Annotated in this window: 47 protein-coding genes and 1 tRNA gene (2 of these 48 cut by a window edge); 23 read left to right on the forward strand and 25 right to left on the reverse strand. The window is 71.8% G+C overall.

The features are described from left to right. Positions 1-157, reverse strand: the 5' portion of a protein-coding gene (locus tag AC3EQ1_RS09710; RefSeq protein ID WP_432093898.1) for a glycoside hydrolase domain-containing protein. It extends 1175 nt beyond the left edge of the window; the window shows 157 of its 1332 coding nt (coding positions 1-157); the start codon lies at positions 155-157; its stop codon lies beyond the left edge, outside the window. Positions 158-410: 253 nt separating this feature from the next. On the opposite strand from AC3EQ1_RS09710, the gene AC3EQ1_RS09715 reads away from it, so the two are divergent. From AC3EQ1_RS09715 to AC3EQ1_RS09740, 6 genes are all read left to right on the forward strand, one after another. Next, positions 411-1334: a pseudouridine-5'-phosphate glycosidase gene (locus AC3EQ1_RS09715; RefSeq protein ID WP_432093899.1), complete on the forward strand. Its 924-nt coding sequence runs from the start codon at positions 411-413 to the stop codon at positions 1332-1334. 50 nt (positions 1335-1384) lie between these two features. After that, positions 1385-2362 carry a carbohydrate kinase family protein gene (locus tag AC3EQ1_RS09720; RefSeq protein WP_432093900.1) on the forward strand — a complete coding sequence of 326 codons (978 nt, stop codon included), beginning with the start codon at positions 1385-1387 and terminating at the stop codon, positions 2360-2362. Between the two features lie 226 nt (positions 2363-2588). Further along, the gene (locus AC3EQ1_RS09725; protein ID WP_432093901.1) at positions 2589-3122 is read left to right on the forward strand and encodes an HAD domain-containing protein; all 534 of its coding nucleotides are present in this window, start codon (positions 2589-2591) and stop codon (positions 3120-3122) included. 33 nt (positions 3123-3155) lie between these two features. Beyond that, on the forward strand, positions 3156-3533 hold the full coding sequence (locus AC3EQ1_RS09730) for a DUF5753 domain-containing protein (RefSeq protein ID WP_432093902.1): 378 nt from the start codon (positions 3156-3158) through the stop codon (positions 3531-3533). Continuing rightward, entirely contained in the window at positions 3530-3739 is a 210-nt protein-coding gene (locus AC3EQ1_RS09735; RefSeq protein ID WP_432093903.1) for a DUF397 domain-containing protein, read from the forward strand. The genes AC3EQ1_RS09730 and AC3EQ1_RS09735 overlap by 4 nt, the downstream gene beginning before the upstream one ends. 33 nt (positions 3740-3772) lie before the next feature. After that, positions 3773-3982 carry a DUF397 domain-containing protein gene (locus AC3EQ1_RS09740; protein ID WP_432093904.1) on the forward strand — a complete coding sequence of 70 codons (210 nt, stop codon included), beginning with the start codon at positions 3773-3775 and terminating at the stop codon, positions 3980-3982. A 192-nt stretch (positions 3983-4174) separates the two neighbouring features. Here AC3EQ1_RS09740 and AC3EQ1_RS09745 read toward each other — a convergent pair whose 3' ends face one another. Further along, a complete protein-coding gene (locus tag AC3EQ1_RS09745) occupies positions 4175-5122 on the reverse strand; it encodes a LysR family transcriptional regulator (RefSeq protein ID WP_432093905.1) in 948 nt (315 codons plus the stop codon). A 70-nt stretch (positions 5123-5192) separates the two neighbouring features. Between AC3EQ1_RS09745 and AC3EQ1_RS09750 the strand changes: the two genes are divergently transcribed. Continuing rightward, the gene (locus AC3EQ1_RS09750; RefSeq protein ID WP_432093906.1) at positions 5193-6605 is read left to right on the forward strand and encodes an FAD-binding oxidoreductase; all 1413 of its coding nucleotides are present in this window, start codon (positions 5193-5195) and stop codon (positions 6603-6605) included. A gap of 195 nt (positions 6606-6800) precedes the next feature. After that, positions 6801-6992: a DUF4236 domain-containing protein gene (locus AC3EQ1_RS09755; RefSeq protein ID WP_432093907.1), complete on the forward strand. Its 192-nt coding sequence runs from the start codon at positions 6801-6803 to the stop codon at positions 6990-6992. A gap of 105 nt (positions 6993-7097) precedes the next feature. On the opposite strand, the gene AC3EQ1_RS09760 is transcribed toward AC3EQ1_RS09755, so the two are convergent. Both AC3EQ1_RS09760 and AC3EQ1_RS09765 read right to left on the reverse strand, forming a co-directional pair. Then, positions 7098-8336, reverse strand: coding sequence for an SWIM zinc finger family protein (locus AC3EQ1_RS09760; RefSeq protein ID WP_432093908.1), 1239 nt, complete (start codon positions 8334-8336; stop codon positions 7098-7100). Then, a complete protein-coding gene (locus AC3EQ1_RS09765; RefSeq protein ID WP_432093909.1) occupies positions 8333-11170 on the reverse strand; it encodes a DEAD/DEAH box helicase in 2838 nt (945 codons plus the stop codon). The genes AC3EQ1_RS09760 and AC3EQ1_RS09765 overlap by 4 nt, the downstream gene beginning before the upstream one ends. 860 nt (positions 11171-12030) lie before the next feature. On the opposite strand from AC3EQ1_RS09765, the gene AC3EQ1_RS09770 reads away from it, so the two are divergent. Next, on the forward strand, positions 12031-12291 hold the full coding sequence (locus AC3EQ1_RS09770) for a DUF6343 family protein (RefSeq protein WP_351507188.1): 261 nt from the start codon (positions 12031-12033) through the stop codon (positions 12289-12291). A 597-nt stretch (positions 12292-12888) separates the two neighbouring features. Here the strand turns inward: AC3EQ1_RS09770 and AC3EQ1_RS09775 are convergent. From AC3EQ1_RS09775 to rpsA, 6 genes are all read right to left on the reverse strand, one after another. After that, entirely contained in the window at positions 12889-13620 is a 732-nt protein-coding gene (locus AC3EQ1_RS09775; RefSeq protein WP_432093910.1) for a DUF7873 family protein, read from the reverse strand. Between the two features lie 138 nt (positions 13621-13758). After that, positions 13759-14142: a tetratricopeptide repeat protein gene (locus AC3EQ1_RS09780; protein WP_432093911.1), complete on the reverse strand. Its 384-nt coding sequence runs from the start codon at positions 14140-14142 to the stop codon at positions 13759-13761. 260 nt (positions 14143-14402) lie between these two features. Further along, on the reverse strand, positions 14403-15011 hold the full coding sequence (gene coaE / locus AC3EQ1_RS09785) for a dephospho-CoA kinase (protein ID WP_432093912.1): 609 nt from the start codon (positions 15009-15011) through the stop codon (positions 14403-14405). A gap of 33 nt (positions 15012-15044) precedes the next feature. Continuing rightward, positions 15045-15986: a PAC2 family protein gene (locus AC3EQ1_RS09790; RefSeq protein WP_351507180.1), complete on the reverse strand. Its 942-nt coding sequence runs from the start codon at positions 15984-15986 to the stop codon at positions 15045-15047. Positions 15987-16147: 161 nt separating this feature from the next. Beyond that, a complete protein-coding gene (locus tag AC3EQ1_RS09795) occupies positions 16148-17386 on the reverse strand; it encodes a PP2C family protein-serine/threonine phosphatase (RefSeq protein WP_432093956.1) in 1239 nt (412 codons plus the stop codon). Between the two features lie 245 nt (positions 17387-17631). Continuing rightward, positions 17632-19140 (reverse strand): 30S ribosomal protein S1, encoded by a 1509-nt coding sequence (gene rpsA, locus AC3EQ1_RS09800; protein ID WP_388855924.1) that lies wholly within the window; start codon positions 19138-19140, stop codon positions 17632-17634. Between the two features lie 373 nt (positions 19141-19513). Here rpsA and AC3EQ1_RS09805 point away from each other — a divergent pair, with 373 nt between their 5' ends. Together AC3EQ1_RS09805 and hrpB are read left to right on the forward strand one after the other, a co-directional pair. Beyond that, positions 19514-20317, forward strand: a complete 804-nt coding sequence (locus tag AC3EQ1_RS09805; RefSeq protein ID WP_432093913.1) for a class I SAM-dependent methyltransferase — start codon at positions 19514-19516, stop codon at positions 20315-20317. A 186-nt stretch (positions 20318-20503) separates the two neighbouring features. Further along, positions 20504-23182, forward strand: a complete 2679-nt coding sequence (gene hrpB / locus AC3EQ1_RS09810) for an ATP-dependent helicase HrpB (protein WP_432093914.1) — start codon at positions 20504-20506, stop codon at positions 23180-23182. Positions 23183-23315: 133 nt separating this feature from the next. On the opposite strand, the gene pgfA is transcribed toward hrpB, so the two are convergent. The 3 genes from pgfA to AC3EQ1_RS09825 form a co-directional block, all read right to left on the reverse strand. Then, positions 23316-24314, reverse strand: coding sequence for a cell envelope lipid trafficking protein PgfA (pgfA, locus tag AC3EQ1_RS09815; RefSeq protein WP_432093915.1), 999 nt, complete (start codon positions 24312-24314; stop codon positions 23316-23318). Positions 24315-24406: 92 nt separating this feature from the next. Beyond that, positions 24407-24559 (reverse strand): SPW_0924 family protein, encoded by a 153-nt coding sequence (locus tag AC3EQ1_RS09820; RefSeq protein WP_432093916.1) that lies wholly within the window; start codon positions 24557-24559, stop codon positions 24407-24409. A gap of 196 nt (positions 24560-24755) precedes the next feature. Next, the gene (locus AC3EQ1_RS09825; RefSeq protein ID WP_432093917.1) at positions 24756-26591 is read right to left on the reverse strand and encodes a lytic transglycosylase domain-containing protein; all 1836 of its coding nucleotides are present in this window, start codon (positions 26589-26591) and stop codon (positions 24756-24758) included. Between the two features lie 259 nt (positions 26592-26850). Here AC3EQ1_RS09825 and AC3EQ1_RS09830 point away from each other — a divergent pair, with 259 nt between their 5' ends. Then, a complete protein-coding gene (locus AC3EQ1_RS09830; RefSeq protein ID WP_432093918.1) occupies positions 26851-27714 on the forward strand; it encodes a DUF4184 family protein in 864 nt (287 codons plus the stop codon). A gap of 293 nt (positions 27715-28007) precedes the next feature. On the opposite strand, the gene polA is transcribed toward AC3EQ1_RS09830, so the two are convergent. Further along, entirely contained in the window at positions 28008-30764 is a 2757-nt protein-coding gene (gene polA / locus AC3EQ1_RS09835) for a DNA polymerase I (protein ID WP_432093919.1), read from the reverse strand. Positions 30765-31030: 266 nt separating this feature from the next. Between polA and AC3EQ1_RS09840 the strand changes: the two genes are divergently transcribed. The 8 genes from AC3EQ1_RS09840 (at position 31031) to AC3EQ1_RS09875 (ending at position 40930) form a co-directional block, all read left to right on the forward strand. Continuing rightward, positions 31031-33346, forward strand: a complete 2316-nt coding sequence (locus tag AC3EQ1_RS09840) for an FdhF/YdeP family oxidoreductase (protein WP_432093920.1) — start codon at positions 31031-31033, stop codon at positions 33344-33346. A gap of 63 nt (positions 33347-33409) precedes the next feature. Further along, complete coding sequence (locus AC3EQ1_RS09845; protein ID WP_432093957.1) at positions 33410-33883, forward strand: PaaI family thioesterase; 474 nt, start codon at positions 33410-33412, stop codon at positions 33881-33883. Positions 33884-34238: 355 nt separating this feature from the next. Then, positions 34239-34715 carry a hypothetical protein gene (locus AC3EQ1_RS09850; RefSeq protein WP_432093921.1) on the forward strand — a complete coding sequence of 159 codons (477 nt, stop codon included), beginning with the start codon at positions 34239-34241 and terminating at the stop codon, positions 34713-34715. A 408-nt stretch (positions 34716-35123) separates the two neighbouring features. Then, positions 35124-36356 (forward strand): branched-chain amino acid ABC transporter substrate-binding protein, encoded by a 1233-nt coding sequence (locus tag AC3EQ1_RS09855; RefSeq protein WP_432093922.1) that lies wholly within the window; start codon positions 35124-35126, stop codon positions 36354-36356. Between the two features lie 95 nt (positions 36357-36451). Continuing rightward, positions 36452-37384: a branched-chain amino acid ABC transporter permease gene (locus AC3EQ1_RS09860; protein ID WP_432093923.1), complete on the forward strand. Its 933-nt coding sequence runs from the start codon at positions 36452-36454 to the stop codon at positions 37382-37384. A gap of 5 nt (positions 37385-37389) precedes the next feature. Further along, on the forward strand, positions 37390-39126 hold the full coding sequence (locus tag AC3EQ1_RS09865) for a branched-chain amino acid ABC transporter permease (protein ID WP_432093924.1): 1737 nt from the start codon (positions 37390-37392) through the stop codon (positions 39124-39126). Between the two features lie 5 nt (positions 39127-39131). Next, entirely contained in the window at positions 39132-40217 is a 1086-nt protein-coding gene (locus tag AC3EQ1_RS09870) for an ABC transporter ATP-binding protein (RefSeq protein ID WP_432093958.1), read from the forward strand. Then, positions 40214-40930 carry an ABC transporter ATP-binding protein gene (locus AC3EQ1_RS09875; protein ID WP_432093925.1) on the forward strand — a complete coding sequence of 239 codons (717 nt, stop codon included), beginning with the start codon at positions 40214-40216 and terminating at the stop codon, positions 40928-40930. The genes AC3EQ1_RS09870 and AC3EQ1_RS09875 overlap by 4 nt, the downstream gene beginning before the upstream one ends. A gap of 295 nt (positions 40931-41225) precedes the next feature. On the opposite strand, the gene AC3EQ1_RS09880 is transcribed toward AC3EQ1_RS09875, so the two are convergent. From AC3EQ1_RS09880 to AC3EQ1_RS09895, 4 genes are all read right to left on the reverse strand, one after another. Next, positions 41226-43496 carry an ABC transporter permease gene (locus AC3EQ1_RS09880; RefSeq protein WP_432093926.1) on the reverse strand — a complete coding sequence of 757 codons (2271 nt, stop codon included), beginning with the start codon at positions 43494-43496 and terminating at the stop codon, positions 41226-41228. Further along, complete coding sequence (locus tag AC3EQ1_RS09885; protein WP_432093927.1) at positions 43493-44176, reverse strand: ABC transporter ATP-binding protein; 684 nt, start codon at positions 44174-44176, stop codon at positions 43493-43495. Before AC3EQ1_RS09885 ends, AC3EQ1_RS09880 begins: the two co-directional genes overlap by 4 nt. Before the next feature lie 65 nt (positions 44177-44241). Beyond that, entirely contained in the window at positions 44242-44682 is a 441-nt protein-coding gene (locus AC3EQ1_RS09890; protein ID WP_432093928.1) for a hypothetical protein, read from the reverse strand. 695 nt (positions 44683-45377) lie between these two features. Continuing rightward, positions 45378-46022, reverse strand: a complete 645-nt coding sequence (locus tag AC3EQ1_RS09895; RefSeq protein WP_351507151.1) for an ANTAR domain-containing response regulator — start codon at positions 46020-46022, stop codon at positions 45378-45380. An 88-nt stretch (positions 46023-46110) separates the two neighbouring features. Here AC3EQ1_RS09895 and AC3EQ1_RS09900 point away from each other — a divergent pair. Together AC3EQ1_RS09900 and AC3EQ1_RS09905 are read left to right on the forward strand one after the other, a co-directional pair. Then, positions 46111-46193: transfer RNA gene (locus AC3EQ1_RS09900), tRNA-Leu, on the forward strand. 87 nt (positions 46194-46280) lie between these two features. After that, positions 46281-47069, forward strand: coding sequence for a helix-turn-helix domain-containing protein (locus AC3EQ1_RS09905; protein ID WP_432093929.1), 789 nt, complete (start codon positions 46281-46283; stop codon positions 47067-47069). Positions 47070-47103: 34 nt separating this feature from the next. Here the strand turns inward: AC3EQ1_RS09905 and pyk are convergent, their stop codons facing one another. From pyk to AC3EQ1_RS09930, 5 genes are all read right to left on the reverse strand, one after another. Then, positions 47104-48537: a pyruvate kinase gene (gene pyk, locus AC3EQ1_RS09910; protein ID WP_432093930.1), complete on the reverse strand. Its 1434-nt coding sequence runs from the start codon at positions 48535-48537 to the stop codon at positions 47104-47106. 151 nt (positions 48538-48688) lie between these two features. After that, the gene (locus AC3EQ1_RS09915) at positions 48689-49240 is read right to left on the reverse strand and encodes a GNAT family N-acetyltransferase (protein ID WP_432093931.1); all 552 of its coding nucleotides are present in this window, start codon (positions 49238-49240) and stop codon (positions 48689-48691) included. Next, positions 49237-50991: an IucA/IucC family protein gene (locus AC3EQ1_RS09920; RefSeq protein WP_432093932.1), complete on the reverse strand. Its 1755-nt coding sequence runs from the start codon at positions 50989-50991 to the stop codon at positions 49237-49239. The genes AC3EQ1_RS09915 and AC3EQ1_RS09920 overlap by 4 nt, the downstream gene beginning before the upstream one ends. Beyond that, on the reverse strand, positions 50988-52388 hold the full coding sequence (locus AC3EQ1_RS09925; RefSeq protein WP_432093933.1) for a lysine N(6)-hydroxylase/L-ornithine N(5)-oxygenase family protein: 1401 nt from the start codon (positions 52386-52388) through the stop codon (positions 50988-50990). The genes AC3EQ1_RS09920 and AC3EQ1_RS09925 overlap by 4 nt, the downstream gene beginning before the upstream one ends. 258 nt (positions 52389-52646) lie before the next feature. Beyond that, positions 52647-53345 (reverse strand): SIMPL domain-containing protein, encoded by a 699-nt coding sequence (locus AC3EQ1_RS09930; RefSeq protein WP_432093934.1) that lies wholly within the window; start codon positions 53343-53345, stop codon positions 52647-52649. Between the two features lie 210 nt (positions 53346-53555). On the opposite strand from AC3EQ1_RS09930, the gene AC3EQ1_RS09935 reads away from it, so the two are divergent. Beyond that, on the forward strand, positions 53556-55346 hold the full coding sequence (locus tag AC3EQ1_RS09935) for a bifunctional metallophosphatase/5'-nucleotidase (protein WP_432093935.1): 1791 nt from the start codon (positions 53556-53558) through the stop codon (positions 55344-55346). 93 nt (positions 55347-55439) lie between these two features. Here AC3EQ1_RS09935 and AC3EQ1_RS09940 read toward each other — a convergent pair whose 3' ends face one another. Together AC3EQ1_RS09940 and AC3EQ1_RS09945 are read right to left on the reverse strand one after the other, a co-directional pair. After that, a complete protein-coding gene (locus AC3EQ1_RS09940) occupies positions 55440-56834 on the reverse strand; it encodes a lysine N(6)-hydroxylase/L-ornithine N(5)-oxygenase family protein (RefSeq protein WP_432093936.1) in 1395 nt (464 codons plus the stop codon). After that, a protein-coding gene (locus tag AC3EQ1_RS09945) for a pyridoxal phosphate-dependent decarboxylase family protein (protein ID WP_432093937.1) crosses the window boundary here: on the reverse strand, positions 56831-57671 show its 3' portion. Its footprint extends 581 nt past the window's final position; only the last 841 of its 1422 coding nucleotides appear in the window; its start codon lies beyond the right edge, outside the window — the gene reads right to left on this strand; the stop codon is at positions 56831-56833. Before AC3EQ1_RS09945 ends, AC3EQ1_RS09940 begins: the two co-directional genes overlap by 4 nt.

The raw sequence follows: 57671 nt of genomic DNA on the forward strand, positions 1-57671 counted from the left end.
TGTAGCGGGTGGAGGCCGCGCCCGACGGATAGGTGATCGAGGTGGCGGGCTCCGCGGCGGCGGGCGGGGCGAGCACGAGTGTCATCGCGCCGCCCACGGCCGCGGCCAGGCCCATGACGCCGAGCCGCTGTCTGATACGGAACGGGAAACGGGACATGTCGACCCCCGGGCGCAGTCGGACCGAGTCCGGCTGCACGACCGTCAGGGAGGCGCCGCGGGCGGCGTCCTGACGGTACGACGGACTCTATGGATATCTGAGGTTCTGTCTGTTCTGTCATAGTTTTGCCACTCTTGTGCAGTGCTGGTCAAGCACCGGGGCGCGAGGTTTGACGGTGTGACCGGAACGCCAGGGATGGGAGGAGAAGAAGCGTTCCTTCGAGCACGGCCCACGAGACGGGAGACGCGCAGCGATGCCCACACCCCCGATGAACGTGTCCGAGGAGGTCCGGGAAGCGCTCGCCCGCAGACACCCGGTGGTGGCCCTGGAATCGACGATCATCGCGCACGGTCTGCCCCGTCCCCGCAATCTGCAGGTGGCAAAGGAGCTGGAGGCCGAGGTCCGCGAGGGCGGCGCCGTCCCGGCGACCATCGCGGTGCTGGACGGCCGTGCGCAGATCGGCCTCACCCCGTCCCAGCTGGAACGCATCGCTGATGATCCGTCACTGCGCAAGCTGGGTCACCGCGATCTGGCCCCCGCGGTGGCGGCGGGCGCCGACGGCGCGACGACCGTCTCGGGGACGGCCTTCCTCGCCGCCCGCGCGGGAATCAGGGTCTTCGCTACGGGCGGGCTGGGCGGTGTGCACCGGGAGTGGACCGCGACGCAGGACGAATCCGCGGACCTGTCGCTGCTGGCCCGCACCCGGATCACGGTCGTGTGCGCGGGCGTGAAGTCCATCCTCGACGTGCCCGCAACGCTCCAGCGCCTGGAGACGCTGGGGGTGGGGGTGCTGGGCTACCGCACCGACCGCTTTCCCGGCTTCTATCTCAGCAGTTCGGGCGAGCCGGTCGACTGGACGGTGCACGAGCCCGAGGAGGTCGCCGCCGCCATGGCCGCCCAGGACGCGCTGGGCGGCCCGGAGTCGGCCCTCGTCGTCGGCAATCCCGTTCCCGAACGGGAGCAGCTGGATCCGGAACTCCACGACCGGGTGCTGGCCGAGGCGCTGGCCGCCTGCGCGCGCGAGGGCATCACCGGACAGGCGGTGACACCGTTCCTGCTGGGCCATCTGGTGCACCACACCGACGGCGCCTCGCTGAAGGCCAACCTCGCGGCGGTACGTGGCAATGTGCGCTTGGCCGCACGGATCGCCACGGCCTGGTCCCGGACCCCGGCATGACGGGGCCCGGTATGACGGGGCCCGGTATGACGGGGCCCGGGGAGGCCGCAATGACGGGGCCCGGGGACGCCGGTGGGTCGCCGGGCCCGGTCCGCGGCGGACTGCTGGTGATCGGCGATGTGATCACGGATGTCGTCGCCCGACACGCCACTCCCCTCGCTCCGGCGACCGACACCACGGCCCGGGTGAGCACGCTGCCGGGCGGTGCCGGGGCCAACGCGGCCTGCTGGGCGGCCCGGAGCGGAGCACCGGACGTCCGGCTCATGGGGTGCGTGGGGGCGGACTCCGCCGCGTGGCACGAGGACGCGCTGCTGCGCTGCGGGGTCCGCCCCGCCCTCCGCGTCGATCCGGACGCGGCCACGGGCACCGTCATCTGCCTGGTCGACGCCACGGCGGAACGCACCCTGGTCACCGACAGCGGCGCCGCGCTCCGGCTATCCCCCGCGGACTGGCGGGACAGCCTGCTCGACGGCGTGGCCCGCCTCCACCTGTCGGGCTACCTCTTCTTCGCGGCGGGCAGCAGGGCGCTGGCCCGGGCGGCGATGGCGGCGGCCCGGGAGCGGTCGGTACCGGTCAGTGTCGATCCGGCGTCGGCCGGCTTCATCGAACGGCACGGCCCCGCCACCTTCCTGACATCGGTTGCCACCACGGACCTCCTCCTCCCGAACAGCGACGAGGCCACGCTGCTCACCGGCCTCGCGGACCCGGCCGACGCGGCGGCCGAACTCAGCCGGGACTTCTCTCTCGTCGCGGTCAAGCGAGGGGCCGCGGGAGCCGTGCTCGCCGCGGGCGGTGACGTCCTCGCCCGGGTCCCGGCCCCCGCGGTGACTCCGGTGGACACCACCGGCGCGGGCGACGCCTTCACCGGGGCCTTCCTGGCGGCGCTGCTGACCGGAGGTGATCCGGTGGCTGCCGCGGAGGCGGGCTGCCGGGCCGGCGCGGAGGCCGTCACCCGGGCCGGCGGCCGGCCGCCGGAGCGGGGAGTGTCCGCAGCGGCGGGCGTTCTCCGGCGTGGCGCTCCCACATGAGCGCGGCCTCCTTACCGCGCTGGTGGCGCAGGAGGGCAGGTCGGGGAGGGTGCGGTGGGTCGGCGGCCGCCTTGCCGCGCCGGTTCGCCCCTCACCTCATGAGTGCGCCTCCTTCTCCGCTCACGCGCCGGGCGCTCGACGGTCCGGCGTACCCAATCGTCCACGTCGCGCTACCCGGCACCGGCGCGGCGCCGGCATACCCGACCTCCATGGGTAGGAGTTCTCCATGACGGATCGCCCCTTGCTGCTTCTCGACGTGGACGGCCCTCTCAATCCGTACGCCGCCCGGCTGTACCGGCCGCGCGGCTACACCACTCACCGCCTCCACCCCGCCATCTGGCTGTCCCGGCAGACCCCGGGGTCCCGCAGCCACCGCCGCGGCCTGCGGGTCCGCCTCAACCCCGGGCACGGCCGGCGACTGACCACGCTGCCGTACGAACTGGCCTGGGCGACCACCTGGATGCACCAGGCGAACGAGATGATCGCCCCCGCGATCGGCCTCCCGGGCGACCTCCCGGTGATCGAATGGCCCGAGCTCTTCACCAAGGACCCGGACGGCCTCTACTGGAAGACCCGGCATCTGCTGACGTGGGCGGCGGGGCGCCCGTTCGTCTGGGTCGACGACATGATCACCGACCTCGACACCGCACACGTCGCCGCCCACCACGACGCCCCAGCCCTGCTCTTGCGCATCCACCCCCGCCGGGGTCTGCGCGACGCGGACTTCGCGACGCTGGGCCGGTGGGCGGCGGAGCTGTAGCGCCGCAGGGCCGCCGGGCCCTCAAGCAAGCAGGTGTTCGACCGGAAGCCCTGGCCGCCGATGATGAACTTTCTCCTGGAGGAGGTGATCCTGCATCGTCCCATCGGCGGTCGCGAAGTGTTGCGCGAGCAGATCCGGCACCTGAAGGCCTGCGCCGAACTTCCCTTCCTGGGGCTGCAGATCATGCCCACGGCCCGCGAGAAGCACGCGGGCCTGGACGGCCCCATGGTGTTGCTGGAGACCCCCGACCACGATCAACTGGCCTATATCGAGGGGCAGCGCATCAGCTTCCTCGTGGATGATCCGGACGAGGTCAGTGCGTATCAACAGAAGTATGGAATGCTGCGGTCGCAGGCGCTCAGCCCGGAGGAGAGCCTGAATCTGCTGGCCGACCTGGCAGGAGGGTCATGAACAGCGCAACGAACACCCACCGCACCGACAATCCTCAGTGGATCAAGTCCAGCCACAGCGGCAGCGAAGGCGGTAACTGCGTCGAAGTCGCCATCGGCCGGCGAACCATCCGGGTACGCGACTCCAAGGACCCCCACGGCCCCGCACTCAGCCTCACCCCCGAAGCCTGGACCGACTTCATCCACTTCGCACGCCAACAGGTCTGATCTGAAGTTGCCAGCCGACCTGGCAGGAGCGTCATGAACAGCGCAACGAACACCCACCGCACCGACAATCCTCAGTGGATCAAGTCCAGCCACAGCGGCAGCGAAGGCGGCGACTGCGTCGAAGTCGCCATCGGCCGGCGAACCATCCGGGTACGCGACTCCAAGGACCCCCACGGCCCCGCACTCACCCTCACCCCCGAAGCCTGGACCGACTTCGTCCACTTCGCGAGCAGAGGAGTCTGACCCGGTTGACGGAGAGCCCTGCGCGGTCGGGGCCGGCTGAGGCATGAAGAGGGCCCAGGGCAGACACCACGCTCAGGCGCTGCTCTGCCTCGCCCGACGACGCGCCGATGCTCTCTTCGCGATCTCTGCCGGTTCGAAGCCCCGTGCGGCAGGCGCGACCCGACAGGGAATCCCTCCGGAGTCTCCCGTACCTCATCTCGTCGTGCTCGCCCTGTCGTCGGCGGCTTCGGGCACGGGGAGAGCCGTACGGAGTCGGCCGAGAAGCGCCTCGGCCGCCGGGCCGGCGGGGCCGTCCGTGCGCCAGACCAGGGCGATCCGGCCGCGGGGCTGCGGCCCGCTGATCGTCAGTACGCGCAGCCGCTCCCCGAGAAGCGACGCCGGGCCGACCGGAGGCGCCGGTACGACAGCCACGCCGAGGCCGCGGGCGGCCAGTTCGGTGAGCACATGCGGGGCGGCTGCCTCGAAGGCGATCCGCGGCTGGAATCCCGCCTCGACACAGACCCGTTCGAGCACGCCGCGCAGTCCGGTGCCGCGGGGCAGGCTGATCAACGGACGGTCACGGAGCTCGGTCAGCGGAACCTCCGCGCGGTTCCGGTCCGTGCCGAGCGGGTCGTCGGGAGCCACCACCGCGACCAGCGGTGTGTCGATCACCACCTGGCAGGAGAGGCCCGGCGGGGGCTCCTCGTCCACCAGCCCGGCCAGCGCGAGGTCGAGTTCGCCGCGGCGCAGTGCGGCGAGCATCCGTTCCGAGGTGTCCTCGGTGAGGGAGATCTCGACCTGGGGGTGGGCGTCGTGGAAATCGGCCACGACGGACACCATGTCGAACTCCTGGCCTGCCGGGCCGGAGACGAGTCCGACCGCGACCCGGCCGCGCAGCAGTCCGGTGAAGTCGTCCACGGTCTGCCGCACGCCCTCGATGGCGGCGAGCGCGGCCCGCGCGTACGGCAGTACGGCTTCGCCGGCCTCCGTGGTGGTCACCGAGCGGCCGGAGCGGTCCAGCAGCGGCTGTCCGAGCTCGCGTTCGAGCTGCCGGATCTGAGCGCTCACCCCCGGCTGTGCCACATGCAGGCGGGCGGCGGCGCGCGTGAAGTTGGCCTCCTCCACCACGGCGACGAGGTACTGCAGCTGCCGAAGTTCCATAAGCAGCGATTCTAGCGACGAGATCATCCAGATCTTGGACTTATGGCACGGCTCCCGGCACCGTGGAGTCATGGCGAAAATGACGCACCGCACCCTCCCCGACCTGCCCTCTTTCACCGGCTCCGCCTTCTTCCCCGGCGACGCCGGCTACGCCGAGGAGGTCTCCGGCTTCCAGGCCGCGTACACCCACCGTCCGGCGCTGGTGATTGCCGCCGCCGACGCGGAGGACGTCCGCACCGCCGTCGCCTACGCGGCGCGGCAGGGGATGCCCGTGGCCGTGCAGGCGACCGGGCACGGGCTGTCGGTGGCGGCCGAGGGCGGGATCCTGATCAGCACCCGGCGGATGACCACGGTGCGGATCGACGCCGAGCGCAGGACCGCCCATGTCGCCGCGGGCGTCCGGGCGGGCGCGTTGATCGAGGCGGCCGCCGCCCACGGGCTGGCCCCGCTGACCGGCTCCTCGCCGTCCGTCGGTGTCATCGGCTACACCCTGGGTGGCGGGGTCGGCCTGCTGGCCCGGCAGTTCGGTTACGCGGCCGACCATGTTCGGGCCGTGGAGATGGTCACCGCGGACGGGCGGCTGCGCCGCGTCGAGCCGGGTGACGCGCTGTTCGGCGCGGTGCTGGGCAGCGGCGGGAACCTCGGCGTCGTGACCGCCCTGGAGGTGGAGCTCGTTCCCGTCCGCACCGTGTACGGCGGGCGGCTGGTCTTCGACACACCACTCGTCGAGAAGGCGCTGGAGACCTGGCTGCGCTGGGCCGCCGAGGCGCCCGAGGAACTCACCTCCTCCGTCACCCTGCTCGGCTACCCGGACATCCCGCAGGTCCCCTCCTTGCTGCGGGGCCGGTACGTCGCCTCGGTCCGTATCGCCTACAACGGCCCGGCGGACGAGGGGGAACGGCTCGTCGCACCGCTGCGGGAGGCCGGCGAGCGCCTGGAGGACGACCTGCGGACCATGCCGTACACCGAGTCCGGCAGCATTCACAGCGACCCGGACGACCCGCACCCGTACGCCGCGACGAACGCGCTGCTCGGCGAGCTCACCCCGGAGGCGATGCGCGGGCTGCTCGCCACGGCCGGGCCGGACTCCCCCGTCCCGTGCGTCGTGGACATCCGTCACCTCGGCGGCGCGCTGCACAAGGAAGGGCCCACGAGGATCGCTGTCGACCACCGGGAGGCGGAGTTCCTGGTCCGCGTCATCTCCACGCACGGCCCCGTCGGCAGCGGTCCCGACGAGGTCCGCGACCGGCACGCCCTGGTGCGCGAGCGGCTCGCGCCGTGGACGCTCGGCCACAGCCTCAACTTCCTCTACGGCTACGGGGAGTACGCCGACGAGGCACAGACCCGAGCGGGCTACCGGGCCGCCACCTACGACCGCCTGGCCGCTCTCAAGGCGGTGCACGATCCGCAGAACCTGTTCCGCTTCAACCGCAACATCCGTCCCGCCACGGGCTCGGTGGACCCGGCCGGGGACCTGCCGTAGCGACGCGTGGCACCGCCTCGGTCCGCTCCCCGGACCGAGGCCGACCCCCGCCCAGCGGCCGCCCCTTCGCTCTTCCACCTCCCCTGCGTGCCCTCATGGAGGCAGCTTCGGGGCCTCCCCGCGCATTGCGGCAAGGGGATGCGGCGTACCCCCGTATCCTCGGGGAAGGCCAGTCGGGAACGAGAGGAGTCCGCTGTGCCCATCACCTTCCGCAAGAGCTTCCGCATATTTCCGGGCGTCCGGCTCAACATCAACCGCAAGTCCGTCTCCGTCACTCTCGGCAAGGAGGACGGTGTGCGCCGCACCTACTCGTCCACGGGGCGCCGGACGACGTCGATGGACCTCCCCGGCCCCTTCGGATACCGCAAGACCACGCGCCGCGGCTGAGCGTCCCGGTCCGCGAGGAGCCGGCCCCAGCCGAGGCGTGCCGGCCACCGGCCCTGCCCTGCCGATCCCCGCCCTGCCGGTCCCCCACCCGATCCTGACCGCCCGTCAGCCGTACAGCGATCCCGTCAGGGCGCCGACCGGGTCCTCGTCCGCCGGGCCCTCCGGCCACCAGTCCTCGCGTCCCCGGTCGGAGCGGTACGGGTACCAGCGGCCGTCGCGGCCGTATCGGAGCTGGACGAAGCCCCGGGGGTCGGTGAGCCGGTTGTGCCGGATCGTCATGCGCGGGAAGTCCGCGGCGGCGAGCGCGCTGCGGGCCCGGTCGAAGTCGCCGGCCGGCGGGTCCCAGGGGACGTCGAGGACGGCCAGGCCCTCCGCCCCGCCCTGGCGCCAGGCCGCGACGGCCCGGGAGAGCTCCTGGGCGGTGCGGCCGCTGCTCGCGGCCAGCTGGGCGAACCGGGCGGAGAAGCTCCGGCGTCCGGAGAGGTGAGGGTGGGTGGCGGCGAGCCGTACGGCGTCCTGCCAGGCCGAGCGGACCGCGAACGGGTCCGCCCCGTCGGCCAGATACGCCTGGGCGCGGGCCGCCGCGTCCACGGCCAGGAATTCGAGGGCCTCGGCCGACGGGGCACCGGCCGGTTCCGGAAAGGCCGGCGGGTACGCGGCGGCGGTGGGCGCCGCCAGGGGCGCGGGAAGCGGCGGACGAGCCCTGCCGGACAGGGCGACACGCGCCACCACCGCCGCGGTGGCGACCGGGGTTGCGGCGGCCTTCTCCCGGGCGGCGCGGGCCGCGTTGCGGCGGGTGAGGTCGTCGAGGAGTTCGCTCTCCTCCCGGCCGCGCAGCAACAGCAGGACGAACGGGTCGGTGTCCAGCAGCCGGGCCGTCTCGTAGCAGAGCGCCGCCGCGTGTTTGCAGGGCCGGCCGCCGTCCGGGCAGGAGCAGGACGGGTCCATGTCACCCGGACCGGGAAGCAGGTGGACGCCCGCCCGGTCCGCGGCGGCCACCAGCGCCCGCGGCATGTCCTTGTCCAGGAGCGCCGCGATGTGGGCGGGCTCCGCGGCGACGGCGTCGAGAAAGTCGTTCCACTCGGCGTCGGTGAGGACCTGGAGGCGGAGGGCGGTCCGGTACGGGCGGGGGCGGGTGCCGTGCACCGCGGCGGCGACGCGCCCCGGGGTGACGGTGATCGCGTCGACGAACCCGCGGCGTGCGTAGCCGCGGCCGCGGGAGAGCCGGGCCGGGTCGGGCGCGTTCTCCTCCAGGGCGCGCACCCAGGCGTGGCCCCACCAGGACCGCGGGAACTCCTCGGGGCCGCCGGTCCCCGGAGCGGCGGGGCGGCCGGGGCGGGTCATGACGGCCTCCGCAGCGAGACGAGGTCAGCGAGCTCCGCGTCGCTCAGTTCGGTCAGCGCGGCCTCGCCACCGCTCAGCACGGCGTCCGCCAGCGTCCTCTTGGCGTCCAGCAGTTGGGCGATCCGGTCCTCGACGGTGCCTTCGGCGATCAGCCGGTGCACCTGCACGGGCTGGGTCTGGCCGATGCGGTAGGCGCGGTCGGTGGCCTGCTCCTCGACGGCCGGATTCCACCAGCGGTCGTAATGGATCACGTGTCCCGCGCGGGTGAGGTTGAGCCCGGTGCCCGCGGCCTTCAGGGACAGCAGGAACACCGGGGCCTCGCCGGACTGGAAGCGGTCGACCATCGCTTCGCGCTGCTCCACGGGCGTGCCGCCGTGCAGCAGCTGGACCGGGACGCCGCGGCGGGTGAGATGCCGTTCGAGGAGCCGGGCCATCTCCACGTACTGGGTGAAGACCAGTGCCGCTCCGCCCTCGGCGAGGATGGTGTCCAGCAGCTCATCGAGGATCTCCAGCTTGCCGGAGCGGGCGGTGAGTCCGGGCGCGGCCTCCTTCAGATACTGCGCGGGGTGGTTGCAGATCTGCTTGAGCGCGGTGAGCAGCTTCATGACCAGCCCGCGGCGCGCGATGCCCTCGGCGGCCTCGATCCGGGCCAGGGTCTCGCGCACCACGGCCTCGTACAGCGCGGCCTGTTCCCGGCCGAGCCCGACGGGGTGGTCGGTCTCGGTCTTGGGCGGCAGTTCGGGCGCGATACCCGGATCCGACTTCTTGCGGCGCAGCACGAACGGCCGTACCAGCCGGGCCAGCCGCTCGGCCGCCTCCCGGTCCTCGCCGCCCTCGACGGCGCGGGCGTGCCGGGCACGGAAGGTCTTCAGCGGCCCGAGCAGCCCGGGGGTGGTCCAGTCGAGGAGCGCCCAGAGTTCGGAGAGGTTGTTCTCGACGGGGGTGCCGGTGAGGGCGATCCGCGCCGGAGCGGGGAGGGTGCGCAGCGCCTTCGCGGTCGAGGAGCGCGGGTTCTTCACGTGCTGGGCCTCGTCGGCGACGACCAGTCCCCAGCGCCACCCGGCGAGTTCGGCGGCGCTGCTGCGCATCGTGCCGTACGTGGTGAGGACGAAGCCGCCCGACAGGCCCTCCAGGGTGCGGCCGGTGCCGTGGAACCGGCGCACGGGAACGTCCGGCGCGAAGCGGGCGATCTCGCGCTGCCAGTTGCCGAGCAGCGAGGCCGGGCAGACCACCAGGGTCGGGGCGGGGTGGTCTCGGTGCAGATGGAGGGCGATGAGCGTGATCGTCTTGCCGAGGCCCATGTCGTCGGCGAGGCAGCCGCCGAGACCCGCCGAGGCCATCCGGTCGAGCCAGGCGAGGCCGCGGAGCTGGTAGTCGCGCAGCGTGGCGCGGAGCCCGGGGGGCTGTGCGGCGGGCCGCAGTTCACCAGTGAGGCGGGCGCGGAGGTCGGCCAGCGCGCCGACGGGTACGGCCTCGACGTTCTCTCCGTCCACCTCGGCGGTTCCGGTGAGCACGGTGCGCAGCGCGTCGACCGGATCGAGGAGCCCCAGGTCGCGCTTGCGTGCCTTGCGGACGAGGGCGGGGTCGACCAGCACCCACTGGTCGCGCAGCCGGACGACGGGGCGGTGCGCTTCGGCGAGCGCATCCATTTCGGCGTCGCTGATCGGCTCGCCGTCCAGCGTCAACTGCCAGCGGAATTGGAGGAGTTCTTCCGCTTCGAAGAAGCCGAAGCCGTCGGCGGCGGAGCCGGGAGCGGGGCGCACGACGGCGGTGGCGGTCAGCTCCCGGGCGAACTCCTTGGGCCAGTGGACGGCCACCCCCGCGGCGCCCAGCCGGTTCGCGGACTGGCCCAGCAGCTCGTACAGCTCCGACTCGGTCAGCGGCAGCACGTCCGGCGCGGGCCGGTCGAGCAGGCGGGCGAGCGGGGGCCAGACGCGGGCCGCGCGGCGCACGGCGAGCAGGGTGTCGATCCGGGCGCGCGGCCCGAAGCGGTCCGCGCCGTCCCAGAGCGCCACGGCGTCGGCGACCAGCGTCGGATCGGCCAGGCTGTGGACCTGGACGACGGCCGCCGCGACGCACCGCTCCTCGTTGCCTTGTTCTTCGCCGCCTTGCTCCCCGCCGTCTGCCGGGCCGGAGCCGCGCGCGGAGGAGTCCCCGATCGCGGAACCGTGACCGATCCCCGAGTCGAAGAGGTCGTACGGGGAGAGGTCCAGCCGCAGTGAGATCCGCACGCCGGCGTCCAGGCCCGCGGCCACCTCGGCGGCCCACTCCCGGGCCTGGGGCAGCCGCTGCGGCTCGTCCGCGGCGAACGGGGCTCCGGCGGAGTGGGGCACCGGGGCGGCTCCGGGGACCCTGCCGGCCCTGGTGGTCCTGCCGGCCCGGCGGCCCACGGTGGAACGGGTGGCGTGCAGCCGCCCCGCGCCACGGGCCGCAGGAGAGCGCCCGTTGTGGCCCCCGGGCTGCATGTCGGCCACCGCATGGGGAGCGGCAGGTGTCCGCGGCAGCACATCGGCGACAGCGTCGAGGAAGGCCCGCAGCAGTGCCTCCGGGTCGGGCAGCTGCAAGGGTTTCCGTCCCGCGAGCGGCACCGCGTGAGCCTCCGCGGGCATGGCGGCGGCGATGGCCCGCAGATGGGCGACGTCCTCGGGATCCAGCGGCCCGGCCCGCCAGGCATCGATGTCGTCCGGGGTCAGCCCGGGGAGCAGCTTGCCGCGTGCGACGAGGTGCAGGGCGTGCAGGGCCGCCGCTCCCCAACAGGCCGCAGCGGGATGGGCGGCGGGGTCGCGGCGCACCCGGGCCAGCAGAGGAACGGCGTCGGCGAGCGGAAGGTGCACGGCGGGGACGGTCCGGCTGCGGACCCCCTTCCCGTGCCGCCGTACGACGGTCAGGTCCTGCGGGGCGGGGCGGAAGTCGGTGCCGGAGCCGAACCCGGAGCCGAACCCGGAGCCGGAGCCGGAGCCGGAGCCGGAGCCGGAAGGGAACGTCTCGGGGGCCGCACTGTCACCGACCTGCGGACCGTCACGGCTCGGGACACCACCAGGGAACGGGAACGGACCAGGGCGCTGGTCCAGACCAGGACCATGGGGCGGCCCAGGGGCATGGGACGGCGCGGCACTCCGCGACTGGGCACCGGGGAGAGGGCCGCCGTCGGGCCGCCAGAAGGCGACCCGTCCATGGCGGGGTGGATCAGCCGGCAGAAAAACAGCCGCGCAGTCCGCGAAGGCACCGGCCTCGGGGTGCTGCTCCCGCGTCACCGTCTGCCACCCCTCGCGCCGTACTGCTGTACCGGTACCCGTTCCCGCCCGCCGGACCTGCGGACCGCGTGCGAGTCTACGGCCGACAGGGCACGACAACCCAGCGTGAGTCAACGCTCACAGCCGTCCACTGGTTATCGGTCGCCAACCGCGTCACCGCGGACGACGCGATCGCCGTGACGACGCTCAACGTCAGCACGTTGTCCCGAACAGCGCCGCCCCCGGGAGCTCGCCGCGCGCCGTCGCACCGTGCCCGCGTTCCCGGCTGAGCTGTGGCCGCGACGCTTCCGGCCACCTGCACAGTGGTGACATGGCGAGAGTCGGCCCACCCGCACCTGCCCCTGGCAGCGTCCCGAGGCCGCGCCCACAGCCTCAGCCCCGCCACGACCCCTGGCCCACAGCTCCCTACCGAGGGATGCTGGAGGTGGAGATGGTGGCACATGCGTACCGGGAGCGAGCCGACGGAGGCGCGGAGTCCGCTGCGGATGCGGCTCGGGCTGACCGTGTGGGGGTTGCTGTGGGCCATTGCGGGCACGGTGATCTTCGCCGAGCTCGGTCGGACCGGGTGGGCCGTCGCCTGCGGTGTTCTCATGCTGATCGCGACGGCCGATCTGCTGGTCATCGCGCATCACCTGCATCAGGGGCCCCACTGGCAACCGGGCCGGGACGTTCCGCCGTACCGGCCGGTTCGGCGCCACTGACGGAGCCCAGCCGCAGTGCGGGACCAGGGGCAGGCACACATCCGAGTACGGCTGCGGCGAAGGGCGCCGAACGGCGTGACCCGACGACCGGACCGGACGGCCCGACCGGGGCCACCGCGCAGGGGAGCCCGAAGGGGCACACGGCAGGAACAGGGAAACGGGCCCGGGGGTTTGGCCATCCCCCGGGCCCTGGTGTGCCGCCCATGTGTGCACGCCGGACCCGTCGGCGCGGGTCAGTCTGACGTCGTCGTGTTCTTCCTTTGAACTACCGCCCCAGGACAGCGGGGCGGGCCGGAGTCGAACCGGCATCCGACGACCGGGCCCGCGCCCGGTCGATCCGGCGATCGGCGGCGAATGCTGAGTCTGGAGCGAGAGTCTGAGACTGAACGCGTGTCACGGGCGGAAGACCTGACCGGAGACCGAGGGTTGAGCTCGGCGCGCTCCGGACTTCAGGCAGTCCCCTCTCGTGACCGAATGCTCGGAGAGGTGGTCAATACCTCCCAATGCAGCCGCGTGTATCACGACGAGCTTCCTCTTCAGCTTTGCGCTCCTCGCGCACCCCGCCCGCTCTCAACAGCGGCCGGGGAGATCATGACGCTACCCGAAGAGGTAGCCGAAGACCACGTCGCCGGCGTGCTGGTCGGAGACCTCGGCGCCGTTGGCCTCCTCACGGGCGAACTTCACCGCCTGCTGCAGCCGTTCGACGCGGTCGAGGATTTCGTTGACCCTGCGGGCCGGGAGGGCACCGGAGAACTTGACGGTCGTCCAGTAGCCGACCGGAATGTCCTCGTAGTAGACCTCGACCTGCGCCGGGTGCTTCTCCGTCGCCTCCGCCTTCACGTGGTTGCGCGGCACCTTCTTCGTCCGGACGGTGCGCACCGGATCGGTCTTCCAGGCGTCCGTCGACGGGTCGAGGGACCAGGACTCCGACGCGTCCAGCGTGGGCATCCTGCGGACGAACGCGTTGATGTCCGTCAGCTGCTTCTCCAGGAACAGCAGGTACGAGACGGGTACGTCGCGCAGCAGCGTCCGGCCCTCGACGGTGATGTCCGCGCGGGCTTCGCAGTTCGCCCAGTCCTTGGTGGCGGTGACATCGAACAGCCGGGTGAGCGTGGCCGCGGTGTCCCGCAGGACGTCCTCCGCCTTCACCTGCACACGGGTGGACTCGGGCGGGAGCTGCTCGCCCTCCTCGTCCTTCGGCTGGTACGTGCGGGAGATCCCGGCCAGCAGCGCCGGCTTCTCCAGTCCCCGCTGCGTACCCGAAAGGTCCTGCTGCGCCTTGGACTTGACGCCCTTCTCGACTGCGATGATCTGATTGAGTTTCGCCACGCGCCGCACGCTAGCAGCCTGTACGAACGATGATCGACCGGATTTCCGACGCCGTCGGCCGACCGGGCTCCGTCACCCCCCGTGAGCGCCCGTGCGGTGCCGGAGCGCAGGCGGTGCCGGAGCCCGCCGGCGAAACTGTCAGGCGGCGTCGCCCGGGCCGGTGTCGCCGAAGCGAGCCGCCTCCACGAAGTCCGGGCGCGGATCCAGCGCCGCGGCCAGCCGGAGGTGACGGGTGGCCTCCTCCGGACGGTTGGCCCGCTGGAGCGTGCGCCCGAGGGCGAAGTGTGCGAACGCGTTGTCCGGCTCACGCTCCAGGACGAGCTGGAACTCCAGCTCGGCCGAACGGAGTTGCGCCGCGTGGAAGAAGGCCCGTGCCCGCAGCAGCCGGGCCGCGGTGTTCTCCGGATGAGCCGAGATCACCGGGTCCAGGAGCTTCACCGCGCCCTGCGGGTCGTGGGCGGCGAGCAGATGCTCCGCGGCGCGGTAGTCGATGACGTGTGTCTCGGGGGTGCGCTCGGGCACGGTCCCTCCTGTCCCAGCTGCGAAACGGACGCCTGTCGATCCGGCACAACAACACTGCCCCCTCGACCATTCCCTGAGGGAAACAGCGCGGGAACAGACGCCACCCCGCACCAGCCCTCGGAGCCCCCGCAGGCGGACACCCCGGCACCGCACGCTCCCGCCGCATCGGCCCGACGCCCTCCGCCCCGACGCCCTCCACTCCGGCGCCTTCGCTCCGGCGCCTCCACTGCGGCAATCGGGCCCCGCGACACCCGGCGGTCCTACTCGGCAGCCCCGGCCGCACGCCGCCGCAGCTCGTCCCAGACCTTCCCGACCTGCTTCTCCAGGGCTTCCAGCGGCCCGTCGTTGTCGATCACCAGGTCGGCGACGGCGAGGCGCTGCTCCCGCGTCGCCTGGGCGGCCATCCGGGACCGGGCCTCCTGCTCCGCCATCCCGCGCAGCCGCACCAGCCGCTCGACCCGGGTCCGCTCGGTCGCGTCCACGACGACCACCAGGTCGTACAGCGGTGCCAGACCGTTCTCGGCCAGCAGCGGCACATCGTGGACGACGATCGCCCCCGGTCCCGCCGACGCTTCCAGCTCCGCCGACCGGGCACCGACCAAGGGGTGGACGATGGCGTTCAGCGCACGCAGCCGATCGGGGTCGCTGAACACGACGGCGCCGAGCCCGGGGCGGTCCAGCGTGCCGTCCTCGGTCAGGATCCCGGGGCCGAACTCGGCGACCACCGCGTCCAGTCCCGGCGTTCCGGGCTCCACGACCTCCCGCGCGATCCTGTCCGCGTCCACGATCACCGCGCCGTAGGAGGCGAGCAGCCGTGACACCTCGCTCTTGCCGGATCCGATTCCGCCCGTCAGGCCCACCTTCAGCATGAGCTCAGGGTAGAAGACCGGAAGCGGCGGGGATCAGCCGCCGTCGCCCTCACGCTCGGCGAGGAAACGTTCGAACTCGCGGCCCAGTTCGTCCGCCGACGGCAGCTGGGCCGGCTCGGCGACCAGGTTGCCGCGGGTCCGGGCGCCGGCCATGGCGTCGTACTGGTTCTCCAGCCCCTGCACCAGGGAGATCAGCTCATCGTCGCCCTGCCCGATCTGCCGCTCGATCTCCACCTGGGTACGGTGCGCCTCGGTACGCAGGGCACGCGCCACGCCCGGCAGCACGAGCCCGGTGGCCGCGGTGATCGCCTCCAGCGCGGTCAGCGCCGCGTCCGGGTAGGGCGAGCGGGCGATGTAGTGCGGCACATGGGCGGCGACACCCAGCACGTCGTGGCCCGCCTCCGCCAGCCGGAACTCCACCAGCGACTCCGCGCTGCCGGGCACCTGCGCCTCGTCGAAGACGCTGCCGTGGCCGGGCATCAGGTCGACCCGGTTGCCGTGCGGGGTGATGCCGACCGGGCGGGTGTGCGGGACCCCCATGGGAATGCCGTGGAAGTTCACCGAGAGTCGCACGGAGAGCCGCTCCACGATCTGGCGTACGGCGGCGGCGAAACGTTCCCACTCCACATCCGGCTCCGGGCCGGAGAGCAGCAGGAACGGGGCTCCGGTGGCGTCCTGGACGAGGTGGAGCTCGAGCCGGGGCGCGTCGTACGCCGTCCAGCGGTCCCGCCGGAAGGTGAGCAGCGGACGCCGGGCGCGGTAGTCGATGAGCCGGTCGGTGTCGAAGCGGGCCACCGTCTGCCGCGGCAGTCCGTCGAGCAGCTGCTCCACGATCTGCTCACCGGTCTCACCTGCGTCGATGTACCCGTCGAAGTGGTAGAGCATGACCAGCCCCGCCGAGTCCTGGGCCATGGCCATCTCGGCCACCGCGAGCCCCTTGGGCTCCCATGCGTACAGATCCTGCGGATCAAGCACCGTAACCGCGCCTCCCTTGCGTTCACCTTCGCCAACACGCCCCCGGGCATGGGCATTCCCCCCGGGCCGGGTGATCCGGTGGGGCACGGTGCGTTCCGTGGACGGAACCGACGATCCGAGCACGCGAAGGGCTCGGGCCGACGGGATCCCGATGACAGCGGTCAGAGCCGGATGACGACGAGTGCGGTGTCGTCGGGCACGCCGTCCGTGGCGCCGAGCTCGCCGAGCAGCGCGTCGGCCAGCGGCTCCGGACCGAGCCCCCGGTGCCGGCTCAGGCTGTCGGCCAGCCGCCGGACACCGGAGTCGATGTCCTCGCCCCGGCGTTCGACGAGTCCGTCGGTGTAGAGCACGAGAGCGGAACCCGCTTCGAAGGCGGCCTCGGCCTGCGGCCGGGGAACGGTCTCGGGCCGCACCGCCAGCGGCGGGTCGGTCGCGGCGTCCAGGGCCTCGACGCTGCCGTCGGCGTGCAGCAGCAGCGGTGGCGGATGGCCCGCCGAGCTGTAGGTGACGCGGTGCGCGACGAGGTCGACGACGGCCTGCACCACGGTCGTGGACAGGGCCCGGTCGATGGAGCGGGCGTACACATCGAGAATGTCCAGCGCCCGAGCCGGGCCGTCGACCGCGCGGACGGCGGCCCCCAGGGCGCTGCGCAGCTGGCCCATGACCCCGGCGGCCCCCAGTCCCTGCCCGACGACGTCCCCGACCGTCACGCCGAACCGGTCCTCGTCCAGGTCGATCAGGTCGTACCAGTCGCCGCAGACGTTCAGCAGTCCGCCCGCCGGCCGGTAGCGGACGGCGGCCGGCCGGCGCGGCACGGACGGGATGACCGGCAGCATGGCCTGCTGCAACGCCAGTGCGACCTCGCGCTCCCGGGCATGCTCCTGCCGGAGGCGCTCATTGAGCTCCTGAAGATCGCGGGCACGGGCGTACAGCTCGGTCTCCATGGCCTCCTTGCGCGCCTGCGGGTCGTCGCCGAGGCCGTGCTCCCAGCCGCTCCGCTCCCGCCCTCGGACGAAATCCGTCACGTCCTCGGCCCGGTGGATCACCAGGACCACCGAGCCGTCCGGCCCCCTGACCGGGGTGTTGGCCTGGCTCCAGTACCGCTCCTCGAACTGTCCCTCGCGGCCTGGCACCGGGATGTCGTACTTCTGCAGCGCCATGCTGTCGCGCTCTCCGCCGGTCAGCGCCCGGCGCAGGGAGGCCTCCAGATTGCGGACGGGGTGGCTGTCCGGGTCGGAGGGGTTGTCCGGGAACGCATCGAAGACGTACCGCCCGATCAGCTCCTCCCGCTCGCGACCGGTCGCGGCCAGATAGGCCTGGTTGACGGCAACGATCACCAGGTCGGGATTCAGCACCAGATACGGGCTGGGGGTGGCCGCGAACAGGGCGGCGTAGTCGATGTCCTCGTCCGTCGTGTGCTCCTTGTGCGCGCCCCCCTGTTACGGCCAATGTACGGCGTCACCGGCGCCCCGGCCTGTGCACGAGCTGCCGGGCACCGGAGCCGGGAGCGCACGGCCGGCCGCGAAGCCCTCCCCCGCCGCGGGCACGCGATCGGTACATGCGACGGGAACGCGGTGAGGCCCGCTCCCCGAAGGGAGCGGGCCTCACCGTTCAGCCGTTGCGGTCGGCTACCGGAACCGGAGCGTCAGCTCTGGCCGCCGGCCAGCTTCTCGCGGAGCGCGGCCAGGGCCTCGTCCGACGCCAGGGCGCCGGAGTTGTCCGCCGACTCCGAGGAGTACGAGCCGCTGCCGCCGGCGTTGCCGCCACCGGTGCCACCGGCCGGAGCGGCAGCGCCCTCGGCCGCGGCCTGCTCGTCGGCCTCGCGGGACTTGATGACCTGCGCCTGGTGCTGCTCGAAGCGGACCTGCGCCTCGGCGTACTGGCGCTCCCACTCCTCGCGCTGCTTCTCGAAGCCCTCGAGCCAGTCGTTGGTCTCCGGGTCGAAGCCCTCGGGGTAGATGTAGTTGCCCTGGTCGTCGTAGGACGCGGCCATGCCGTACAGGGTCGGGTCGAACTCGACCGCGGACGGGTCGGCACCGAAGGACTCGTTGGCCTGCTTCAGCGAGAGGCTGATGCGGCGGCGCTCGAGGTCGATGTCGATGACCTTGACGAAGATCTCGTCGTTGACCTGGACGACCTGCTCCGGGATCTCCACGTGGCGCTCGGCCAGCTCGGAGATGTGGACCAGGCCCTCGATGCCCTCGTCGACGCGGACGAACGCACCGAACGGAACGAGCTTGGTGACCTTACCCGGGACGACCTGACCGATCTGGTGGGTCCGGGCGAACTGCTGCCACGGGTCTTCCTGGGTCGCCTTGAGCGACAGGGACACGCGCTCGCGGTCCATGTCGACGTCCAGGACCTCGACCGTGACCTCCTGGCCGACCTCGACGACCTCGGAGGGGTGGTCGATGTGCTTCCAGGACAGCTCGGAGACGTGCACCAGGCCGTCCACGCCACCCAGGTCCACGAAGGCACCGAAGTTGACGATGGAGGAGACGACGCCGGAGCGCACCTGGCCCTTCTGGAGGGTGGTGAGGAAGGTCTGGCGGACCTCGCTCTGGGTCTGCTCCAGCCAGGCACGGCGGGACAGGACCACGTTGTTGCGGTTCTTGTCCAGCTCGATGATCTTGGCCTCGAGCTCCTTGCCCACGTAGGGCTGGAGGTCGCGGACACGGCGCATCTCGACCAGGGAGGCCGGGAGGAAGCCGCGGAGGCCGATGTCGAGGATGAGACCACCCTTGACGACCTCGATGACGGTACCGGTGACGATCCCGTCCTCTTCCTTGATCTTCTCGATCGTGCCCCAGGCCCGCTCGTACTGAGCGCGCTTCTTGGACAGGATGAGACGGCCTTCCTTGTCCTCCTTCTGGAGAACCAGGGCCTCGATCTCATCGCCGACGGCGACGACCTCGTTGGGGTCGACGTCGTGCTTGATCGAAAGCTCGCGGGAGGGGATCACACCCTCGGTCTTGTAACCGATGTCGAGCAGGACCTCGTCCCGGTCGACCTTCACGATGACGCCGTCGACGATGTCGCCGTCGTTGAAGTACTTGATCGTCTCGTCGATCGCGGCGAGGAAGGCTTCCTCGTTACCGATGTCGTTGACCGCTACCTGCGGGGTGGTGGCGGTGGTCTCGGTGCTGCTCGTCATGTGGGAAAGGGCTCCGGTACGGACATTGAGTCGTAGGCACTGCTACGCCGGGGACCCTTATCGCAACCGCCGAAGCCGGACAGCCAGAGAGACGCAATCCCTTCCGGAGAAAGGAGCCCTTCCGAAGAAAGGGCGGACGCCTCGACAACCGAGGGGACATACAACAGATGCGAGCGCAGCCTGCTCCGTCTGAGGTGCGCAGGCCCGCAGCGCAACTTGTAGCATACGGGGGCAGCCGGACACGGTCAATGCGCGAAGGCACACACCACGGGGCGGAATGCCCCATTCCCGGCACAACTTGCGTTCTGTGAGGCCGTGGCCTCACTGCACATGCAGCTACAAGGTTCGAGCGAAGACTACGACGACGGGCCCCATGAACCAAGAGGAAGAAGCGGTGGCGACCCGGCGCGACGCCGGGAACACGGAGAGCAGCCGGGCGAACCGGGGCTGGTGGGACCGCAACGCGGACGAGTACCAGCTCGAACACGGCGGCTTCCTGGGAGACGAGCGCTTCGTCTGGGGCCCGGAGGGGCTCGACGAGGAGGACGCGGGGCTCCTGGGCCCCGCCGAGGAGCTGAAGGGCCGTGACGTCCTGGAGATCGGGGCCGGCGCGGCACAGTGCTCGCGCTGGCTGGCGGCGCAGGGCGCCAGGCCGGTGGCCCTCGACCTCTCCCACCGGCAGCTGCAGCACGCGCTGCGGATCGGCGGCGGCGTGCCGCTGGTCCAGGCGGACGCGATGGCGCTGCCCTTCGCGGACGGCTCGTTCGACCTGGCCTGCTCCGCCTACGGGGCGATCCCGTTCGTCGCCGACCCGGTGCGCGCGATGCGCGAGGTGCGGCGGGTGCTGCGGCCGGGCGGGCGCTGGGTCTTCGCGGTGACCCATCCGATCCGCTGGGCGTTCCCCGACGAGCCGGGGCCCGAGGGGCTGTCCATCGCCTCCTCCTACTTCGACCGCACGCCCTATGTCGAACAGGACGAGTCCGGGAACGCCGTCTACGTGGAGCACCACCGGACGATCGGCGACCGGGTGCGGGACGTGGTGGCGGCGGGGTTCCGGCTGACCGACCTGGTGGAGCCGGAGTGGCCGGACTGGAACCAGCAGGAGTGGGGCGGCTGGTCCCCGCTGCGCGGGCATCTGATCCCGGGCACGGCGATCTTCGTCTGCGAACGGGACTGAGCCGGTCGACGGGACGGGGCGCCGGGCCTGGGGAACAGGGCCGGGCACGGGGACGGGGCGGCCGAGTCGGTATGTCACCGGAAGCGGCGACCCGCCCCGGAGGCGCGGCCTGCTGGGCGTGCGGCCCAGGTGCGGTGTGCGTGACCGGGCCGGTGGCGGGGTGCGCTCCGCTGGGAGACTGGGGCCGTGATCCGCACCGACGCCCTCGACCAGCTGCCCGTACGGACCGCGCTCCCCGCGCTGCGAGCCGCCCTGGAGGAACGGGGCGCCGCGGTGCTGTGCGCCCCGCCGGGCACCGGTAAGACCACCCTCGTTCCGCTGGCGCTGGCCGGGCTGACCGGCGACGGGCCGGTGCGGCGCGTCGTCGTCGCCGAGCCGCGGCGCATCGCCGCCCGGGCCGCTGCCCGGCGGATGGCGTGGCTGCTGGGTGAGGAAGTCGGCGGGACGGTCGGCTTCACGGTGCGCGGCGAGCGGCGGGCCGGCCGGGACACCGTCGTCGAGGTGGTGACGACCGGTGTGCTCCTCCAGCGGCTGCAGCGGGACCAGGAGCTGGCCGGGGTGGACGCCGTGGTGCTCGACGAGTGCCATGAACGGCATCTCGACGCCGACACGGCGGCCGCGTTCCTGCTGGACGTACGGGCGACGCTGCGGCCGGACCTGTGGCTCGTCGCGGCGTCGGCGACCACGGACGCGGCGGGCTGGGCACGGCTGCTCGGTGACGGTGCGGCCGGCGACGGCGCGCTCCCCGGCCCTGAGCTCCCCGACCCTGCGCTCCCCGGCCCTGCACTCGCCGACGGCACGGCGGGCGGCGGTGGCGCGCGCTCCGGCGCTGCGGACGGGCCGGCGGGCTCCGGCGGCGCGGACGCGCCGGTGGTCGAGGCGCACGGCGTGTCGCACCCCGTGGAGGTGGTGTGGTCGCCGCCGTCGCGCCCGGTCCGGCCGCCGCACGGGCTGCGGGTGGATCCGGCGCTGCTGGACCATGTCGCCACCGTCGTCCGGCGGGCGCTGCGCGAACGGGACGGGGACGTGCTGTGCTTTCTGCCCGGCGTCGGGGAGATCGGGCGTGTCGCGGGCCTGCTGCGGGGGGCCGCGGCGGAGGTGCTGCAGGTCCACGGGCGCGCCCCGGCGGCCGTGCAGGACGCGGTGCTCGGCGGCGGCACGGGGATGCGGCGGGTCGTGCTGGCGACGTCGGTCGCCGAGTCGAGTCTGACCGTGCCGGGGGTGCGGACCGTGGTCGACGCCGGCCTGGCGCGCGAGCCGCGCACGGACCACGCGCGCGGGCTGAGCTCCCTGACCACCGTGCGGGTGTCCCGGGCGGGGGCGCGCCAGCGGGCGGGGCGCGCCGGGCGGGAGGCTCCGGGCGCGGTGTACCGCTGCTGGGCCGAGGCGGAGCAGGCGCGGCTCGCGCCGTGGCCGTCGCCGGAGATCGGGGTCGCGGACCTGACGGGGTTCGCGCTGCAGACGGCCTGCTGGGGCGACCCGGACGCCGCGGGCCTCGCCCTGCTGGACCCGCCGCCGGCCGGGGCGATGGCCGCGGCGGGTGAGGTGCTGCGTGCCGTCGGCGCGGTCGACGCCGACGGGCGGGCGACCGGCCGGGGCGTCCGGATGGCCCGGCTCGGCCTGCATCCGCGGCTGGCCCGGGCCCTGCTGGACGGCGCGGAGCTGGTCGGTCAGCGCCGGGCGGCGGAGGTGGTCGCGCTGCTGTCGGAGGAGCCGCCCCGGGAGTACGGGGACGACTTGGCGGCGGCCTGGCGTTCGGCCCGGCGGGGCGGTGACGCCTATGCGCAGCGCTGGCGGGCGGAGGTCCGGCGGCTTCAGGGGGCGGCGGGGCGCACGGGCCCGGCCGGCGGACCGGGCGCGTCGGACGGGGAGCTCACCGACGACGCCGTGGCGGGGCTGGTCACGGCCCTGGCCTTCCCCGAGCGGGTGGCCCTCGGCCGCGGTTCCGGTGCGTATCTGATGGTCTCCGGGACGGGTGCGGCGCTCGGTGACGGGTCGCGGCTCGGCACCGCGGAGTGGCTGGCGGTCGCGGTCGCCGACCGGTCCTCCGGTGCGGCTTCGGCCCGGATCCGGCTGGCCGCGGTGACCGACGAGGACACCGCCCGGCAGGCGGCGGCCGGGCTGCTGTCCGCGGACGAGGAGGTGGCCTGGTCCACCGAGCGCGGGGATGTGGCGGCCCGCCGGGTGGAACGGCTGGGCGCCGTCGAGCTGTCCGTCCGGCCGCTGTCCCGGCCCGACCCGGCCCGGCTGCGGGCGGCGTTGCTGGAGGGGCTGCGGCGCGAGGGGCCGGGGCTGCTGCGCTGGTCGGACGAGGCGTCCGTGCTGCGCGGCCGGATGGCGTTCCTGCACCGGGAGCTGGGCGAGCCGTGGCCGGACGTGTCGGACGCCGCGCTGCTCGGTGCGCCGGACGCATGGCTGGGCCCGGAGCTGGACGGCGCGCGGCGGCGGAGTGACCTGGAGGGGGTGGACGCCGGACGGGCGCTGGCCCGGCTGCTCCCGTGGGCCACCGGCGACGCCGCGCGCTTCGACGAGCTGGCGCCGGAACGGATCGCGGTGCCCAGCGGGTCCCGGATCCGGGTCGACTACTCGGGCGAGCGGCCGGTGCTGGCGGTGAAGCTCCAGGAGCTGTTCGGGATGGAGCGCACCCCGCTGATCGCGGGCGGGCGGGTGCCGCTGCTGGTGCATCTGCTCTCCCCCGCCGGCCGTCCCGCGGCCGTCACCACCGATCTGGCGTCCTTCTGGCGGGACGGGTACCGCGCGGTCCGGGCGGAGTTGCGCGGCCGGTACCCCAAGCACCCGTGGCCGGAGGATCCGCTGTCGGCGGAGGCCACGCGGTACACGAAGGCGCGGCTGCAACGGAAGTGAGGGCACGGGGGACCGCTCCCGAGCCACCACGGGGCCGCGGCGGGGTCAGGGCCGCCGTCGGGTCCGGGGCCGGGTCAGGGGCCGCCGCCGGAGCCCGATCAGGATCAGGAGCCGCCGCCGGGCCCGATCAGGATCAGGAGCCGCCGCCGGAGCCCGACCCGTCGGCCGGCCTCCCGGTACCGCCCCGCGCGGGACGGCGGCCGCGGGCCTCCAGGAGGAGTGCGAGCGCGAGCAGCGCGGCCGACAGGGTGACGAATCCCCACGGCAGCCATGACGTCATGAGCAGGATCGGCGTTCGCTGGGACGTCACCAGGGCGACGGTGTGGTCGATGTAGTCCTCGCGCATCCGCACGTGTCCGGCGAACGCCGTCACCCGGTCACGGCCGCCGAGCAGGGAGCCGCCCCGCAGTTCCTCCCGGTGGATCTCCTCGCCGTTGACGGGCGCGCCGGTGGTGGGGTCGACCCAGAACATGCGCCGGGTGGTGTACCAGCGCGTCGTACCGGCCTTCCGTACCGACTCGGGCGTGACGCCCGAGACCGGCATCTTCTTCGGCACGGGGACCCTGGTCCAGGGGATGGTCTGCTCGAAGTAGTAGACCTCCAGCCCCCGGAAGGTGCGGGTGCCCCGGTAGTGGATGGGTGCGGAGGTCCGGGTCTGGGCGTCGAAGTAGGTGTAGTCGCGGCGCTCGGTGAGGAAGGGCCACTTGAACTCGATGCCCTCCCGTTTCACCGGGTCGTGGTCGACGTGTTCGCCGTCGGCGTGCACCGGCGCCTGGGTGTGCGCGTCGAAGATGTAGCGCTCGGGGATGCTGGAGACCATCTTCCCGTCGGGGCCGACGACGTGGGAGAGACCGTCCCAGACCACGACGTCCCGGCCGGCGGTCCGCTCGACCTTCTCCGACGCTTCGACGTTGCCCTTGAGGGTCTGCACGATGGTGACCCGGGAGACCTTGCGGGGGCGCATGGTGGTGTAGTCGAGCAGGGTGGCGTTCTCCGCCTCCAGCACCATCTCCTGGTACTGGCCCGCCGGGATCTTCGCCAGCCGGGGAAAGGCGTACCAGCGCAACAGCGGCGCGAGGGCCGCGCAGAAGACGGCGAGGGCGAGCAGCACCAGGCTCGCCCGTCGGCGCATCCCGCCCCGGGGGCGACGGCGCCCCGGCCGGCGGGCACGGGGCGGGGAGGCCGGGGGCCCGGGTGCCGCCTCCGGCGGCGGTGCGGCCCGCGTCACGGCGTCCCTCCGTCCAGGGGGTGGTCGGGGACGGTGGTGAGCAGCGGCTTCGGGGACGTCTCGCCGGCCGGGGGGCCGATCGCCGTCACGGTGAGGACCAGCGCGAGGGCGGCGGTCAGTCCGGCGGCGGCAGCTGCGAGGGCGCGCATGACCGGCCTCCCCTGGGGATCGACGGCAGCGACCTGACGGTCCGTCAGGGCTGGGGCACCGTAGCAAGGGGAGCCGGAGATGAGAACACCCCGGCACCGCTCCCCACGCGGGGTGCGGTGCCGGGGCGACAGGTGTACGGGGGCTCCGGCGGGCACCGTCTGATCGACGGCACCCGGCGGAGCGCACGGCCGGCGCCTACTGGCCGGAGGACTTCGGGGCCGAGGTCTCCGGGGCGGGCGTTCCCGGGGCAGAGGTTCCGGGAGCGGGGGTTCCGGGAGCGGGGGTTCCGGGAGCGGGGGTCGTGGCCTCCGTGACGGTCAGTTCGACGGTGAGGACGGTGCCCTCGGCGGTGGTGACGCGCAGCCGGAACGTACCGGCCCGGTCGTCGGTGTAGATCTTCGGCAGCTTCAGGACACCGTTCGCGCCGGTCTTGAGGGTCTTCAGGGTGCGCACGGGCTTGCCGGCCGCGTCCTTGAAGAAGGGGCCCTCGTCGTTCTCGGCCGACGCGAGGAGTCCGGAGGTGACGAACGAAGCGGTCACGGGCACCCCGGCCGCGGCCTGCCCCCGGTAGGTCGCCCGGACCTCCAGCGGCGCGGCGAACGCACCACCGGCCGGGGCCGTGAGCGGCGCGTCACCGACGCGGACGAGGGCATCGGCCTGCGGCGCGGGACGGGCCTCGACGGTGCCGGTGTAGTCGGTGCCGAGCAGCAGGCGGCCCTCGACGCCGGCGTGCAGCGTGAAGGTTCCGGCCCGCTCCCCGGCGAGCAGCTTGGGCGCGCGGGCGGTGCCGTCGCTGCCGGTGAGGACGGTGACCCGGGTCGCCCGGTCGGGGAAGCGGGTGTCGGTGCCGCCGCGGATCTCGAACCGCACGGGCACCTTGGCGACCGGCTTGCCCTTCGCGTCCTGCGCCCGCACCCGGGGCGGTTCGGTGAAGGCGGTGCCCGCCGTGGCCGTCAGGTCCCGGGCCCCGACGCGCTGGAGGGCGGTGACGCGGGAGGCCGGGGTGGACTCGTCCGGCCCGTTCGGGTCGTCCGGCTGCTGCGGTTCGTTCGGCTCGGTCGGGCGGCTGGGCTTGTCGGCGCCGTCGCCGGGCTTGTGCGGGCGGTTGCTGCCCGGCTTGCCGGAACCGTGCCGGCCGGACGAGCCCTTGCCGCCCTTGTCGCCCTTCTTGCCGCCGGTGTCCCGCGCCCGGCTCCGTTCGCCCGGGAGAGGGCCCGGGTCGATGTCGACCGGCAGCACGCCGGCGCCGTCCGGCACCTCGTGGGTGCCCTTGCGGTAGTACTCGAACCAGGAGAGGACGGTGCGCAGGTACTCCTCGGAATGGTTGTAGCCGAGGATCGCGCGGTCCCGGTCCTCCGGGACGGACAGGTCGCGGCCGGCGGCGCACAGATAGCGGCCGGCGGCCAGGGCCGCGTCGTAGATGTTGTTGGGGTTCTTCGCGCCGTCGCCGTTGCCGTCCGCACCCCAGTTCTTCCAGGTGGACGGGATGAACTGCATCGGACCGACCGCGCGGTCGTGCGTGGTGTCGCCGTCGAACTCCCCGCCGTCGGTGTCCGTGATCCGCGCGAAGCCGTTGCCGTCGAGCTTCGGGCCGAGGATCGGCCTGAGGGTGGTGCCCTCGGCGTCCACCGAACCGCCCCGCGCCTGGCCGGACTCCACCTTGCCGATGGCGGCGAGGAGTTCCCAGGGGAGGTTGCAGGCCGGGTTGCGGTCCGCGAGTGTCTTCTCGGCCTTCTTGTAGGCGGCGAGCACGGAAGCGGGCAGCCCCGCCTCGGCGGACTCCTCGGGACGGCCGGGCACCGGTATGGAAGTGCCGGGCCGGTTCGGGGTGTTCAGCGGTGGCAGGTCGGTGTGGTACGGCGAACCGCCGTCGATGGGGTTCTCGCGCACGGGCTCCGAGCCACCGCCGGTGGCCTGTTCGGCACTGAGCAGGCTGGGGGCCTGAGACGCCGTCAGCGCCGCCATCGCCACTGCCGTCACGGCGGTGGTGGCCGCGCTCTTGCGTAGCCGCCGACCGAACTGTGCTGCCATCTCCGCGTTCCCTCCCCTGGGAATCCCCTGCCGACGGTCAGGGGACGTCGGACGGGATCCGCCCCGTCCGGAATGCGGCGCGCCCCCGGCGCCGCAACTCAGGTGACATTACGACATCCTGGGCCCCCGAGCCATCGCAGTCCCGAGAGCCTTCACGACTGCTCCACCTCGCTGTTGCCCGCAGGTCGCGGAACCAGTCGCGGAACCGTACGGCACGCATACTGGTCGTTCCGATCAAGGACAGAGCCGAAGGGAACCCATGCCGTTCACACTGAGCCACGCGGCGGCCGTGCTGCCGGCCATCCGCAGGGACGGGACGGCGCGGGGGCCGCTGCTCGCCTCCGCCCTGGTCGCGGGGTCGTTCTCACCGGACGCCACCTACTTCGCCGACAGCGTGCTGCCCGGGGCCATGGAGTTCGGCGACTTCACCCATGCGCCGGCCGGGGTGCTGACCGTGGACGCGGCGATCACGGCGCTGCTCGTGGCGGGCTGGCTGCTGCTGCGCGAACCGCTGGTGGCGCTGCTGCCCCGGGCGTGGCAGGGCACGACGCACGGCCTGCTGCGCGGGCGCCCGTGGCGCGGCAGGCCGGTGGCGCCGCTGGTGTGGTGGTTCTGGGTGTCGGCGGTGCTCGGCGCGGCGACCCACATCGTCTGGGACGCGTTCACGCACCTGGACCGGTGGGGGACGCGGCTGTTCCCCGTGCTCGGCGAGGTCGTGGCGGGCTTTCCGCTCTACACCTACGTCCAGTACGGCAGTTCGGCGGTGGCGCTGGCCGTGATCGGCGCGTTCCTGGTGTCGGCGGTGCGCCGGCTGCCGCGGGACGTGCCGGTGCCCGCCGCCGTTCCCCGGCTCGGGACGCGGGAACGGTTCGCCGCCGCGGCGGTGCTCGCGGGGTGCGTCCTCGCCGGCGCCACGCACCGCTGCCTTCGCCTGCGGGCGATGCTCGGCGGGGACCTGGCCCTGCTGGACTACGTCCCCACCGCCCTGTTCGGGGCGGGCGCGGGGCTCGCCCCGGGGCTGGTGATCATCGCGGCGGCGGTACGCGTCCGCCACCGCGACGAGGCTGCTCCCCGGCCCCCGCAGCCGGACCGGCGCCCACCGGCCCCGTCGGTACGGGGCTGAGGCCGGGCGCCGTCGGTGCGGGGCTGAGGCCCGGCCCCGTCGGTACTGCGCCGCGCCCCGTCGGTACGGAGCCCGGCCCAGTACGGCGCCGGGCCCGCTGGTGCGGAGCCGCGGCCGCCCGGGTGCCGGGCTGAGGGCCGGGCCGGTACGGAGCCCGGCCCGGGGACCCCGGTACGGGGTCGAGGCCGACCCCATCGGTACGGAGCCCGGCCCGGGGACCCCGGTACGGGGTCGAGGCCGGCCCCATCGGTACGGAGCCCGGCCCGGGTCAGCCGGTACGGGGTCGAGGCCGCTCAGTGCGCCGCGGACTCCCAGTCCCCGCCGTCGCCCACCGACACATCGAGCGGCGCCCGCAGCTCGGCCGCCCCACTCATCTCGCGGCGCACCAGCTCCTCGACCTGGGCCCGCTCACCGGGAGCGACCTCCAGCACGATTTCGTCGTGCACCTGGAGCAGCATCCGCGAGGTCAGCTTCTCCTTGGCGAGGGCCTCGTCCACCCGCAGCATGGCGACCTTGACGATGTCGGCGGCGGTGCCCTGGATGGGGGCGTTGAGCGCCATCCGCTCCGCCATCTCCCGGCGCTGCCGGTTGTCGCTGGTGAGGTCGGGCAGGTAGCGGCGGCGCCCGAGGATGGTCTCGGTGTAGCCGGTGGCCCGCGCCTCGTCGACGACGCGCCGCAGGTAGTCGCGGACCCCGCCGAAGCGCTCGAAGTAGGTGTCCATCAGCTTGCGCGCCTCGTCCGGCCCGATGTTCAGCTGCTGGGACAGGCCGAACGCGGAGAGCCCGTAGGCCAGGCCGTACGACATCGCCTTGATCTTGCGGCGCATCTCCGGGTCGACATCGGTCTTGGCGACGGAGAACACCTGGGAGGCGACCGTGGTGTGCAGGTCCTCGCCGGAGGTGAACGCCTCGATCAGGCCCTCGTCCTCGGAGAGGTGGGCCATGACGCGCAGCTCGATCTGGCTGTAGTCGGCGGTGAGCAGCGACTCGTACCCCTCGCCGACGACGAAGCCGCGCCGGATCGCCCGGCCCTCGTCGGTCCGCACCGGGATGTTCTGCAGGTTCGGGTCGGTGGAGGAGAGCCGGCCGGTCGCCGCCACGGTCTGGTTGAAGCTGGTGTGGATCCGCCCGTCGGGCGCGACCGTCTTGATCAGCCCCTCGACGGTGGAGCGCAGCCGGGCCTGCTCCCGGTGGCGGAGCATGATCACGGGCAGTTCGTGGTCGGTCTGCCCCGCCAGCCAGGCGAGCGCGTCCGCGTCCGTGGTGTAACCGGTCTTGGTCTTCTTGGTCTTGGGCAGACCCAGCTCTCCGAAGAAGACCTCCTGGAGCTGCTTCGGCGAACCGAGGTTGAACTCATGGCCCACCGCGGCGTGCGCCTCCTGCACGGCCTGCTGCACCGCGCCGGCGAACTGCTGCTCCATGCGGGACAGCCAGTCGCGGTCGGCGGCGATCCCGGCCCGCTCCATCCGGGCCAGCATCGCGGAGGTGGGGAGCTCCACGTCGCGCAGCAGTCCCGCCGCGCCGACCTCCTCCAGCCGCCCGGTGAACGCCTCGCCCAGGTCCAGCACGGTGCGCGCCTCGGTCATCAGCGCGTCCTTCTCGGCCTGCTCGTCGGCGCCGAAGGCGAGCTGCCCGCTGTCGGAGGCGGCCGGGGCCAGCTCGCGGCCCAGGTACTCCAGCGACAGCGCGTCCAGCGCGAACGACCGCCGGCCGGGCTTGACCAGGTACGCGGCGAGCGCGGTGTCCATGGTGACGCCCTCGACGCGCCAGCCGTGCTCGGCGAAGACCCGCATCACGCCCTTGGCGTTGTGCAGCACCTTCGGCCGGTCCGGGTCGGCGGTCCAGGAGGCGAAGGCCCGCTCGTCCGCCTCGTCCAGCTCGGCCGGGTCGAACCACACGGCCGGACCCGAGCCCAGCGCCAGTGCGATCTCGCTGACGCTGCCGGAGCCCAGCGCCCAGGCGTCGACCGTCGCCAGGCCCAGCGGGCCGGCCCCGTGCCGCTCGAGCCACGGCGCGAGCCCGCCCGCGGCGAGGACCTCGCCCTCCAGCTCCACGCCCGGCGCCGGGGCGACCTCCTCCGGTGCCTCGCCCGGGTCCGCGGCCATCAGCCGGTCCCGGAAGTTCTGGTGGCGGAACTCCAGCGCGTCCAGCATCACCGCGAGCGCCTGCCGGTCGTACGGGCTGCGCTCCAGGCCCTCCGGGCCCAGCGGGAGCTCGACGTCCCGGACCAGCTCGGTCAGCTGCCGGTTCAGCTTGACGGACTCCAGGTGCTCCCGGAGCTTCTCGCCGACCTTGCCCTTGACCTCGTCGGCCCGGTCCACCAGCTCCGCGAACGAGCCGAACTGGTTGATCCACTTGGTGGCGGTCTTCTCGCCGACGCCCGGAATCCCGGGGAGGTTGTCGGACGGGTCGCCACGCAGCGCCGCGAAGTCCGGGTACTGCCGGGGGGTGAGCCCGTACTTCTCCTCGACCTTCTCCGGGGTGAAGCGGGTCAGCTCCGAGACGCCCTTGGTCGGGTAGAGCACCGTGACATGTTCGGTGACCAGCTGGAAGGAGTCCCGGTCACCGGTGACGATCAGCACCTCGAAGCCCGCCGCCTCGGCCTGGGTGGCCAGGGTGGCGATCACGTCGTCCGCCTCGAAGCCCTCCACGGCGAAGCGGGTGACGTTCATCGTGTCCAGCAGCTCGCCGATCAGCTCGACCTGCCCCTTGAACTCGTCCGGGGCCTTGGAGCGGTTCGCCTTGTACTCGGCGAACTCCTCGGACCGCCACGTCTTCCGGGAGACGTCGAACGCCACCGCCAGATGCGTGGGCTGCTCGTCGCGCAGCGTGTTCGCCAGCATCGACGTGAAGCCGTAGATCGCGTTGGTCGTCTGCCCCGTCGTCGTGCTGAAGTTCTCCGCGGGCAGCGCGAAGAACGCCCGGTACGCCAGGGAGTGCCCGTCCAGCAGGAGCAGACGGGGGCGGTCTCCCTGCCCGGTGGCCGGGGAGCCCTGCGAGCTGCGGGCGGGGGCGGTTGCTGCGGACTTCTTCGATGCTGTCTCTGCCACGCCCCCGATCCTGCCACGCCCCACTGACAGCCGGTGCCCACCGTCTCCGGGCACATCCGTCCGGGAGCCGCGGTGCGCCCGTCGCCCGGTCCGGCCCGCCGCGGACCGCCCCGCATCCGCCCCGCACGGAACCCTCCGCAGGGCCGCAGTCGCCGTCCCGGCGTGGGAGGATCGAGACAGCCATCACACTGAGCACGCCCACCCGTCCGCAGCGAAAGCGCCCGGGGGTGCACGGCGAGCGAGCGCGAGTACGAAGGAGGAGCGACGTGGCCACCCAGCCACCCGCCGACGACCCCGTCCAGGACGCACCGGACGTCTCGCCGCCCCAGCACGCCGCCGCCGGCCTGCCCGCCATCGGCCACTCCCTCCGCGTCGCCCGGCAGCAGATGGGAGTCCGGCGCACCGCCCGCACCCTCCTCCGGGTCAACCAGAAGGACGGCTTCGACTGCCCCGGCTGCGCCTGGCCCGAAGGGGAGAAGCGCCACGCCGCGGAGTTCTGCGAGAACGGCGCGAAGGCGGTCGCCGAGGAGGCGACACTGCGCCGGATCACCCCCGACTTCTTCGCCGAGCACCCCGTCGCCCGGCTCGCGGAGCGCAGCGGATACTGGCTCGGCCAGCAGGGCCGGCTCACCCAGCCCATGTACCTCGCCGAGGGCGCCGACCACTACGAGCCGGTGCCCTGGGAGCGGGCCTTCGACATCGTCGCGGACGAGCTGCGCGCCCTGGACTCCCCGGACGAGGCCCTCTTCTACACCTCCGGGCGCACCAGCAACGAAGCCGCCTTCCTGTACCAGCTCTTCGCCCGCGAGTTCGGCACCAACAACCTCCCCGACTGCTCCAACATGTGCCACGAGTCCTCGGGCTCCGCACTCACCGAGACGATCGGCGTCGGCAAGGGCAGCGTGCTGCTGGAGGATCTCCCCCGGGCCGACCTGATCATCGTGGCCGGGCAGAACCCGGGCACCAACCACCCGCGGATGCTCACCGCGCTGGAGGCGGCCAAGGCGGCCGGCACCCGGATCATCACGGTCAACCCGCTGCCCGAGGCCGGGATGGAGCGGTTCAAGAACCCGCAGACCGCGCGCGGGCTGGCCGGCGGCGGCACCGCGCTGACCGACCTCTTCCTGCAGATCCGGCTCGGCGGCGACCAGGCCCTCTTCCGCCTCCTGAGCCGGCTCCTGCTGGAGGCGGCCGAGAGCACGCCCGACGCCGTCGACCGGGCGTTCATCGCCGAGCACACCCATGGCTTCGAGGAGTTCGCGGCGGCCGCCCGCGCCCACGACTGGGACGAGACGCTGCGCGCCACCGGCCTGGACCGGGACACCGTCGAACGCGCCCTGCGCATGATCCTCGACGCGAAGAGCATCGTCGTCTGCTGGGCGATGGGCCTCACCCAGCACAAGCACGCCGTGCCCACCATCAAGGAGGTCGTCAACTTCCTCCTGCTGCGCGGCAACATCGGCCGCCCCGGCGCCGGGGTCTGCCCGGTCCGCGGGCACAGCAACGTGCAGGGCGACCGCACCATGGGCATCTTCGAACGCCCCGCGCCCGCCTTCCTCGACGCCCTGGAGAAGGAATTCGGCTTCGCGCCGCCCCGTGAGCACGGCCTCGACGTCGTCCGGTCCATCCGGGCCCTGCGCGACGGCACGGCGAAGGTGTTCTTCGCGATGGGCGGCAACTTCGTCTCCGCCTCGCCCGACACCGAGGTCACCGAGGCCGCGATGCGCCGCGCCCGGCTCACCGTGCACGTCTCCACCAAGCTCAACCGCTCGCACGTGGTCACCGGCGCCCGCGCCCTGATCCTGCCCACGCTCGGCCGCACCGAGCGCGACCGCCAGGCCTCCGGCGACCAGTTCGTCACCGTCGAGGACTCCATGGGCATGGTGCACGCCTCCCGCGGCCGGCTGGAACCGGCGAGCGAGCAGCTGCTGTCCGAGACCGCCATCGTGTGCCGGCTCGCGCGGCGGACCCTCGGCGCGGGCAGCGGCACCCCCTGGGAGGAGTTCGAGCGGGACTACAGCAGCATCCGGGACCGCATCTCACGGGTGGTGCCCGGCTTCGACGACTTCGAGAACAAGCTCCGCAGGCCCGGCGGCTTCACCCTGCCGCACGGCCCGCGCGACGACCGCCGCTTCCCCACCGCCACCGGGCGTGCCAACTTCACCGCCGCGCCCGTCGAGTACCCCGAACTGCCGGACGGACGGCTGCTGTTGCAGACGATCCGCTCGCACGACCAGTACAACACCACGATCTACGGGCTCGACGACCGCTACCGCGGCATCCGGGGCGGCCGCCGCGTCGTCCTCGTCCACCCCGAGGACGCCCGGGCCCTCGGGTTCCCCGACGGCTCGTACACCGACCTGGTCAGCGAGTGGCGGGACGGCCGGGAGCGGCGCGCACCCGGCTTCCGGGTCGTCCACTACCCGACCGCCCGCGGCTGCGCGGCCGCGTACTACCCGGAGACGAACGTCCTCGTCCCGCTGGACGCCACCGCGGACACCAGCAACACCCCGGCCGGCAAGTCCCTTGTCGTACGGCTCGAGAAGCCCGCACCCGAGACCGCCGTCACAGCGCACACCTGATAGGAAAGTGCAGACTGCAACGAACACCGTTGTTCGATGAGTGACGATCGGAGCCGGCACGCCATGGGTGAGCAGAGCAGCACCAAGTTCCCGCAGGACGTCCTGGACCAGTGGGCCGGTCTGGGCATGGACCTGCCCGCGCTGTTCTCCGCCGGCCACCTGGGCGAGCGCATGGGGCTGGACATCGTCGAGGCCGCGCCCGAGCGGGTCGTCGGCACCCTCCCCGTCGAGGGCAACACCCAGCCGTACGGGCTGCTGCACGGCGGCGCGTCCGCGGTCCTCGCCGAGACCCTCGGCTCGGTCGGCGCGATGCTGCACGGCGGTCCCACCAGGATCGCGGTCGGCGTCGACCTCAACTGCACACACCACCGCGGCCTTCGCTCGGGCCTGGTGACCGGCGTCGCCACGCCCGTGCACCGGGGCCGCTCCACCGCCACCTACGAAATCGTCATCTCCGACGAGCAGGACCGCCGCGTCTGCACGGCGCGCCTGACGTGCCTGCTCCGCGAGGCGGACCCGAACGGCACGGCGGGCTGACCCGCATCGTGAGGTGAGCCGTACGGTGGGCCGAGCCGTACGGTGAGTCGGCGCGTACGGCGACTGCCCCGGCTCGGCGAACCGACGCGTACGACGGACCGGGCCCGGCGCCACGGGGGCCGGTGACGGCCTGCGGGCTCACCTCACCGGAGCGAGCCCCAGGGGCACCACCGGCCACTCCTCCGGCCGGAGCCGGACGGCCCGGCCGGCTCTTGTCGCGCATCCGGTCCGCGGCCCGGGCAGCCCCGCACCAGGCCCGTACGGCGGCGCCGCGACGCCGCACGCCCGGCGGCCGGAGGTTTCCCGTCGTGCACACCTCTGGCGGCCCCGGCCGCCCGCTCCCTACCCTTCGGTCATGACGGCCGCGCCGCGCATCCGGATCCGGCGCGCGGCCGTGCTCGGCGCGCTCGCGCTCCTGCCGCTCTCCGGCTGCTCCGGACCCTCCTCCACCGCTCCGCACTCCTCCCCCGGTCCGCACGCCGAAGCCTCCGGGGCCCCTGCCGAGCCCTCGCTCGCGCCCGTCGACTCCCCGCGCCCGCACCGGACTTCGGCCGCCGAACTCTGCACCGTGCTGGTCCGCCACTGGGCCGGGGTGATGCTGGTGAACGGCCGCGGCGCCGGCCTCGACTGGGAGCAGAAGGGCCTGTCGACCGCCCAACGCGACATTCTGGACGAGGTCGTTGCCGCCGCGCGGGCCGAGCGGGACCGTCGCGGAACCGCCGCGGCCAGGGATCTCATCGACCGGCGGACCCGTCGATCGTGTGCCGCGCATGTGAAGGGAAGCAATCCCTCCGCAGGGCACGACGAAACCGAAGATCGTCACTCTCCGTAAGATTCGAGCCGGGTACACCACCGCCCGACAACTGCGTGCCGTGTACACGGAGTACCCCCACGTAACAACGCCTGCCACATTCCGGACGGTGTGACCTGGGCCACCCCGGACCCCTTAGCGGATCTGCGCGTTCTCACCATGCGGAACCCCAGTTATGCCGCGCTATAGGTGTTTTGTCCGGTTATGGATGCTACACCGACACCTTGCCGTGACCTGGGTCATAACAAGAAAGTCACATCATGGCCTGCACCTCTGCCACCCGCCGCCGCACGCCCTTAGAGTCACGGCCAGTCACCGCGTCGCCGGTAGCCACACAGCACTTTCACAGCTCAGCCATATTTGGCCGGCATGGTCCGGCACGCGACACGGCACCTCAGCAGAGGCGCCGCGCCAGGGAGAGGACACAACGTGCGACACCGTTCCTTGCTCATCTTCACCACAGCGATCACGGCTGGGGCCCTCACCCTCACCGCTTGTGGATCCCGCAACGACAAAGGCGACGGCGAAGGCGGCGGCGGCAAGACCACCGTGGTGATCGGTGTCGACGCTCCGCTGACCGGCTCTCTGTCCGCCCTCGGCCAGGGCATCAAGAACTCCGTGGACCTCGCCGCCAGGACGGCCAACAAGAACAACGAGGTCGAAGGGGTCACCTTCAAGGTCAAGGCCCTCGACGACCAGGCCGTGCCGGCCTCCGGCCAGCAGAACGCCACCAGCCTCGTCGGCGACAAGACGGTCCTCGGCGCCGTCGGCCCGCTGAACTCCGGCGTCGCCCAGTCCATGCAGGGCGTCTTCGACAAGGCCGGCCTCGCCCTGGTCTCCCCGGCCAACACCAACCCGGCCCTCAGCCAGGGCGACGCCTGGGCCAAGGGCGACCTGTCACGCCCCTTCAAGAGCTACTTCCGCACGGCCACCACGGACGTCATCCAGGGCCGCTTCGCCGCGCAGTACTACTACAACGACGCGAAGAAGAAGAAGGTCTTCGTCATCGACGACAAGCAGACCTACGGCGCGGGCCTGGCGAAGATCTTCGCCCAGGAGTTCAAGCGCCTCGGCGGCAAGGTCGTCGGCACCGACCACCTGACCGTCAAGGAGACGGACTTCTCCAGCGTCGCCGACAAGGTCAAGAACTCCGGCGCCGACTCCGTCTACTTCGGCGGCCAGTTCCCCGAGGGCGGCCTCCTCTCCGACCAGATCAAGAAGGCCGGCGCGGAGATCCCCCTGATGGGCGGCGACGGCATCTACGACCCCGAGTTCATCAAGGCCTCGGGCGAGAAGAACGACGGCGACCTCGCCACGTCCGTCGGCTACCCCGTCGAGGACCTCGACTCCGCCAAGGCCTTCATCAAGAACTACGAGGCAGCCGGCTACAAGGACCCGTACGCGGCCTACGGCGGCTACTCCTACGACGCCGGATGGGCCATCATCCAGGCCGTGAAGTCCGTGGCCGAGGCGAACGACGGCAAGCTCCCCAGCGACGCCCGCGCCAAGGTCAGCGAGGCCCTGAACAAGGTCTCCTTCGAGGGAGTCACCGGCAAGGTCTCCTTCGACAAGTACGGCGACACCACCAACAAGCAGCTCACCGTGTACGCGGTCAAGAACGGCGCCTGGGAAGCCGTCAAGAGCGAGACGTTCAAGGACTGACCCGGCACCCGCCTCACCCAGACCCACCCGCGCGAGGGCGCACACCGGCGCCCTCGCGCGGTCTCACATCCGACACGCTCATCGGAGGCCCTGCGGTGCACGAACTGCCGCAACAGCTGGTCAACGGCCTGGCCCTGGGTACCCTCTACGGCTTGATCGCCATCGGGTACACCATGGTCTACGGCATCGTCCAGCTCATCAACTTCGCCCACGGCGAGATCTTCATGATCGGGGGCTTCGGCGCCCTCACCATCTACATCTGGCTCCCCAGCGGAACCTCCCTGTGGATGGCCATACCCCTGATGCTCATCGGCGGCGCCCTCGCGTCGATCGCCGTGGCCACCGCGGCGGAACGCTTCGCCTACCGCCCGCTCCGCGGCGCACCCCGGCTGGCCCCGCTGATCACCGCCATCGGGCTGTCCATCGCGCTCCAGCAGATCGTCTGGGCGTTCTACCCGGACGCCAAGAAGGCCCGCAGCTTCCCGCAGATCGAGGGCAAGTCCTTCGAGATCTTCGAGCACCTGCACATCCAGCGCGGTGACGTCTTCCTCCTCGTCGCGGCACCCCTGTGCATGCTCGCCCTCGGCGTCTTCGTCTCCAAGAGCCGCACCGGCCGGGCCATGCAGGCCACCGCCCAGGACCCCGACACCGCCAAGCTCATGGGCATCAACACCGACCGCATCATCGTGATGGCCTTCGCCATCGGCGCCGTCTTCGCCGCCGTCGCCGCGGTCGCCCACGGACTCCGCTACGGCCAGGTCCAGTTCGAAATGGGCTTCATCGCCGGACTCAAGGCCTTCACCGCGGCCGTCCTCGGCGGCATCGGCAACATCTACGGCGCCATGCTCGGCGGAGTCGTCCTCGGCCTCGCCGAAGCGATGTCCATCCACTACATCCAGGACATCCCCGGCATGGACCAGCTCGGCGGCGGCGCCTGGGCCAACGTCTGGGCCTTCGTCCTTCTCATCCTCGTGCTGCTGCTCCGGCCACAGGGCCTGCTCGGCGAGCGCGTAGCGGATCGGGCGTGAGAACCATGAGCACCCAGAAGACCACCGCGAACACCCCGGTCATCCCGCTGGCCCCCGCGGTCGCCCGCGCCCTGACAGCGGCCGGAGCCGTCCTCACCGTCGCCTCCACCTTCCTCGCCTGGACCTGGACCGCCGAATTCCCCGGCGACCTCACCGTCACCGGCTACCCCGGCGGCCTCCAGGTCCTCACCCTGACCGGCGCCCTGCTCACCCTCGTCTACGCCCTCGTCGGCTACGGCATCCGCGGCCTCGGCTGGCTCAACCCGGCCGGCGGCGACAACGCCACCCGGTTGCTCGCCATCGGCACCTTCGCCACCACCTGGTTCACCGTGGTGGCGATCTCCGTCGAACTCGGCGGCGTGATCAACCTGGAGCCCGGCGGCTACATCGCCGCCGCCACCTCACTGGTCACCCTCGTCGGCGCCCTCGGCCTCCCCCGCGACACCGGCACCGCCAAGCGTCTGCCCGCCCCGCGCGCCCTCCCCACCTGGGCCGAAATCCTGCTCATCGTCGCCGGATTCGGCGTCGGGCTGTACGTCTTCACCTACGGCATCGCCACCGAGGACCCCGAACTCTTCGTCGGCTACATGCTCCTCGTCGCCTTCGGCGTCCTCGCGGTCATGAAGGCCGGGATCATCTCCCGGCTCTCCGCCCTCACCGCCAAGCACCGCTCGGTGACCCTCGGCGCCGCGTTCGCCGCGGCCGCCGTCTTCCCGCTCACCCAGAGCAACGACCAGTACACCCTGGTCGGCGTCAACATCCTCATCTTCGCCACCGTCGCCCTCGGCCTCAACGTCGTCGTCGGCCTGGCGGGACTCCTCGACCTCGGATACGTCGCCTTCCTCGGCGTCGGCGCCTACACCGCCGCCCTCGTCAGCGGATCGACCGCCTCCGTCTTCGACGTCCACTTCCCCTTCTGGGCCACGGTCATCGCCGGCGCCGTCGCATCCCTGGTCTTCGGCGTCGTCATCGGCGCCCCCACCCTGCGGCTGCGCGGCGACTACCTCGCCATCGTCACCCTCGGCTTCGGAGAGATCTTCCGCATCGCCATGGGCAACCTCGACGGCGTCTCCGGCCCGCAGATCACCAACGGCCCCAACGGCATCCCCAACATTCCCGACCTCGTCGTCCTCGGCTACGACTTCGGGGAGACCCACACCGTCGGCGGCCTCGCCATCCCGCCCTTCGCCAGCTACTTCCTGCTGATGCTGCTGGTCACCGCGCTGGTGGTGCTGGTCTTCAGCCGGGCCGGGAACTCCCGCATCGGGCGCGCCTGGGTCGCCATCCGCGAGGACGAGACCGCCGCCACCGCCATGGGCATCAACGGCTTCCGCGTCAAGCTCATCGCCTTCGCCCTCGGCGCCACCCTCGCCGGAGTCGCCGGTACCGTCCAGGCACACGTCACCTACACCGTCGTGCCCGAGCAGTACGTCTTCGCCGGCCCCGTCCCGCCCAACTCCGCCTTCCTGCTCGCCGCGGTCATCCTCGGCGGCATGGGCACCATCAGCGGCCCGCTCCTCGGCGCGTCCCTGCTCTACCTCATCCCCGCGAAGCTGCAGTTCCTCGCCGACTACCAGCTTCTCTTCTTCGGTCTCGCCCTCATCCTGCTGATGCGCTTCCGCCCCGAAGGGCTCATCGCCGACCGCAGGAAGCAGCTCGAATTCCACGAGACCGGCCAGCTCGACGTGCCCGAACAACGCCTGCCCGACGGGGCCGTCGGCGTCACCAAGGCGGAGGCGTGACCGATATGACCACCACCAACACCAGCCCGGCCGCACAGGCGACCGGCACCACCGTGCTCAGCGCGACCGACGTCACCATGCGCTTCGGCGGCCTCACCGCCGTGCGCTCGGTCGACCTCGAAGTCCGCTCCGGCGAGATCGTCGGTCTCATCGGCCCCAACGGCGCCGGAAAGACCACCTTCTTCAACTGCCTCACCGGGCTGTACATCCCCACCGAGGGCAAGGTCACCTACAAGGGATCCGTCCTCCCGCCCAAGCCGCACCTGGTCACCAAGGCCGGCGTCGCCCGGACCTTCCAGAACATCCGGCTGTTCGCCAACATGACCGTCCTGGAGAACGTCCTCGTCGGACGGCACACCCGCACCAAGGAAGGCCTCTGGTCCGCCCTGCTGCGCGGCCCCGGCTTCAAGAAGGCCGAAAAGGCCTCCGAGGCACGGGCCATGGAACTCCTGGAATTCATCGGCCTCACGGCCAAGAAGGACCACCTCGCCCGCAACCTCCCCTACGGCGAACAGCGCAAGCTCGAAATCGCCCGCGCCCTCGCGAGCGACCCCGGGCTGCTGCTCCTCGACGAGCCGACCGCCGGCATGAACCCCCAGGAGACCCGGGCCACCGAGGAACTCGTCTTCGCCATCCGGGACCAGGGCACCGCCGTCCTCGTCATCGAGCACGACATGCGCTTCATCTTCAACCTCTGCGACCGGGTCGCCGTACTCGTCCAGGGCCAGAAGCTCGTCGAAGGCACCCCGGACGTCGTCCAGAGCGACGAACGGGTCATCGCCGCCTACATCGGCACCCCCTTCGAGGGCGAACCGGGCGCCGAGGAAGCCGCCGAGGTCGAAGCGGCCGAAGAAGCCGCCGGGCACACCACCGGATCCCCTGCCGGGGGCACCCCGGCCGACGGCACCGGGGACGCCCCCGCCGACGGCACCGCACCGGCCCCCGCCGGGAACGCCCCGGGGAACACCCCCGCGGAAACCCCGGACGCCGAGGCCACCGGAACGGCCACCGGCACGGCACCGGCCGACGCAGCAGCCGGGGACACCACGGAGTCCTCCGGCACCGACGCCCGTAAGGAGGGCGACCAGTGACCGCACTGCTCGAAGTCGAGGACCTCCGGGTCGCCTACGGCAAGATCGAAGCCGTCAAGGGCATCTCGTTCAGCGTCGACGCAGGCCAGGTCGTCACCCTGATCGGGACGAACGGCGCAGGCAAGACCACCACCCTGCGCACTCTGTCCGGACTGCTCAAGCCGCTCGGCGGATCGATCCGCTTCGACGGCAAGCCGCTCTCCGGGGTCCCCGCCCACAAGATCGTCGCCCTGGGCCTCGCCCACTCGCCCGAGGGACGCCACATCTTCCCCCGGCTGACGATCGCGGAGAACCTCCAGCTCGGCGCCTTCCTCCGGAAGGACACCGACGGCATCGCCAAGGACATCCAGAAGGCGTACGACCTCTTCCCCATCCTCGGCGAACGCCGCAGCCAGGCGGCGGGCACCCTCTCCGGCGGCGAACAGCAGATGCTCGCCATGGGCCGGGCCCTGATGTGCCGGCCGAAACTGCTGATGCTCGACGAACCCTCCATGGGACTCTCGCCGATCATGATGCAGAAGATCATGGAAACGATCGCCGAGCTGAAGTCGCAGGGCACCACGATCCTGCTCGTCGAGCAGAACGCCCAGGCGGCGCTCTCCCTCGCCGACCAGGGCCATGTGATGGAGATCGGCAAGATCGTGCTGTCGGGGTCGGGCGAGAGCCTCCTCCACGACGAGTCCGTGCGGAAGGCCTACCTCGGCGAGGACTGAGCACCCCATGCGCGACGCGGCCTTAACCGAAGGGCCCGCACCCGGAGAACGGGTGCGGGCCCTTCGTCGGCGTCGGGACCACGAGCGGACCGGGGGACGGGGAGAGCGACGGCTTCCCGGGGTGCGGCACTGTTCACCGGCCCAGTTGCTCGCCCCGTCGCCCCTTCGGTCGACGGGGCGAAGCGGCGTGAAGCGAGCACTACGAGCGCGGTTTCCGATGTTCCGGGCGGCAGAAGACGCTGCTTCCCACCGGGGGCTGGCCATAAGCCCGGCCGAGGCCCTCCCGCCGAACGGTTCAGTCGCGCCGGATCAACTCCGGGTCGATTCTCCGGCCGACCAGGGGAAGCGTCCCGATCACGGCCGCCACAAGCACGCCCACAGCGGCCAGCACAAGCAGGGGAACCCCGGCGCCGTCCCAGAAGATCTCTCCACCACCCGTGACGAGATAGGAGGACTCCGCGAGCTTTCCAGTGACCAGGGCGAGGCCGAGACCGAGAGCCAACGGGAGCACGACCTGCGCGGACTGGACACGGCGGAGGGTACGAGGCCGAGCGCCCATGAGCGTGAGCGCGGTGACCTGCGGACGGCGCTCCACAGCCCGGTCGGTGACCGATACCAGGAACGCTGCGACGCCGATCACCAGCCCCATGATCATGCCGAGGGCCAGAAGCGTCTCGATCACGGTGATCTGCTGAAGCGCGTCAATGTTGATGCCCACGGGATCCACCTCGGCGGTGGGCACGATGGTGCCGATGCGATCGAGGACAGTCCGTACGGTTCCCGGGTCGGAGGCGCTGGCGAGGACCAGAGTGCCCGCTGTGGGCACCGCGTCGGCCGGGAGCTTGGACGGCGGGTAAAGGACAGGAGTGTCGACAGACGTGACGTCGTAGCCCGAGTACCGCACCTCCCTGACAGGCACGTCAATGCGGAGAGCCTTCCGACGGTCTCCCTGCTTCAGATGAACGACAGAAGGGGCGATCGGCTCCTCCGTCACAGCCGGGTCGGTGAGCCGAAGAACCTGGCCGTCTGCACAGCCTTCAACATGCCGCACCAGCTTGCTGAGCTGGCCACAAGTGGCAACCAGAGCGCGTGCTGGAATCCGCGGCCCTTCGTCTTCGGCATCGAACGGCGGCTCCATCACCATGGCGGTGGCGCTCAGTTCCGGAATCTCCCGCAGTCGCTCCTGTTGCTTCTCGCTGAGATCGGACAGCGAAAGCCCGTACTCCTGGGAAGGCGACTTCGAGCGAAGGATCTGCCCCTCCTCGACAAGGACGCCCTGCGCGAGGGACGCGGAAAACACCAGCAACACGAGCCCCGTGACCACACGCATGGCGCTCCCGGGCTCCACCTCGTTCCGGCGCATGGCGAGGTTGAGGGTAAGCGAGCGGGTCCGAGCCAGTCGCCTGGCAAGGGCGTACGACAGCAACGGCATCGTCAGGACGAGTCCGATCCCGGTGAGCAGGACACCGAGCGGTACCAGCAACGTGTTGACACCGGAGCTCTGAGCCGGGTTGTCGGTGAATCCGGTCGCACAGTAGCCCACGACGATACCCAGGCCGGTGACGAGCAGGAGTCCGCCCCACATGCGTGGAGCACGAGGCACTGCTGTACGGCGTGTGTTCAGGGGCTGGGTGGCGGCGGCTCGTGCGCTCGCACGCCCCACGAACCATGCGAGAGCCGGACAGCCGAGGAGGCAGATGGCGAGAGTGGAGGCCGACAAAGCACCATCGTCCGGGTACCACTTGAGACCGGGCAGGCCGGTTCGGGACACGACCTGGTTGAGTACCCAGTATTCGCCCAGACCGAGGATCGCGCCCACCAGTGCTGCGACAACCGTTTCGGCTGCGTTGACCCGCTGTGTGCCCTTGACGCTCAGGCCGAGGAGTCGCAACGCTGCGAGACGCCGGTTTCGGCTGGCTGCGGAGAGCCTGGCGCACACCGAGAGGAAGACGCCGAGCGGCAACAGGACCAAGGTGGCGAGCGTGAAACGCAGGATGTCGAGGGTGGAAGGCTCAACAGCTGGAACAGGCGGATAGCCGGTACCGAAGCTCTTGAGCGCCCGTGTGGCGCCGAAGCCGGTGAGCTCCGAACGCTCTGTGCCGACGTAGGCATACAGTTCATTGGGGTCCGTGAGGCCCGACGGAGCAATCAGGCCCGCTTCACGGCCGGGCAGCAGGCCCTTCAAGGCCGGCTCCCGCTCCAGCTGGTCATGCAGAGCCGGCGAGACGAACACCTCGCCGGCCTTCGGCAGCCCCCGCAATCCAGGAGGCGCGTCGGGTGTGTCCTCGGAGCCTGGCGCAAGGAACACACGGTGGAAGGGCTTCGCGCCGTGCGGGTCGGACCTTACGAGGACCACTGTGCGGTCGTGCTTCGGCGCTCCGGGGAAGGTGACCGGGGCACGGTCGCCTGCTCGGCCGTCCCGCGCATCGAGGATCGCCGGAATCGTCAGCACGAAGGCCAGACAGCACACGCCGAGGGAGCCGCCCACGGCCATGAGGAGAAAGCGCACCCGGGTTCCCCTCCCGGACCCGAGCAGCAACCGCAGCCCGAGCAGCAGTTCTCTCATGATGCGGCTCCCTGCGGGGCCAGGAAACCGTCAGCCATGGTGAACCGGCGATCGGCCTGATCGGCGACCGCGGCGTCATGGGTGACCAGGAGCACCGCAGTCCCCTGCGAGCGGGCCAAGGTCAAGAACTCCTTGAGTACGGCATCCGCGTTGCCACTGTCGAGTGAACCAGTGGGCTCATCGGCGAAGACAACAGCAGGTTTGTGCACGAGGGCACGAGCGACAGCCACCCGCTGGCTCTGTCCCCCGGACACTTGTGAGGGACGCCGGGTACGCAGATCGGCAATGCCGAGGCGGTCGAGGACGGCTGCAGCAGCCTTGAGGGCAGGCCCCTTCCGCTTGCCCGCGAGACGCAGGGGCAGCGCTGTGTTCTCCTCGATGGTCAGCTCGGGAAGCAACTCGCCATATTGGAAGACGAAGCCGAAGCGTTCACGCCTCAGCGTGCTTATCTCGTCGTCATCGAGGTCGCCGAACGACTGTCCCTCGAAATGGATCTCACCTCGGGTTGCGGGGAGCACTCCGGCCAGGCAGTAGAGGAGGGACGACTTTCCGGAGCCGCTGGCTCCGGTAATCGCCGTGACCTCACCACGAGTGAGCGAGAGATGGGCGCCGCGAACAGCGGGCGTGGAGCCGTAGGAGAGGTCAACTCCACTGGCGCACAAAACTTCTGATGCATTCATGTGCTCCCCCAGGGATCGGAGCGGGCCCCGACCGAAAGGACCGGGGCCCACATAGGTGGTTGCGACTACCGCTGGTAGAACTTGGTCGGCGAGCAATTGTCCGGGTGGAACGAGCCCCGGTCACGGCAGGCCCGTATCCAAGCGTCCTTCGTGTAACGGGCCGCCCCGTCGTACGAAAGCTTGTCCTTCCACACGGACTTCTTCTGCTTCCCGTTGAACCGGTTCCAGTCGTACCCTTCGACCTTCACCTGCACGTAGACGTTGTGTCCATCACCGGCGCTGGTGTCCTTGAGCCAGCCCTTCCAGTGGAACGCCCCACGCCGGGACCCGGCGGGCTCGAACTTGTACTTGCCCGAGTGGAACGAGACGCCACCGCTCTTGCGAGTAGTGACCTTGTGCCACGAGGCCGCCGCCTCGGCGTTCCCGCCCGCTCCTGCGAACGCAACCCCTGCCCCGCTGAGGAACAATCCTGCGGTGAGAGCGCCGACTGCCAGCTTCCGATTCACTTGTATCCTCCCGTTTTCAACAATGCACCCGCGATCATTAGGTCAGTGATCAACGGGCAACTCAATGTAACACCTGTGGCAGACAAGCCAATTGAGTAATGGTGCGCGGAGGGCCAGGAAGGGCAGCGGCTCCATCCGAGATGGCGATCTTGGATGGGTGGGCGATCAGAGCACGTCGCCACAGCATCTGCGGGACGGAGAGTCACAGAGCGCCGGAGCAGTCACGTGGCACTCCGGTGAGCCCCCACATCCGACGAACGATGGGGATCGCCTCGCCGGCGAGGGCGGTGAAGACAAGCTATGGGCAGCCATGGCGACGCGTCGGCGTTTCGGACAGGTAGGCGAGCCATGTATCGCGGCAGAGGGATTCCTCCGGCCTGCCCCGACAGGCCGGAGGCTGTCCTGCGCCGGTCCTGCTGACGCTGGTCTCAGCGCTGAGGCTCGCCGAAGGCTCACCTGCAGCCAAGCGCTTACATGCGGTCGACGGAGGCGCGACCGGGGGGCACTACCGATCCGCTTGGAGATTCTGCCGTGAAGATCCCGCTCCGCCTCACCTCACAGCACTTCGCCCCATCGATCTCGTGATCGACGGGGCGAAGCGTCAGGTCGGAAGGAACCAACAGCTCCCACGCCGACACGAAGCCACTGCACGAGCTCCGCACCGGAGCGGCGTCGGGCCCGGGCCGAGCGCGGCCCTACTTCCCCTGCTTCTTCTCCTCGGCGTCCTCGATGACCGCCTCCGCGACCTGCTGCATGGACAGCCGCCGGTCCATCGACGTCTTCTGGATCCAGCGGAACGCCGCCGGCTCCGTCAGCCCGTACTGGGTCTGCAGGATGCTCTTCGCCCGGTCCACCAGCTTGCGGGTCTCCAGCCGCTGCGAGAGGTCGGCGACCTCCTGCTCCAGCGCCCGCAGTTCGGTGAAGCGCGAGACCGCCATCTCGATCGCGGGCACGACGTCGCTCTTGCTGAACGGCTTCACCAGATACGCCATCGCACCGGCGTCCCGCGCCCGCTCCACCAGCTCGCGCTGCGAGAAGGCGGTGAGCATCAGCACGGGTGCGATGGTCTCCGCGGCGATCTGCTCGGCGGCGGAGATGCCGTCGAGGATCGGCATCTTGACGTCGAGGATGACGAGATCGGGGCGGTGCTCCCGGGCCAGCTCGACGGCCTTCTGTCCGTCCCCGGCCTCACCGACGACGGTGTAGCCCTCCTCCTCGAGCATCTCCTTGAGGTCGAGGCGGATGAGCGCCTCGTCCTCGGCGATGACCACGCGGGTCGTCAGCGGGGGGACGTGGGACTGCTCGTCGGCGACGGGCTGCTCGGGCTCGGCGGCGCTCACGGGACTCCTCGTTCCAGGCAGGTGGTGCCCCACGAGCCTACCTAGCTGCGGTCGGGAACATGCACACGGTAGGGTGTCACTGCACCGGGCCGGGTTGGTGGAATGGCATACACGGATGTCTCAAACACATCTGCCTGAAAAGGCTTGCGGGTTCGAGTCCCGCACCCGGCACTTCCGAAGTCTAAGCGGACGTGCACCTTCGCGCGAATAGCAGCCATCCACCTCCGAGGGAATAGCTCAGTCACGCAGAGTTATCCCATGCAGATGCATGGCACTGAGGTGCGACACCAAGCCTTGTTCCTTCTCCACTCCGGCGCCACCAACGCGGACGTCGCCCGCAGCCTGGGTGTACCCGTGGGGACCGTGGGCTACTGGCTCCACCAGGACCGAGCATCACGCGGGGAAACCCCCGGGCGCCACGATCCCCCGTGCCCCCGCTGCGACGGTCGCGCACTCGATGAAGCGGCGTATGCCTATGTGCTCGGCCTCTATCTCGGCGACGGGCACATCATCCAGTACTCCGGCCATCGCGCCCCCAGCCTTATGATCACTTGCGCCGAGGCGTGGCCGGGCCTGATGGACGAGTGCGCAGAAGCAGTACAAGCGCTCTTCCCCGACAACTCGGTCTGCCGGGTCCGCAGAACCGGATGCCGCAATGTGAAGGTCTACTCCAAACATCTGTGGTGTTTGTTCCCCCAGCACGGAACAGGCAGGAAACACGAACGCAGCATTACCCTCGAGCCCTGGCAGGAATGCCTGGTGGAGAAGCACCCCTGGGCCTTCCTCCGGGGGCTCATCCATTCCGACGGCTGCCGGGTCATGAATTGGACCACTCGCCTCGTCGGCGGGAAGCGGAAACGCTATGAATATCCGCGCTACCTCTTCACCAACAAGTCGGACGACATCCGTCGGCTCTGTACGGACACCCTCGACAGGCTCGGAGTCGCCTGGACCCACTGCACCCGCCACGGCAACCCGTACAACATTTCCGTCGCCCGGCGCGCCTCCGTTGCCCTCATGGACGAGCACATCGGGCCGAAGTACTGACCCCGGCACCCGCACCGCCGTCGTGCGCCGGGGGCTACTTCTGGTAGTCGTCCTCGCCGATGTGGTGGATCCGGACCAGGTTGGTCGAGCCCGGGACGCCGGGCGGGGAGCCCGCCGTGATCACGACGACGTCGCCCGGCCGGCAGCGGCCGAGCTTGAGCAGGTACTCGTCGACCTGCTGGACCATCTCGTCCGTGGAGTCGACCGAGGGGCCGAGGAAGGTCTCGACGCCCCAGGTCAGGCTGAGCCGGTGGCGGGTCGGGGCCTCGGGGGTGAAGGCGAGGACCGGGATCGGGGAGCGGTAGCGGGAGAGGCGGCGGACGGTGTCGCCGGACTGGGTGAAGGCGACCAGGTATTTCGCGCCCAGGAAGTCGCCCATCTCGGCGGCGGCGCGGGCCACGGCACCGCCCTGGGTGCGCGGCTTGCTGCGCTCGGTGAGCGGGGGGAGGCCCTTGGCGAGCATGTCCTCCTCGGCGGCGGCGACGATGCGGGCCATGGTGCGCACGGTCTCGACGGGGTACTTGCCCACGCTGGTCTCGCCGGAGAGCATCACCGCGTCCGTGCCGTCCATGACGGCGTTGGCCACGTCGGAGGCCTCGGCGCGGGTGGGCCGGGAGGCGTCGATCATCGAGTCCAGCATCTGGGTGGCGACGATGACCGGCTTGGCGTTGCGCCGGGCCAGGGAGATGGCGCGCTTCTGGACGATGGGCACGGTCTCCAGGGGCATCTCGACGCCGAGGTCGCCGCGGGCGACCATGATGCCGTCGAAGGCGTCGACGATGCTCTGCAGGTTCTCGACGGCCTGCGGCTTCTCGATCTTCGCGAGGACCGGCAGCCGGCGGCCCTCCTCGTCCATGATCCGGTGGACGTCCTCGATGTCGCGGCCGCTGCGGACGAAGGAGAGGGCGATGACGTCGGCGCCGGCGCGCAGGGCCCAGCGGAGGTCGGCGACGTCCTTCTCCGAGAGGGCGGGCACGGAGACGGCGACGCCGGGGAGGTTGAGTCCCTTGTGGTCGGAGATGAGGCCGCCCTCGACGACCCGGGTGCGGACCCGGGGACCGTCGACCTCGGTGACTTCGAGGGTGACCCGTCCGTCGTCGACGAGGATGCGTTCGCCGGCCGTCACGTCATCGGCGAGGCCGGGGTAGGTGGTGCCGCAGCTGTGGCGGTCGCCCTCCTGGTCCTCGACGGTGATGGTGAAGGTGTCGTCGCGTTCAAGGAGTACGGGGCCTTCACGGAAAGTGCCGAGGCGAATCTTCGGGCCTTGAAGGTCGGCGAGGATGCCGACGCTGCGGCCCGCGTCCTCGGCGGCCTTCCGTACCCGGTGGTAGCGCTCCTCGTGGCCGGCGTGGGTGCCGTGGCTGAGATTGAGCCGTGCCACGTCCATTCCGGCGTCGACCAGTGCCTTGATCTGGTCGTACGAGTCGGTGGCGGGTCCCAGGGTGCAGACGATTTTCGCTCGGCGCATGAAACGAGCCTACGACTTACCGGCCGGTAGAGAATTGGAAGAGCATGACTGTCCAACGGCCTTTTCATGAAGCCTTGTTGACAAGTGTTGAAAAGTGCAGGGGGGCGCTCCGATGAGCGGAATGCAGGGCCCGGAGCGCCCGCCCTCTTCGTCAATCCGTGCGATGCCGGACCATGAGTGCCGCGCATTTGTCCGGCAGGTCGAGCCGGCTCGACATGCGGAATCCGGCGCGCTCGAATGCGCGGACGGACCGGATATTGCGGATGTCGGGTTCGGCGACGACCCGCCGGGCGTAGGGGTCGGTGCGCAGCTGCCAGTCGGAGACGGCGCGCAGCAGGACCGCGCCGAGGCCGCGGCCGCGGTGGGCGGCCGGGCCGAGGAGCAGGTGGACGCCGGCGTCGCGGGGTTCCGCCGGGTAGTGGTCGGCCAGGGGGTCGAGGTCGGCGCGGTAGAGCTCCCAGTAGCTCATGGGGGTGCCGTCGAGGTGGCCGAGGTAGGGGGTGGAGCGGGTGCCGGCGATCTGTCCGCGCAGGTAGGCGCCGATGTGGTCGACGGGCTGGGCCATGTCCCAGAAGCGGGCCACTTCGGGGTCGTTCATCCAGGTGTGGACGAGGGCGGCGTCGGTGGCGGGGTCGACGGGGCGCAGGGTGAAGGTGCCGGCGGGGAGCCGGACCTCGGCGGCGGCGGTGCTCTGCCGGATCACCGGGCGGCCTCCGCGAGGGGGTTGGGGATGTCGACGTAGACGGACTGGCTCTCCAGGGGGCCGGTGAGTTCGTCCATGCCGTGGACGCGGGTGAGGAGGTTGGCCTTGCAGCGGAGGGTGGGGGCTTCGCAGAGCAGGGTGGCCAGGCGCAGCCGGTCGCCGTGGGTGCGGGCGTGTTCGGTGAGGGTGCGGTGGGCGAGGCGGAGCAGGTCGTGTTCGTCGGCGAGGCCCTGGGAGCCGAGGGCGCCGATGAGGCCGAGGATGTTGTTGATGCCGAGGTAGTAGGTGAGGCGTTCGTCGATGACGGCGTCGTCGACGTAGGTGCCGAGGTCGCGGCCGATGCCGGGGATCCAGCGGTGGAGGGCGGGGCTGCGGGTGGGTGAGAAGTAGTAGCCCTGGTTGTCGCGGTAGCGGGCGCCGGTGGGGCGGCCGTCCGCGTCGAGGGTGACGAGGGTGTTCTGCTGGTGGGCTTCGAGGCCGAGGCCGTAGGTGGCGTGGAGCCAGAGGACGGGGCCGATGACGGTGTGGAGGTAGCGGTCGAACCACTCGCGGGCGACGTCGGGTACGCGGCGGCCGGTGCGTCCGGCGAGCCGGTGGATGTGGCGGGCCAGGGCGGAGCGGCTGTCGGTGCGGTCGGGGCGTTCGGCGACGAGTCCGGCGACGCAGACGGCCTGAGGGCGGTGTGCGGGGCCGGGGAAGGGGTTGTCGCGGATGACGACGTCGAGGCCGGTGGGGGTGGCGTCGGGGGTGTCGACGGCGATCCAGGCGGGGTCGCGGACGATGCCGAAGCCGGGGTGGGCGGCGCGCAGGGCGCTGTCGAGGCCGGCTTCGAGGAGCCGGTGGACGGCGAGGCCGCGGTGGAGTTCGGGGCGGGTGTTCTCGCGGCGGGAGTTGGTGATGTCGAGGCCGAGGGAGAACTTCAGCATGACGGGGGCGTCGGCGCGGTAGAGGGTGCGCACGGAGGAGGTGGGTGACCAGGCGGGGCCTGCGGGGCCGAGGTCGTGGAGGAGTCCGGCGGCGAGGAGGTCCTGGACGGCGGGGCGGCGCAGGAGGTCCTGGGCCTGCCAGGGGTGGGCGGGGACGAGGCGGGTGCCGGGGGGCGGCTTCGGCGCGTCGTGGCCGGCGAGTTCGGTGAGGAGTTGCTGGGTGGTGCGGTCGAGGGCGGTGTCGGTGTGCACGACGGAGGTGTCGGCGGCGAACCAGTGGAGGGGGAAGCTGCCGCGGAGTTCGGGTGAGTAGCGGCTGGTCTCGCGGTCGGTGAGTCCGAGGCGGCTCTTGGGGGTGGGGTGCAGGGGGTGGCCGGTGATGAGGGCTTGTTCGGCGGCGAGGAAGGGGGTGGTGCCGGCGGGGTCCTCGGGGTGTTCGGCGCGGGTGCGGATGAAGGTTTCGACGTGCCGCACGGAGTCGGTGACGCGGCCGGTGAGGTCGGTGACGGCGCCGGGTTCGCCGCGGGCGGCCTCGGTGGCGAGGAGGGCGGCGACGAGGGTGGCGGGGGCGGGTGCGCCGGTGGCGAGGCGGGCGCCGCAGAAGCGGTGCCAGCCGGCGGCGGACCAGTGCAGGACGGTTGCCTGGAGGGTGGTGCCGGCGGAGGGGAGGTGGAGCCGCAGGATGTCGTCGGGCGGCCGGGGTATGCCGTTCTCGCGTACCCAGCAGCGGAGGAGGTTCTCCGTGGCGGCGGTGTCGGCCGCTTCTGCGGGGGTGCGGTGGCGGAGCCGGTCGGGTGCGGGACGGTCCTGCAGGGTCGGGCTCATGGGGTCTCTTTCTGTGCGCCGGCCCGGGTGCGGGAGGGAATGTGGGGGGTTCCGTCCAGGCCGAAGGTGGTGAAGGCGGTGCGCCGCGGCAGCGGGTGGATCTCGCGGCCGGTGAGCGCGTTGACGATGACGGCGGAGCGCCAGGCGGCGAGTCCGAGGTCGGGGGTGCCGACGCCGTGGGTGTGGCGTTCGGCGTTCTGTACGAAGAGGGAGCCGGGGATGCGGTCGTCGAGGACGATGCGCTGCTGGGTGTCGACGCGGGGGCGTCCGGCTTCGTCCCGCTGGATGTGGTCGTCGAGGGGGGCGAGGAGGCCGTCGAGGGGGCGTTCGCGGTATCCGGTGGCGAGGACGACGGCGTCGGTGGTGAGGGTGGCCCGGGTGTCCTGCTGGGTGTGGTGGACGGTCAGGTCGATGCGGCCGTGGGCGCGCTCGGCGGTGGTGACGTCGAGGCCGGGGGTGAGGGTCACGTCGGGCCAGCCGCCGTGCAGGGTGCGCCGGTAGAGCTCGTCGTGGACGGCGGCGAGGGTGTCGTGGTCGATGCCCTTGTAGAGCTGCCACTGGCCGGGGAGGACCTGGTCGCGGGTGGCTTCGGGGAGCCCGTGGAAGTAGCGGGTGTAGTCGGGGGTGAACTGTTCGAGCCCGAGCTTGCTGTACTCCATGGGCGCGAAGGCGGGGGTCCGGGCGAGCCAGGTGAGTCCTTCGTGGCCGGCGGGGCGGGCGCGGAGGAGGTCGAGGAGGACTTCGGCGCCGGACTGGCCGGAGCCGACGACGGTGATGTGGCGGGCGGCGAGGAGCCGGTCGCGGTGGTGGAGGTAGTCGGCGGAGTGCAGGACGGGCACCGCGGGGTCGTCGGCGAGCGCGCGCAGGGGTGCGGGGATGTGGGGGGCGGTGCCGATGCCGAGGGCGATGTTGCGGGCGAAGATCCGGCCGAGTCCTTCGGCGGTGCCGTCCGCGTCGAGGCGGGTGAAGTCGACTTCGAAGGCCTGGCGTGCGGGGTCCCAGCGGACGAGGTCGGCCTGGTGTCCGAAGTGGACGGTGGGCAGTTCGCCGGCCGCCCAGCGTAGGTAGGCGTCGTATTCGGCGCGGGGGATGTGGAAACGCTCGGCGAAGTAGAAGGGGAAGAGCCGTTCGCGGGTCTTCAGGTAGTTGAGGAAGGACCAGGGGCTGCTGGGGTCGACCAGGCTCACGAGGTCGGCGAGGAAGGGGACTTGGAGGGTGGCGCCGTCGATGAGCAGGCCGGGGTGCCACTGGAAGCGGGTGCGCTGGTCGAGGAAGGCGCTGGTGAGTCCGGGGGCTCCGTCGGCGAGGGCGGCGAGGGAGAGGTTGAAGGGGCCGGCGCCGATCCCGAGCAGGTCCAGGGGCTCTTCACGGGTGGACAGGTGTCCGGGCGGCGTCATCGGTTCCTCCGTGCATTGGGGTGCCTGCTTGCCTCTCTGACGGCGTGCGTCCCGGTCGGGGCTCGTCGGAGCGGCGGATTGTGAGGCGTTCCACACTCCTGCACCAGTTGGTTAGGTCAGCCTCACCTTTCTTTACATAGCACCTCACACCATCCAATACGCACAGCGGCCCGGCTGTGCTCAACTTCCTTACCAGAAGGTGTGTTTGTGCTGCCGGGCCGCCGGGTATGGCCAACGGTTTCGGAGGGGTCGGAACCGTCAGAGCTGTGGGGGCGACATGATGAACCGGGCGTTGACCCGGGCGTAGACGGTCTGCCGCTGCGGCTGGAGGTCCAGGACCGGGCCCGGGGCGGCACCGGACAGCCCCTGGGGCGCGGGGCCGCCCGGCCGGCCGGGGCCGCGCGGGGTGGGGGCGGTGCTCTCGGCTCCCTCGTCGGCGAGTTCGACCAGCGCCACCAGGCGGGCGTCGAGCGCCTCCGCGTACTCCCGGGCGCGCCGGACGGCGGCGCGCACGGCCCGCTGCCGGACGTCCCGGTGGACGGTCGAGCCGGGGCGCAGGGACCACCAGGGGCCGCTGACGGTGGTGAGGTCGAGGTCGGCGAGGCGGGTGACGACGTCGCCGAGGACGGTGAAGTCGGTGAGGGTGGCGGTGATGTGGACCCGGCCGTGGTAGGCCTTGACGCGCTCCCCGCGGCCCTTCTGGGCCAGTTCCGGGGTGATGACGAAGGAGCCGGTCTCCAGCTTGTGCACCGCCTCGCCGTAGGAGGTGACGAGGTCCAGGACGGCCGAGTTGCGGCGGGCGAGGTCGTCGAGTGCCGCCTTCCGGTCGCCGCCCCGGGCCTCGACGGTGACGGAGATGCGGGCGAGTTCGGGGTCCGCCTCCAGGCGGGCTTCGCCGCGGACGGCGACGCGGGGGCTCTCGGGGGTGCCGTACGGGGCGGGTTCGGGTGTGGTCATGCCGCCCACTGTGGCAGGGCGGTGGCGGCCTGCGGCCTGGTGCCCCGGGCCGTACAAGGGGCGGGGCGCGGGCAGTTGAGGCGCGACCAGGTTGGGATCCGTCATCGAAGAGAGATCCGGCGGGGCTGTTGCGGGCGGGGCGCGCCGGGCCAGAATCTACGCGCGTCGTATTCGTGCGGACGCGCACACAGCTGAACAAGGAGCCCGTAGATGTCGATCGACCGAAGGAAGTTCCTGGGCCGCACCGCGGCGACCGGAGCGGGGGTCGCCCTCGCGGGCGCCGCCGTGCCCGCGGAGGCGCGGGGCCACGGCCGTCCCCCGCAGCGGTACTCCTTCACCGTCATGGGCACCACCGATCTGCACGGCAACGTCTTCAACTGGGACTACTTCACGGACAAGGAGTTCGACGACAAGGAGCACAACGACGTCGGCCTCGCCAAGATCGCCACCCTGGTCGAGCAGGTCCGCAAGGAGAAGGGCCGGCACAACACCCTGCTGATCGACGCGGGCGACACCATCCAGGGCACTCAGCTCTCCTACTACTACGCCAAGGTCGACCCGATCACCGGCGCGGGCGGCCCGGTCCACCCCATGGCGCAGGCCATGAACGCCATCGGGTACGACGCGGCGGCACTGGGCAACCACGAGTTCAACTACGGCATTCCGGTGCTGCGGAAGTTCGAGGAGCAGTGCGACTTCCCGCTGCTCGGCGCGAATGCCCTCGACGCACGGACGCAGACCCCGGCGTTCCCGCCGTACTGGACGACCCGGCTGCGCACCCCGTGCGGCCGCACCGTGAAGGTCGCCGTCCTGGGGCTCACCAACCCCGGGATCGCGATCTGGGACAAGGCCAACGTGCAGGGGAAGATGACCTTCCCGGGGCTGGAGGAGCAGGCGGCGAAGTACGTGCCGCGGCTGCGGTCGATGGGCGCCGACGTGGTGATCGTGTCCGCGCACTCGGGCAGCAGCGGCACCTCCTCGTACGGCGACCAGCTGCCGCACATCGAGAACGCGGCGGCGCTGGTCGCCGAGCAGGTGCCGGGCATCGACGCGATCCTCGTCGGCCACGCGCACACCGAGATCCCCGAGTACCGCGTCACCAACAAGGAGACCGGCCGGGAGGTCGTGCTGTCCGAGCCGCTGAAGTGGGGCCAGCGGCTGACGCTCTTCGACTTCGGCCTGGTGTGGCGGAAGGGCCGCTGGGCCGTGGAGTCGGTCTCGGCGAAGGTGCTGAACTCCAACGCCGCCGCCGAGGACCGGCGGATCACCCGGCTGCTCGGCGACGAGCACGCGAAGGTGGTGCGGTATGTGAACCAGGTGATCGGCACCTCCACCGCCGCGATGGCCGCGGCCGAGGCCCCGTACAAGGACGTCCCGGTCCTCGACTTCATCAACCACGTCCAGGCGGAGACGGTGAAGGCGGCCCTGGCCGGCACCGAGCACGCGGCGCTGCCCGTGCTCTCCCAGGCGTCCTGCTTCTCCCGCACGGCGGCGATCCCGGCGGGGAAGGTCACGATCCGCGAGGTCGCCGGGCTCTACCCGTTCGAGAACACCCTGGAAGCGCGGCTGCTGACCGGCGCCCAGCTCAGGGAGTACCTGGAGTTCTCGGCGCGGTACTACGTCACCACCCCGGCCGGCGGCGAGGTGGACCCGGCGAAGCTGACCAACGCCGGGAACACCCCGGACTACAACTACGACGTCATCAGCGGCCTCGGCTACGAGATCGACATCGCCCGGGAGCCGGGCTCCCGGATCGGCAGGCTGACCTACGACGGCAAGCCGCTGGACGAGAAGGCACAGTTCGTGCTGGCGGTGAACAACTACCGGGCGAGCGGCGGCGGCAACTTCCCGCACATCGCGAAGGCGCGGCAGCTGTGGGCGAACTCCGACGAGATCCGCAACACGATCATCACCTGGGTGAAGGCTCAGGGCACCATCGACGGCGCGCGGTTCGCCTCGGTGGACTGGCGGCTGACCCGGGACGGCACCCCGGTCTTCTGACGGCGGCCGGTGACGAGAGCCCCGGGGTGACGCGGCCCCGGGGCTCCCGGCGCCCCGCGTGCCACCCGCGCCGGGGGCGGTTCCGCGGTGCGGTCAGGCCCGGGTGCGGACGAGTCGGCCGCGCTGGTCGGGCACCTGCCCGCTGCCCGGCCCCGGGGTCAGGCCGAAGGTGGTGAACGCGGTCCGCGACGGCAGCGGGTAGGCCGTCCTGCCGAGGAGCGAGTTGAGGATGACGGCGCTGCGCCAGGCCATCAGGCCGAGGTCGGGGGCGCCGACGCCGTGGGTGTGCCGCTCGGCGTTCTGCACGTGGACCGAGCCCTGCACACTGCGGTCCAGGACGAGCCGGTACTGCTCGTCGATCTGCGGCCGGTCGGCGGCGTCCCGGTGCACATAGGCGTCCAGCGGGCCGAGGACCGTGTCGAGACGGCTCTCCCGGTAGCCCGTGGCCAGGACGACGCCGTCGGTGGTGAGCCGGCTGCGGGTGCCCTGCTGTCCGTGTTCCAGATGGAGTTCGACCTGGGTGGTGGCGACGCGTCCGGCGGTGCGCACGGAGACACCGGGGGTGAGCACGGCGTCCGGCCAGCCGCCGTGCAGGGTGCGCCGGTACAGCTCGTCGTGGATGGCGGCGAGGGTCTCGTGGTCGATGCCCTTGTGCAGCTGCCACTGCCGCGGCAGCAGCTCGTCCCGCACCGGCTGCGCGAGGCCGTGGAAGAAGCGGGTGTAGTCGGGGGTGAACTGCTCCAGGCCCAGCTTGCTGTACTCCATGGGCGCGAAGGCGGGGGTCCGGGCGAGCCAGGTCAGCCGCTCGCGTCCGGCGGGGCGGGCCCGCAGCAGGTCGAGGAAGACCTCGGCACCGGACTGGCCGGCGCCGATCACCGTGAGGTGGTCGCCGCGGAGCAGCCGGTCCCGGTGGGCGAGGTAGTCGGAGGAGTGGACGACGGGGACGTCCGGGGCGTCGGTGAGCGGGCGCAGCGGCTCGGGGACATAGGGAGTGGTGCCGATGCCGAGGACGAGGTTGCGGGCGTAGGTGCGGCCCAGGGCCTCGGCTTCGCCGTCCGGGCCGAGCTGGGTGAAGTCGACTTCGAACAGGCCGCGTTCGGGATCCCGGCGGACGGCGTCGACGTGGTGGCCGAAGTGGAGTCCGGGGAGCTGTTCGCTGACCCAGCGGCAGTAGGCGTCGTACTCGGCGCGCTGGATGTGGAAGCGCTCGGCGAAGTAGAAGGGGAAGAGCCGCTCGCGGGTCTTGAGGTAGTTGAGGAACGACCAGGGGCTGGCGGGGTCGGCGATGGTGACGAGGTCGGCCAGGAACGGCACTTGGAGAGTGGCGCCCTCGATGAGCAGACCGGGATGCCACTGGAAGGACGGCCGCTGGTCGTAGAAGGCGGTGCGCAGGCCGGGCACGCCGTGGGCGAGGGCGGCCAGGGAGAGGTTGCACGGGCCGATGCCGATGCCCACCAGGTCCAGGGGCTGATCGTTCTCGGTGGTCATCTCGCGGTGGTTCCTTCCACGATCTTGAGCAGGGCCTCCAGGTCGGGCGGCCGGGTGTGCGGGTTGAGGACGGTGGCCTTGAACCAGAGCCGTTCGGTGCCGTCCCGGTGGTCCGTGGCGTGGGCGCGGCCGAGGACGACGCGGCCCTCGGTGAGCAGGCTGCGGCGGGCGGCGGCCACCTGCTCGTCGGTTGCCCCGTCGGGCCGGAAGAGGACGGTGCTGAGGGTCGGCCGCTCGTAGAGGACGAAGTCGGGGCGGGCCTCGACGAGGTCGGCGAGGCGCTGGGCGGCGGCGCAGGTGTGGTCGACGAGTTCGGCGAGCCCGGTGCGGCCGAGGGCGCGCAGGGTGACGGCCATCTTGAGGATGTCGGGGCGCCGGGTGGTGCGCAGGGAGCGGCCGAGGAGGTCGGGGATGCCGGCCTCGGTGTCGTCGGGGGCGTTGAGGTAGTCCTCCTGGTGGTCGAGGGTGGCGAGCACGGCGGCGTCGGGGACGGTGAGGAGGCCGGCGGCGACCGGCTGCCAGCCGAGTTTGTGCAGGTCGAGGGTGACGGAGTCGGCGCGGGAGAGGCCGTCGAGCCGGTTGCGCAGGGTGTGGCTGAAGAGGAGCGGTCCGCCGTAGGCGGCGTCGACGTGGAACCGGGTGCCGTGGGCGGCGCAGACGTCGGCGAGCTGGGGCAGCGGGTCGATCTCGCCGGTGTCGGTGGTGCCCGCGGTGGCGATGGCGAGGCCGGGGCCGTTCAGCCGGCCGAGGGCTGCGTCGAGGGCGGTGGGGCTGAGGATGCCGGCGGGGGTGGGGAGGACGACGGGCCGGGGCAGGCCGAGGAGCCAGGCGGCGCGG

Source organism: Streptomyces sp. bgisy100 (assembly GCF_057709105.1).

Excerpts from the sequence above, each read along its gene's own strand:
- AC3EQ1_RS09735 (WP_432093903.1), top strand. The coding sequence starts at position 3,530 with ATGAACAGCGCAACGAACACCCACCGCACCGACAATCCTCAGTGGATC.
- AC3EQ1_RS09825 (WP_432093917.1), bottom strand. The coding sequence starts at position 26,591 with ATGGCAGCACAGTTCGGTCGGCGGCTACGCAAGAGCGCGGCCACCACC.
- AC3EQ1_RS09870 (WP_432093958.1), top strand. The coding sequence starts at position 39,132 with ATGACCACCACCAACACCAGCCCGGCCGCACAGGCGACCGGCACCACC.
- coaE (WP_432093912.1), bottom strand. The coding sequence starts at position 15,011 with ATGCTGAAGGTGGGCCTGACGGGCGGAATCGGATCCGGCAAGAGCGAG.
- AC3EQ1_RS09830 (WP_432093918.1), top strand. The coding sequence starts at position 26,851 with ATGCCGTTCACACTGAGCCACGCGGCGGCCGTGCTGCCGGCCATCCGC.
- rpsA (WP_388855924.1), bottom strand. The coding sequence starts at position 19,140 with ATGACGAGCAGCACCGAGACCACCGCCACCACCCCGCAGGTAGCGGTC.
- AC3EQ1_RS09940 (WP_432093936.1), bottom strand. The coding sequence starts at position 56,834 with ATGACCACCGAGAACGATCAGCCCCTGGACCTGGTGGGCATCGGCATC.
- AC3EQ1_RS09715 (WP_432093899.1), top strand. The coding sequence starts at position 411 with ATGCCCACACCCCCGATGAACGTGTCCGAGGAGGTCCGGGAAGCGCTC.
- AC3EQ1_RS09850 (WP_432093921.1), top strand. The coding sequence starts at position 34,239 with ATGACGGCCGCGCCGCGCATCCGGATCCGGCGCGCGGCCGTGCTCGGC.
- AC3EQ1_RS09905 (WP_432093929.1), top strand. The coding sequence starts at position 46,281 with ATGCAGATGCATGGCACTGAGGTGCGACACCAAGCCTTGTTCCTTCTC.
- AC3EQ1_RS09770 (WP_351507188.1), top strand. The coding sequence starts at position 12,031 with ATGCGTACCGGGAGCGAGCCGACGGAGGCGCGGAGTCCGCTGCGGATG.
- AC3EQ1_RS09740 (WP_432093904.1), top strand. The coding sequence starts at position 3,773 with ATGAACAGCGCAACGAACACCCACCGCACCGACAATCCTCAGTGGATC.
- pyk (WP_432093930.1), bottom strand. The coding sequence starts at position 48,537 with ATGCGCCGAGCGAAAATCGTCTGCACCCTGGGACCCGCCACCGACTCG.
- AC3EQ1_RS09935 (WP_432093935.1), top strand. The coding sequence starts at position 53,556 with ATGTCGATCGACCGAAGGAAGTTCCTGGGCCGCACCGCGGCGACCGGA.
- AC3EQ1_RS09930 (WP_432093934.1), bottom strand. The coding sequence starts at position 53,345 with ATGACCACACCCGAACCCGCCCCGTACGGCACCCCCGAGAGCCCCCGC.
- AC3EQ1_RS09880 (WP_432093926.1), bottom strand. The coding sequence starts at position 43,496 with ATGAGAGAACTGCTGCTCGGGCTGCGGTTGCTGCTCGGGTCCGGGAGG.
- AC3EQ1_RS09925 (WP_432093933.1), bottom strand. The coding sequence starts at position 52,388 with ATGACGCCGCCCGGACACCTGTCCACCCGTGAAGAGCCCCTGGACCTG.
- AC3EQ1_RS09745 (WP_432093905.1), bottom strand. The coding sequence starts at position 5,122 with ATGGAACTTCGGCAGCTGCAGTACCTCGTCGCCGTGGTGGAGGAGGCC.
- AC3EQ1_RS09920 (WP_432093932.1), bottom strand. The coding sequence starts at position 50,991 with ATGAGCCCGACCCTGCAGGACCGTCCCGCACCCGACCGGCTCCGCCAC.
- pgfA (WP_432093915.1), bottom strand. The coding sequence starts at position 24,314 with ATGCGCCGACGGGCGAGCCTGGTGCTGCTCGCCCTCGCCGTCTTCTGC.
- AC3EQ1_RS09865 (WP_432093924.1), top strand. The coding sequence starts at position 37,390 with ATGAGCACCCAGAAGACCACCGCGAACACCCCGGTCATCCCGCTGGCC.
- AC3EQ1_RS09750 (WP_432093906.1), top strand. The coding sequence starts at position 5,193 with ATGGCGAAAATGACGCACCGCACCCTCCCCGACCTGCCCTCTTTCACC.
- AC3EQ1_RS09725 (WP_432093901.1), top strand. The coding sequence starts at position 2,589 with ATGACGGATCGCCCCTTGCTGCTTCTCGACGTGGACGGCCCTCTCAAT.
- AC3EQ1_RS09720 (WP_432093900.1), top strand. The coding sequence starts at position 1,385 with ATGACGGGGCCCGGGGACGCCGGTGGGTCGCCGGGCCCGGTCCGCGGC.
- AC3EQ1_RS09760 (WP_432093908.1), bottom strand. The coding sequence starts at position 8,336 with ATGACCCGCCCCGGCCGCCCCGCCGCTCCGGGGACCGGCGGCCCCGAG.
- AC3EQ1_RS09820 (WP_432093916.1), bottom strand. The coding sequence starts at position 24,559 with ATGCGCGCCCTCGCAGCTGCCGCCGCCGGACTGACCGCCGCCCTCGCG.
- AC3EQ1_RS09805 (WP_432093913.1), top strand. The coding sequence starts at position 19,514 with ATGAACCAAGAGGAAGAAGCGGTGGCGACCCGGCGCGACGCCGGGAAC.
- AC3EQ1_RS09885 (WP_432093927.1), bottom strand. The coding sequence starts at position 44,176 with ATGAATGCATCAGAAGTTTTGTGCGCCAGTGGAGTTGACCTCTCCTAC.
- AC3EQ1_RS09845 (WP_432093957.1), top strand. The coding sequence starts at position 33,410 with ATGGGTGAGCAGAGCAGCACCAAGTTCCCGCAGGACGTCCTGGACCAG.